Genomic DNA, 57,671 nt, shown 5'->3' with positions numbered 1-57,671 from the left:
AATTGTTCATATCCCAATAAAGATTTCATCTCTTTGTTTTCTAAAGTAAAAACCTCATTGAGTTCTTCTGCTATCTGCTGTTTATCTTTATGTGAGACACAGTTTAGTATTTGTCGCTTAATGTAAGCTACACAAAACTGATGAGATGCCTGGGGGAAAGCTGCACAAACAGCAATCTCTATTCCTTGAAGTGCATCAGATACTACTAAGTCTATTTGAGTAACTCCTCGTTCTTTCAACGCTTCAAGCTCTTCCTTCCAGCATATAGCTCCCTCACTGGGATGATTGACTACACTTAACACCTCTCGGCTTCCATCGTCCAATACTCCTAAAATAGTATAATAAGCCTCTTAGGAAACTTGTTTATCCCTGCGAGTGGCAATGAAAGTTGCATCGATATAAACTGCCAAATAATGAGAAGAAAGCCAGCGGTTAAGCCATTGATCAACGTCTTTACGACAACTGTTACTTAAATAAGAAACCTGCTGTTTATTATATGTGCGTCCATAAATGGTTTCAGATGTTTTACCTATCTGTTCTGTAGTAAGAACTTTGGTGTAAAGAAGATAGAACAACTTTGCACATTCTTCGTCTACTGCGGATTAAGCCTAAAAGAATAGGATAGAAATTACCACTGCGACTGCGTGGAATACGAAGAAAAAACTCAAAACCATGACTATTCTAACCACTAGAACGAATGCCATTACATAGTTCATGTTTATTCTTATTGTTGGAATAACAAGCCTACCAATTATCCGGTCTATATGGTTAATATTTTCTATATTTTGTTGCTTTGTTTCTTATCAAGAATGATAGAATTCTTTTAATATTTTCGGGGAACTAAAACTGCTTGATTTCATTATCTACAAATGCTCATTATTTGACATTGCGGATTGCTTTTATGAGTAAAAACCACTTTTTCAAATATTTAAATTTTGATATTAATATTGTGGATTCATAACTTATACAGGATATCCACATAATTTCAGCTTATGGATATTTGTTTGACAAATTATCTTCTATTGCTCATTGCGCCTTAATCAACAAATCTGACGAGATTGAAAAGAAATATTATGATGTTTGATAACCCTTTCGTATCGTTTTAATCAATCTCTGCTCTAGATAGTAAATCGTATATGATAGAATCATTCTCGCAAGCTTTCTTAAAATTTATGACAAATCTTTTCAGTGCTTCTGGGTTGTCAGAATAAGCGCAATACATACCAGCTTCGGGGTCGTGATTAATATAGTTTTTGAGTTGCGGTTCATACTCTTTCAAGAACACATATGCTAAAGAACACCAATCATAACCATTTCCTTCAAAGCCATCTTCTTCTCTTTTTGCGAAAATTTCTTGTTTGTAATCACCCGCATTAAGGCATACTGAAAAATTATTGTTATGTTCTATCCAGAAGAAAGGAGCAATGAGCTTATTAAATTCTTTAGTGTCCATATTGTTCCAATTCTTTAAAGAGTTCTTGGCTGTTAGTCTTTATACCTTCTCTAAATTTTGTAGGTATTTTATGTCCACAACGATCAAACCATTCATTAAAAACTTTTTTCCAGTCTTGTACTTTATCTTTCTTAATTAAAAGATTTGCATTTACGGTAAACCTACGTGCAAGCCATACAAGAATATCAATGTGAGTTAGAACCGCCTGTATAGGTTTATCCGTTGTTTTTAGCCATTCTATGTTTTGGTCAATTTGTTTTATGGCTAAGTTAATGTACCGTGCATTCTCTAATTCAGCCATTTCGTTACCTTCTGGTGCAGTACTAAATATTTTCATTTTATTCCTTTTTAATGATAAGTGTTTTTATACATTAGTAATTAAATCAGGAAACGTTTATGTACTCCTCATTCTTACTTTTGCAAAGATATATCTTTCTCTCTTACTTTTCTATCTTTTTCTCATTTTTCTTTCTATACTCAAAATTACAGGTAGAGAGTAGAGAGCAGAGTGATGACCAATAGTTATAGATTTTGAAATGTAAAAGAAGTAAAAAACACTCCAATAAATTTATAATGAGATGTTTAGATTGATTCTTGTAAATTGTATGGAACGAGGTAAATATTTATTTGTATATTATTATTGCAAAAAAGATGATATTTTTTGCTGAAATATTTGGAGGATTAAAAAAAACATCGTACTTTTGCACACGCTAAAAAGAAATAGCAACACTGCTTCAGTAGCTCAGTTGGTTAGAGCACCTGACTGTTAATCAGGGGGTCGTTGGTTCAAGCCCATCCTGGAGCGCAAAGAAATAGAGGATAGTCTAATGATTATCCTCTCTTTTTGTTTATATTCATTTTTCAAGTAATATTTAGTTTGCTTTGTATATCCTCAAATCGTTGACTTTCTTTTCCTTGCTTAACTTTCTTGTTAATATTATATCTGTTTTTGTATAAATATTTGGTTAAAAAGTGATAACTATACTTTAGTAAGAGAATAGCGCAAGTTTTAAGTTGCAGAGTAGCTGTGATTTCTGCGTAATTTATGTACTCCATACCTGCGTAATAGATGAATCTATAATTTATTGATATCAAAATGTTTAAGTACTTCTTCTTTTAGGGAAGAATAATTACATTTACACCCTAATTATTTTGTTTATTAAGTGCGTGTTTTTACTCAATTTTCATTCTTTTATAGTGTCTTTTTGCAACATCTAATTGTTAATTGCTATAATAACTTATTGTTTTTTATTTTTTTTCTTGCATAGTAATATATTTTGCTTTATCTTTGCCTGCTGTAAACGAAGAATAATAAATTCTTTGTCGTCTAACAACAAGCAATTTAAAATTATGAAAAAAACAGTTTTAACTCTTTTAGTACTACTTACTTGTGCTTTCAGTACAGTTAGTGCACAATTACCTTCAGTAACACTTAAGGACATCACCGGCAAGGCTGTTCGTACAGATACTTTGTCAAATAATGGTAAGCCATTTATCATTGACTTTTTTGCAACTTGGTGTAAGCCTTGTAATCGTGAGTTGAAGGCAATTAGCGAAGTTTACAATGATTGGCGCGAAGAAACTGGTGTAAAACTTATTGCTGTTTCTATCGACCAAGCTCAGAATGTAAATAAAGTGAAGCCATTGGTAGATGAGAATGGTTGGGAATACGAAGTTTTGCTCGACCCTAATGGCGAATTTAAACGTGCTTTAGGTATTCAGATGATTCCTTATGTGCTTATTTGTGATGGCAAGGGCAACATTGTGTATAAGCATAATGGTTATACTGAAGGAGCCGAGAATGAATTGATTGAGAAAGTTCGTGAACTTATAAAATAGTAAGTATTATGAAAAACAGTATCTGGTTGTTATGCCTGCTTGCATTTGGAGCAGTGAATGCTAATGCGCAAGAGGAAGATAATACCAACGATAATAAAGTTTCTGTAACTGGAAGTATACAGAGCGACGTTCTTGTTCCACAAGAAGACTTAAAGATTGGGTCGCCAAAATATAAAGAGAAGGTGTTAACAAACACTTTCCTCGATCTTAATCTCATTAGTAAAAATGTAGATGCAGGTGCACGTTTTGAGTTTTTAAGATTCCCACTTCCAGGCTTTGAACAAGACTATAGAGGCTATGGTGTTCCTTATTTCTACTTAAAAGGAAAGTTTGAGAAACTTGAAGTAACATTAGGAACCTATTATGAGCAGTTCGGTTCAGGTTTTATTCTGAGAACCTACGAAGAGCGTAGTTTAGGAATAGATAACTCTTTGTTGGGAGCACGAGTTGTTTACAAGCCTTATAAAGGTATTGTAATGAAAGGTATAACCGGCGAACAGCGCAGATACTGGGCACATAACAACTCTTGGATAAATGGAGTTGACCTCGAATTAAATCTTGGTGAATGGTTTAATGGCCTACAGAAGCGCGATACACGCATTATGTTAGGAGGTTCTTTCGTAAACAAATACGAAAATAACAAAGAAGACAAAATAATGGTAGACCGTACACATATGTTGAATCTACCACAAAATGTAAATGCTTGGGATGCTCGTATCCAATTGCAAAAAGGCGGATTTAATGTTCTTGCAGAGTATGCAGAAAAGACACAAGATCCATCTTTTACGAATGGTTACATCTATCGTAAGGGTAATGTAGCAATGCTTTCTGCTTCATATTCACAGCGTGGAATGAGCGTTCTTTTGCAAGCAAAACGTTCTAACGATATGGCTTTCAAGAGCGACAGAAATAGCATTGGAGTCTCTTCTTACATTAACCATTTACCAGCATTTACACAAGACCAAACTTATGCCCTTGCTGCATTCTATCCTTATGCAACTCGTCCTGATGGTGAATGGGCATATCAAGCACAATTGGGTTATAAGTTTAAACGTAAAACATTCCTTGGTGGTCCTTATGGCATGAATGTTAAGGTGAATTTCTCACACGTTCACGCAATCGATAAAACTCCAAATTTAACAGGTTCTATCGATAATATCAATATCAAGGGCACAAAAGGTTATGGTTCTGCTTTCTTTAAGTGGGGCGACCAAACCTATTATCAAGATTTGAATGTACAAATAGAGCGTAAAATTTCTAAGTCATTCAAGCTAAACTTAATGTACATGAACCAGTTCTATAATAAGACTGTTGTTGAAGGCGAAGGCGGAATGATACACTCTGATATCTTTGTAGTAGATGGTAAGTACACTTTCTCTCCAAAAGTAAACCTTCGTGGAGAAGTGCAATACCTTTCTACAAAAGAAGACCAAGGTAATTGGTGGTTTGGACTACTTGAATTAGCAATTGTTCCTCATTGGATGTTTACAATAAGCGATATGTATAATGCAGGTGAAAGCAAATTGCATTACTATCAAGGATTCATAACTTTCAATGCTGGTGCTCACAGATTACAGGTTGGTTACGGACGTACACGTGCAGGCTTTAATTGTTCTGGAGGTGTTTGCCGTTATATTCCTGCAAGTAGAGGAGCTACAATTTCGTACAATTATAATTTCTAAACAAGACATAAAATGAAAAAAATAATTCCATTACTATTAGCGTATGTAGCAATATTTTTCACTTCATGTGCAAATGTAGATGAAAATGAAAGATTTGTTACAGTAGAATCTTCTGACGCTAAGCGTGCCGTACTTGTTGAAGAGTTTACAGGACAAAAATGTATCAACTGTCCTGAAGCACACGAGGAGTTGGCCAAAATACAGAAAGAATATGGAGAGAATAATGTAATCACTGTATGTATACATGCTTCTGCTTTGGCAGCATCTCCTTTGAAAACAACTGTCGGTGAAGAATATTATAAGCACTGGAAGGGATCAAATGGTCTTCCATGTGCTGTTATAAATCGTAATACTGGTTTGCTTGGCGTTTCAGTATGGGCAGGTGTTATTAATAACGAACTTCAGAAGACTACACCTATTACACTTTCAATGACCAATAGCTTTAATGCTGCAAATCGTCAATTGACCATTGATGTAAATACAATGAGTCAAGTAGCATTTAATGGTAAATTGCAAGTTTGGATTGTAGAAGATGGCATTGTAGCTAAGCAACTTCTTAAAGATAATCGTGTTGATGCAAACTATGTTCACAACCACGTATTCCGTGCAGCTGTAAATGGAACATGGGGAACAGATATTGCTTTACAAGAGAATGTTGAAACAAAGAGTAATTTCTCTATCCAATTAGATGAGAAGTGGAACGAAAAGAATGTTTCTATCGTAACCTTTGTTTACAACGATTCTGGCGTTCAACAGGTTATTAAGCAACATGTAAATGGTTAATAATAAAGTTTTATAATATTAAGAAAAGAACAATGAGACGAATTTTATTTATGGCAGCTGTATTGCTCTCAATGGGTATGGGAGCAATGGCTCAAAATGCAAAAAAATCACTCCAGTTTGTAGATGGTCAAGGTAAAGTAATTCCTAATGGTTCAGTTATCGAACTTACTAAAGTAACAGTTGATGAAGACTTTGGTGAAACATATATGAAACCAGACCTATTTGTAAAGAATGTATCTAACAGTAATCAAGTTGTAGGCTTGAAGTTTGATTTAACATCTATGCCTTGTGGACGCTTACAAAGCTGTCCAAGTAGCTGTTCTTCATTTGCAAATCCAGGAATAGAATATTCAAGTTCAGTAGAAGTGAAGTCAGGTGCATCTCAGGACATCGCAACAGAATGGTTCCCACCAGAGGAAGGTACTACTGCAAAAACTTGGACAGTTACAATAACAGCAGGCTTATGCAAGAAAGGTGCAGCTGCATACGAATATGCTGAAGATGGTCCTTCAGTAAAAGTTAAGTTTATTTATGACCCAACAGGTATTGAAACAGTAAATAGTGGAAATGTAACTGAAGTTGTACGTTACAATGCACAGGGTCAGAAAATTTCAAAGCCTTGTAAGGGTATTAACATCATTAAGCTTTCTAATGGTAAGACCGTTAAGAAAATGGAGCTTTAATCTACAATGAGATGGCAGGATAAACCTGTCAGTATAAAATCGACTTTTTTGTATTTACAATGTGTTTGTAAATACGGAATCATATAAGAAGCCATATCTTTCCCTATTTAAGGGCTACGATATGGCTTTTTTAATTTAATTCCTTTTATTAGTGTCTGATTATTTACTAATTCTCCTATTGTATCTTGATATAGTCTTACATAGGGGGGCTAACATTGTTTTAATAAGCTATATCCTATACGCTCAGTACGGCATGAACTATCTATTTTGACTGCCTCCATTTTTTATATTGTCAGAAATGATATATTGATGTTTCAGGCAGAGAAACTAATAGTTATTTTTAGTTGTGATGATGAGTCGAGAATTTATAATAACAAAATAAAATTTTGTTATTATAAATTCTCTATTTTTTTATTATAAATTTTTATTTTATAATTAAAGTTTTCTCATCAATCATTATAGTCCTTTACAACCACTATTCTCTCATTGTTCAGAAAGTACAAAGTTCGGAAGATTTCCTTGTACAATTTATACCAGTATTATTATCTCCCAACTATATTATAATTACTTTTAGGTCGGATTTGTATGTAAAAAATATTCATGCTTTTAAATTCTTTTTTTTGTCATAAAATGTATTGTTTACATAGTGTCTTTACTATATGGAAGATATTGCTAAAAGGTATTGATATGCAGTGTTGATTATCTTCAATTAGTTATATAAAGAACACTTCGTAATACTTAAAGTCGTACAACTTAGTATAAGTATGTTTTTAAAATTAATTTATATTCGCTTGATGGCCATAGCTTTATGGGCTTAATATCTTGGAATCTTAGCAAATAAAAATTTAATTGTACTTTTTTTTATATTTTCTTGCATAATATTTTTATTTGCTATATCTTTGCTGCCGAAAGAAGAAAACTAACTACAAACATTTAATAGTAAACAATTTAATAATTAACATTTTTAAGTATGAAAGAATTTTTACGTTTAAGAGTTTTAGCAGTAGTACTTTTTGCTGCTTTTGGTGTGTCTAATAGTTTTGCTCAAGGCGACCTTGACGAACAACTCGTTTTCCTTGGTATTACAATGACTAAAGAGAATGGAAACAATCTTGATGCAGAACGCAAATGGGTAAAATCAGGAACTGTAAAATATGATGCCGATACTCGTACTATTACATTAGAGAATGCTCAGATTGTAGTAACTGCAGAAAATTGTCCACAATACCAATCTGAAAGTGGAACTTGGTATCCTGTTATTGGTACATTCCGTTTTTATTGTCCAACCGATAATATTACAGTAAAGTTAATCGGTAAGAACTCTATAACCACAACACAGACAGGTTTTGTTATGCTTACATACCAAGAAGCAGAGAATGTGAATATTGATATGATAGGTGGCGGTAGCCTTTCAATTAACGCAGGTTTAAATGGTATTGACGACAGACATAATGGTACCTTTACCATAAAAGACGTTGATTTGGATATTAAAGCAAAAAGATGTGGTATTTGTGGCGGGTATACAAGTCGTTTAGTTGTTGATAACTCAAATGTATCTTCTGAAGCTCAATATGGTGCAATTTGCTCTTTCAAGAAGTTTAGCATGAAAGGCGTAAAATGTGTTTCTCCAGTTGCTGATCCAAATGCAACAGCAGAAGATGCAGAAGACCCAAATAGCACAAAAACAGTATCATTTGAAAAAGGTGGTGTAACAAATGCGTATGGTACACCATGGGATATCGCTATTTTGCAGCGTGAATCAACTGGCATTGAGTCTAAAACAATCGTAAAAGACAATGCTCAGGTAGTTGCTGTTTATGATGTTTCTGGTCGCTTGCTTAAAGATTTGCAGAAGGGTATCAATATCGTTCGCTACAACGATGGTACAGTAAAGAAAATCGTTAAGTAATGCTGAAACCTATATTTGCATCGAAAAAATATCTTGCTTAGATGTTTTCGTCGGATGTAAAATTTATTTGAAATACTTTAGGAAACTCATACCTTATAAAAGGAATGAGTTTCCTTTGAAGATTTTAGCAAACCTTTTTATTTGTAAACTATAGACCTCGAAAAGTTTTGTCAGGGTTATAGTATAGAATTACTCAGAGCTAAACATATATCTTATGAAGAAATTATTGCTTTTACTTGTACTCCTTTCAGTGGGCAGTATAGCACAAGGCAATCCTGTAAGTTTGGAGAAAGCACGTCAGATAGCATTAAATTATATCAAAGGGAATAGTGCAAAATCTCCTCGTATGCAGGCAAAAGTTGCCGATGTTATTAAAAGTGCGCAATTATCCACCGATGCTTATTTTGTTTTCAATGTAGGCAAAAATAATGGATTTGTCATTGTTGCTGCCGATGATAAGGCTCCAATTGTTCTTGGACATTCTCAACAAGGAACATTCGATGAGAAAAATCTTCCTGATGGAATGAAATGGTGGTTAGAATGTTGCCAACGTTATGTAAAGTATGTTGCTGGCAATGAAAGACCAAGAACGCTTACAAAGCTTGAAGATTTGCCAGGCTTAGTTAAAACAAAATGGAATCAAACAAGCCCTTATAACCTTAGGTGTCCTAAATTTGATGAAGGATTTGCTGCGACGGGTTGTGTTGCAACAGCAGCAGCGCAAATTATAAAGTATCATGAATGGCCACAAAATGCAACATCTCTGATTCCAGGTTACGAATCAAAAATGCAGAATTACGAACAAACTCTTCAAGACCTTCAACCAAAGAAATTTAATTGGGGAGCTATGAAAGATAGTTATACTCCTCAAGAAAATGCCGACGAGGTTGCTTGGCTTATGCGTTATGTTGGGCAAGCTGTAAAGATGAATTATTCACCGAAAGAATCTGGTGCTAATGCTTTGGTAGCAGGGTTCAAGGATTATTTTGATTATGCTAATACAGCGCAAGAATTAGAACGCTCGTTGTATACGGAAGCTGAATGGCAACAAAGAATTTATGATGAAATAAAAGCGAAACGTCCAGTGCTGTATACTGGTGGTAAGTTCGATGTTAATTCTGGAATTATTGGTTATCATGCTTTTGTCTGCCATGGTTATAAAGATGGTAAGTTTCTTATAAATTGGGGATGGGGTGGTTTGTCAGATGGCGAATACGATTTATCAGTACTTAATCCATCTATGCAAGGAACTGGTTCTTTCTCTGGTACTAGCGGTTATACCATAAAACAAGCTGTAATTGTTGGTTTGAAACCAAATAAAACAAGTGAGCAGGCTGAAACTCATAGTATCTTTGTGAAAGATATAAAAGATGTACAAGACAAGTATCAGCGTACAAATAATTCTGCTAACTTTGTTATTGATAGAATTGCTTTGAAAGTTTTAGCAAATAATTATACAAAGCAGAAAATAACATTTGGTTGGCAACTCAGAAATGCTCAGAATAAACCAGTAGAAGGAACAGCAATTCTGGGTAAAGTAGATATACTCGATATGCTACCGAATAATCACTTATTCGAATGTGTAAGCAATTCATTGACATTTGGTAAAGACTTGCCTGCTGGAACTTATTATCTTGTCCCAATGTACACAACAGATTCTGATAGTGGAAATGCTTGGACTCCTTGTGTTAATTCAAGTATGTATATTAAACTTGAGGTTGCAGACCAAGAAATGCTTACAACAACTTTCAGCAATAGAAGTGATATTGAATGTAAAGCATTGACACATGATGGACAGGCAGAGGAAAATATCGAAACAAAGCTAACTGCAAAGCTTCTTAATAACGGTATATCAAATACTATAATAGTATATCTTTACGACGCAACAACAGGAAAGAATGCAAATGCTGTTGGTTTGATGATTGATGCTAAGAAAGAACAAGAAGTAACGCTTCCTTATACACCTAAAACACCAGGCAAACATCTTGTAGAGCTCTATGCGGATAATCAAAGAAAAATAAAGATAGGTGCTATAGAAATCAATGTCAAGGAAGGTGTAGAAGCAGAATTAACACAAAGTGGCTTAAAGGTTAAGAACGCCAAAGATAATACTGTCATGGATAAATTCGAATGTGAAGTTACAGTAGAAAATTGGGGCAATAAGACCTATAAGAATAAAATTATAGCTATTCTTACTGACCGTAGTTCTGCTAATATCGAAACACTTGCTCAAGATGTAGAAATAGAAGAAGACGGAAGACAGAAACTAACATTCGCCTTTAGCAAAATGCAAGATGGAGGCGAGTATTGTGTGAAGGTTTATTATATGAATAAAAACCTTCAAACAAGATTGTCTTTAGAATCTCCTATATATTATACTTTCCGTTTGAGCAATGGTATTGAGAATATAGAGAGCGATAATGCTGAAAGCAGAATTGTAACTATCTATCGCATTGATGGTAGCGTTGCGACACGTGTAGAGAAAGATATTTTGAATCAGATATTGAAAGAAATGCCAAATGGTATTTATATCGTGAATGGAAAAAAGTATTTAAACAATTAATCATATAGGAATGTCTAATTTTTAAGAACATACACTATAACATAATTGAAAGCAGTATAGGCTTTTGAGAATAATCTTAAGAGCCCATGACTGCCCAAAATCTAAAAACGAACTATAAACAATGAAACATTTATTTATATCATTACTTGTTGCTTCTGTTTCTATTTCGGCAGTGGCACAAGATATACAATTTACGAAAGCACCTGTTCCTTCAGGAACAGTGGTAAAGGTGAGTCCACAGATAGAAGCTAATCAACGTATTATAAGCGACTTTTATGAAGCTGCAGGAAATGGAGCAGCACCATTTAATAATGGAGAAACCATGATAGGCTCGTATTATCCTCAAGAAATGTTGAAGCCTTTCATAGGTTGTAATATTAAATCTATCAGAGTTCTTGCCAAAGATGTAAGTAGTATTAAAAATGTCTTTATAAAAGAAGGGAGTACTATTGCTGAAGCAACAAAAATTAAAGCAGAAGAACCACTGGGATCATCAATTGGCGATAATTGGTACGAAATTAAGCTGAAAAAAGCGATTGAAATAACAGCAGACACCAAAGGATTTGTCGTTGGATATAATCTGGAAGCTGGTAATCAAGGTAAAATATCTATAGGACGGAATGGTGTAAACTCTTTTATAGGCAATATTTACACATATTTTAGTGCAACAAATGAATGGGTAAATCGTTCTACAAGCCAACCTTTAACATTACCATTGCAATTAGTAGTTGAACCTGCTACAGGGATAACTATGAGTGAAATAGTAGTCAGTCATATAGAATTGCCTCAATATACCGAAGTAGGAAAAGCTATAAAAGTCGATTATTGGTTGAGTAATGCAAGTTCTACACCAGTAAATAACTTTGAGCTTGATATATTGGTAGATAATAAGCTTATTAAAACTATATCAGTAGACGAAGGTGTTGCAGTTGGTGAAACAAATAAAAAATTCACCATTGCTGAACTACAACCAAATATAACTGAGGCAGGAAAACATAATCTTGTCTTAAAGTTCAAAAAAATAAATGGAAACGAACTGAATAATGTAAAAGGCATTGAGAATAATCACAAAGTGCTTTACTATAAAGATGTAGTTGCAAGGCAAAAAACACTCGTTGAAGAATTTACTTCTGAACGTTGCATAAATTGTTATCGAGGCATTCAGAATATAAAAGAGCTCAAGAAACGTCAGTCAGATATGGTAACGGTGGCAGTACATCTCAATGAAAAGGCATTTAGAGATGATGTGGCAGCACCCGAAAGTCAGTTTATTAAGCGAATGGCAAATGTCAGTGGAATTCCTTCTTTTGCTTGTAATAGAATAGCCTTTATTTATAATAAACAAGAAACTATAGCAAACCCAAATATTGCTCAGATATCTGAAGAAGCAACACAGGCGATTGATAATTTCTACGATTTTTCAAAGAAAAATACTTGTGTGTTCTCTACTCTTGGTATTGTGAATAAGTACGATAAGGACAGCAAGAAAATAAAAATTACTGTAACAGGAACTGGTGTAGAAAAGGCAAATGAATTGCTCGAAGATTATGCACTCTATGTTCTTGTTAAAGAAAATAATGTCAATGGCCGTCAAGGAAATGAAAATGGAATGCTCGATGACGTAAAACATCAAGATGTTCTTCGTGGATATGTTTCAGATGTAAAGGGAGATAATGATCTTGTATGGAATGGTGATAATTTTACTAAGACTTACGACTTTGCAATACAGAACAATTGGAAACCTGTTGACTTGGAAGTTGTAGCATTTATTGCTCCTAAAGTCAAGGAAATCGGTTTTAATCTTGAGAATTTAGCCGTACAAAATTGTGTAAGCGAACCTCTTGCTAATGATGCTAACGCAATAGATAATATAGCAACAGATTCAAACGCAAAAGAAATAGGACGATATAATGTAAAAGGTCAGCGTATATCAGCACCTCAGAAGGGAATCAATATCGTTAAGTTCTCTAATGGTAAGGTGTTAAAAGAAATTGTTAAGTAACAAATAAAACGCATATAGGCATGCTTTCTCAGAAATGTGAAACATGCCTATATATGACTTTATGGAACGTATGTATGTGTTAATGAAACACCCTGTTTATATAAATGAAAACTGAAATAAAAAGCCATATCTCTATCCTTAAACAGGAATAAGATATGGCTTTTTCTATTTTAACAACCTATGTGCGATTACTTATATTTTTGAAGAAAGGTAGAAAGTGCATGACGAATAGAACGTAAACCAAATTCTTCGGTATGCACTTCTTCAAGGTTGAGCCATAAAGCTTCCTCAGCATCATCGTTGGCATGCAATTCTGTTTCGTTATTTACCTTGCAGATAAAGAACGAATCAAGTGTGGGGACTACAAAACCACTATATTCGTATCGGTTGGGAAGAGTAGTAAAAAACTCAAACTCCGTAACATTCAATGCTGTTTCTTCTTTTACTTCGCGAAATAACGCCTCATTTATCGTTTCACCAATATCGACAAATCCTCCTGGTAAATCAAGCGTTCCCCTTGCAGGAGCTTTTTTACGCCGTAGTGTCAGCAATTGTCCTTTGCTGTTTAGGATAAAAGCAGCAACAGCAGCACTTGGGTTGAGATAGTATTCAAAGCCACAGCGTTTACAATGTTTGCTTTTATCGTCTTGTTCTTCAAAGTTATTACTTCCGCAAATAGGGCAGTATTTGAACTTTTCTAATACGTGCATTGTTTTTTACTCTATTAGGTTAGTTGTTAATATAAAGACTATATTCTTAAAAATAGTTTAATGGCAGAATGAATTGTCTGCTACGCTTGCAAATATACTAAAAACTCTAAACATTGAGAATTATTTCACTCTTTTTTATTACTTTTGCGTATAATACTTGATTTATGCCCTGTTCTCAGATGATGGGCAGATAATTTTCAGAAATAAGAATAATGAGATTAAGAAAACTTTTTTTGGTAGTAGGATTAGTTGCTACCGCGATGTTTGCAACTGCGCAAAGTAGATTTGATGTAAAGCTTTATAATAGTCGTCCTCCTTATAGCAATGGCGACAATATGGATACAGCGAAAGTGCGTGTATATTTACCAGCAGAGCGAGAAGCTACAGGTAGAGCAGTTATTATTTGTCCTGGTGGTGGTTATAGTTCTTTATCTATGGATACCGAAGGCTACGATTGGGCAGAGTTTTTCCAAAATCAAGGTATTGCAGCTATTGTTTTGAAATATCGCTTGCCAAATGGTAAACCTGAAGTTCCTATTGCCGATGCAGAACAAGCAATGAAGTTAACACGTATGAATGCTTCTTCATGGAAAATAAATCGTGATAATGTCGGTATTATGGGTTTCTCTGCTGGAGGACATTTAGCAGCTATTGTAGCAACAATGTCTAAGGGAGATGCAAAGCCAAATTTCCAAATTTTATTCTATCCAGTTATTTCTATGATGGAAGGTTATGGCCACGAAGGTAGTTTTCACAGCTTATTAGGCAAACACCCTGGTAAGAGCGACCAAAAAAAGTATAGTGCCGATATGAATGTTAATAGAATGACTCCTCGCGCTTTTATTGCACTTAGCGACGATGACGATACAGTGCCGCCAGCAAATGGAGTAAACTATTATACTGAACTTTATAGAAACGATATCCGTGCGTCACTCCATGTATATCCTGGTGGTGGTCATGGTTGGGGAAGCAAGATAGGTTTCCGTTATCATGAAGAAATGATGATGGACTTGAAGGCATGGTTGAGAAGTTTTTAATTAAAAAATTTCTGATTAGGTACAAGTGTAAAAAAAAGCAAATATTTTTATTTAAAGTTTAAAATAAAAGTAGTACATTTGCACCCATCAAGAAATTATAAATTAAAATAACTATTTAAGCAATGAAAAAGAAAACCATTTTGTTAGCACTTTTATTATTAAGTGTGCTTACTGCAAATGCGCAAGAAGAAAGAGTGCGCGACAAAAGTGTATATCTCGAATTTTTCGGTCCTTCACTTGGTGTGGGCGTAAGTTATGATGCACGTTTCAGCAAAACTTCTAAATGGGGGTACCGTGCAGGTTTTGGATTTGCTTATTCTCATGAATCAAGTCCATTCGGAAATTCTTCTTCACGTGTTTATTCCATACCATTAGGTGTAACTCATCTTTTCGGAAATCAAAAGCATAACTTAGAACTTGGTGCAGGTGTGAGTGTTGGAATCAATAATGACACACATAGAGTGGGAGAAGATGTAATAGTCGAACCTTACAATCCTCAGTCTCAATATACGAGAACTAAGTTAGTAGAGGAAAATAAATTTTTAATGTTCACTTATTCAAGCGTTGGTTATCGCTTTACGTCAAAGAAAGGTTTTCAACTTCGTTTAGGAATTACTCCTACAATACCATTAGTTAATCGTGATTTCTTTGATGCTAAGGTAGCATTTATGCCATACATAAGTTTTGGTAAAGCCTTTTAGTATTTTTGTACTCTACAAATATCAATTTTACATACTAACAGGGCCTGTTTTGTGTAGCAAAACAGGCCCTGTTAGTATGTAGTAGAAGGAAGATAATTATTGAGGAGAAAAAATATAATAATAAACAACAAAAACTTTCATTATAATTTTTAATTTTATAATTATAATTTTTAATTTTATAATGATAACTTTTCAAGCCGCTTTCTAACATCGGATCATGTCAAATATAATCTATAATACAGAACATTTTTCGTTTACAATATAAAATATCTTTATGAAAAAGTTTTTTTTAAAGCAGTCTGGGTTTGCACGATTTAATGTAATAGGAAGGTTTGTATTAGCTCCTATAATTTATTTTTCGTATGTATTCATTTTCAATCGTGGCAATTCTAATGGATTGAAGTATGTGGACGAATACATCAATAACTCTGTTCTGATAGAAGTAGTTGTTCCTAAAATTCCATTATATAATGAAAAGACGTATGGATTTTATCATAAACTGGACTCGTATCGAGATGAGTTTAATGGCCTGAAATATGTTAATAGAAACACAGCTTATTCCGAAAGATATAAGAAATATGTTACCGTTATTATGTTTGAGGGCTACGAATACTATTATGCGGGGGATTCCAAATATGATATGGCTGGTAAAAGATGCGCAAGTTTTTTCTATTTCGGCAACCGTATGCTCGTAAGAGCAAACAAGGTTCAATTGCAGGATTCCCACTATGGTAGTCTGCAAAATCCCGTACCAGTATTCTTTTACTGTTTTGTATCAGGAAAAAGACGTTTCAAAGGACCAGACTCTGATTATGACCCAAAGAATCCACTCCACGTAGCTTTGGATTCTGTTAATACGGACTTCAACAGATTATATGTTGAGAAATATCTTACAAGAATTATTGATGTAGATGAATTAACAAGGTTGTATGGCAAGCGATGACCATTACCCAAAATATTGGGAAAAGTATTAGTATGAATGTTGCTCAACTAACTGATAATTTTTAACTTGCAAAAAAATCCCTCCCATCTATGTTTTCATCAACATAAGATGGGAGGGTTAATAGTCATTATTTCCTGTTAGTGTAAGAATTTAAATGTCTTTATTGAGCCATTTTTGTAGTAGACTTGTAATAAGAGTGTGCCTTTTGGCATTGTTGATAAGTCTACAAAATTATTTTGAGTAATAGTAAGAAGTTTTCCTTGCAAATTATAGATGCGAATTTCTTGTGCGTGTTTAAGCATTAATTGTCCATCTATAACAGCAGGTGTTTCGTTTTCGGTGATAGACTGAATACCTGTAATATTGAAAATACGTGTTGGCAAGAAGATATAACCTTCGCCAGACCGACTGAGGAATCCTTCAACATTTCCTTTACCACCAGCAGTAGGTTGTTCGTTTGCATTATTTGGTACAAATATAGTAAGTTCCTTACCAGCATCGCTTATCAACATCTTGCCTGCATTACCTTGTTTAAATGAAATTCCTTCCAAGCTAATGAGTCTTGCTTCGAGAGTTTCAGTATTTTCCAAGAGAGTTTTAAGGTCTGATGGCTTGGCTGAAACAGGATTATTAGAAGAAAGAATAGAAAGGTAAGTAGGTTTAAAATGTAATAAGCCATTTGCTTCCTCAACAAGTTTTCCTTTTAATTTGCCAATCTTATCGCCAACTTTCATACCATAACCAGCAAGTTCTCTTGAATCCACTGCGATACCACTTTTATCGTCTTCAAAGAAAGTATAGTTTGGATTAGCGTCAACCTGTCCAGTAACTAATACTTCGCCAGAAAGCGTGTAAATATAATCAGCATTTGCCTTTGCTTTGCGCAAAGCTGTTACATCGGCAATAAAAGTCTTGTTTTTATATCTAATTTTGAATGATTCAGATATACTCGCCTCTTTCTCGTTATATATAGGTACAACCTGGAAAGTATAAACACCATTAGGGAGAGATAGAGCCGACCAACAGCAAGTATCTGTAATTGCTGTCTCAATACCATTTATTAAGACCTTATAACCAGTTAAATCCTTCATGCGGTCTGGTGCTTTCCAACGCAAAGAGTCCTTTGTAAGTGTAAGCGTTTTTGCCATGTGCGTGAAATGATACTCTTTAGATGCAACGAAATCTTCTGTAGAACCCGTTTTCCAGTTATTGTTTTGGAAAGAAGAATGAATAATGCGAGTCAGAAGTTCAGTTTCAGCAGCGTATTCATATTGTGTTCGCTGCTGAGGAATAAGCTTTTCGTTCTCTTGTTTTGTTTCTACCGATGATTTAATCTTACCCTTATCGTCGAATACCTTTTCTATAGATGCTATTGGCGGGTTCTTAGTATCAAACGATGAGTAAATTGTGTCTAACTGGTGAATAAGATATTTTCCCGCAAACTCCAACGCGCTATTTGTAAAAGAGGTAAGAACAGAATCTCCTTGTTCATTAAATTTATAAGCAACAGTTTGTGTTGGGTGTTGGTAAGAAATATTTGTATCAAAGAAGTAATATTCGGCTTTGTCTATTACAAAAAGCTGTTTATCTCTATTGAATACAAACATTTGCTTTCCAGATAAAGCGCCTGCAGAATTGTAAATATATATTGTTTTTTGGTTCTTTTCCCAATTCTTCTTCGATGGGTCGTAGTGGTCAATTTCTTCCGATTCAATCTTAGAAGAATACTTACGCATAGTTATCGTTGAACGTTCTTTTGGTTGTCCAAAAGCATCATATCCAACGCTGAATGCAAGAGTTTCGCCCATCGAATCACTGGTATAATAGAATTTATTGGTTTGCTTAATATTATCGGCCTCATCTTTAAGTGTTGAGTATTGATTTTTCCAATGTTCTGTAACTTGGTCAGCAACATCAGTTAAATCAATTTCAAACGTTAGAGGGTCAGAATCGCCTTCTTCGTAAACAGCATAAAGCTCTACTTTTACTTTTTCTTTGTCGTAATAATTGAAAGTGCCAAAGTTTTGACTAGGCGAATCAGTTTTACCAGTTACTTGATGTCCGTTATTAGATACAACCCATCTATAACCTTTCAGTGTAAGCCCTTGATATTGTGGTGCAGAGAACTTAAATTTTACATTCCATTTAGTATAGTATTCCTTATAAGCTAATTCAGGATTTGTAGGAGCTGGCAAATTCATCTTGATAGTATGAGTGAGCAATTCGCTGCAATTACCCATCATATCTTGCTCGTAGATAGGAACGATTCGATAGAAGTGTACACCGCGCGATTGATTATGCAACGTGAAATGCATATCGGTAAATAACTCATCTTGTAAAGTGTAATCTACAAGAACTTTATAGCCTTTCAAGCCAGTATTATCTGTTGGAGGAGTTACTTGAATTTCTATATCTCCAAGTGTACCAGCTTTAGCTGTTATACTTGCTTGTGGCGTTTTGTCTTGATTATAAAGATGGTTCAAATAAGCAAACTTGTAAGTTTGCAGAAATTGCTGTGAGGTTGTATTAAATTTGTATTCTTCTACTTCATAAGGAATTGTGTCAGAAGCTGTATAAGCATAATTGCGTTTTTGATATAAACGGAAAGCTGAAGAACCACTTGGTTCTGTTATCTTCTTATAAATGGTATCACACAAAAGACGTTTTTGGTCATCGTAAGCAAAAACCTTCCGTTCTTGTACATCTTCGCTTGTCGCAGTAAATCTAATAATCTTTGTTTCGCTTAACAGATTATCTTCATTATAACTGAAAATTGTTTGACGTTGTTTTTTAGCCGTACTTCCTCCATTGCTATACGATAAGTAAGTAATAGTTGCTGGTCTGCCTTTTTCATCATAAGTATGTTGTTCTTCAGTATTTTTCTCACCTTTATTTGTATAGTGTGTAATGATAGACAACCTATTTTGTTGGTCATACTCACAAGCAATGGAGTCAATACGACGGGCAATATTGGTTTTATAATTATATTGGGTTGAATATTTTAATAGTCCACCATCATTGTAATAGTAGCAAGATTTAACTCTATCAGTACTATCGGAAAGTAAACGTGATTGTGTATCGTAGGTATAGACAGCATTTACAGGAGTTTGTAATTTCCCATCTCGTGTAAAATTATATTTGCTACTTTGTATTAACCTACCTTTTTTGTCGTAAAAATATCGGTCCAGATTCTTTTTCTCCTCTGTTTTTGCTAACGTACCATCAGGAGCTTGTTGGAACTTTATGCGATATGTTTCCATATTTTCTTTCTTCAGAGTTGGCTCTATTTGTGCCGTCGTCAGAAGTGTAGAGAAGGAAAAGAGTATTAAAAATAACTTTCTCATAGTTGGTATGTTATTTAAATTCCACTTTTCTTATATACTTTGGCTTTAACATTTTGTCCACCAATTTGTGCAACTACAATGTAAATACCTTTAGAAAGATTACTTACGTTATAGCTTTCTTGCTTTGAGGTAGATTCAAACACTTTTTCTCCTGCTAAGTCGTAAATGCTAATCTTTTCTGCTTTTTGAGAAACAGTAAGCATATTGTCTTTGAAATATATAGATGCAGAAGAAGGCGTGTTGAGTGTTTCAATGATGTTATTGACTATAGGAGATTTAATACAGATAACTTCTTTCTTATCTAAATCGCCATTATCGAGTACAGAACGATAAGAAGCGACAATCAAACTAAGGTCTGAACCTATTGTCTGACAATTCAAATATTTCGTATTTGAAGGCAATTGCTTATAAAGATTAAAGCCGTATTTTTTTTGGAACCAATCAGAAAGTTCTATCTTTTCATTGTTTTCGTGGAGTAAAAGCTCTATCTTTTCTCCATCAGACGATAACAAATCACCATAGTTAGAAACTGCAACAGGAACAAAATCAGGTACAGACTTAATAATTTCTGCCTCTTTCGTTTCAGTATTATAACGACAAGGATAAACCAATTGTCCAACACGTTCTAAACTCGTAGCCCCCTCAGTATATGAATATTGATTTATTACAACAGTTGGAGCAAGGAATTTTCCGTTTTCACTCATGATAACAGGAACAGAAGTAAATTCAGGACCTTTCTTCCAAGCTTTGAAAAATTCATATTGCCACTTAGCAAATGCTCTTTGATAAGCTTTAACTTGTTCGACATAATCGCTTTCTCCAGGACGAGCAGTAATATAATCCTTCGTTTGTGGTTCTTTGTTCATCCAAGTTTTATAGACGTCCATGTTATAAGATAAGGCAACAAAAGGAGTTTCATATTCCCATTCACCATTATCCTTCTTATGGTATATGATGACTTGAGAATAAGAACCACGTTGTTCCATCATAACACCAATAATAGTTTTTCCATCAGGAGAGATTGCTCGAGGAGAAATAAACTGTGTTTTGCCACCTAAAAAATCAGTTTCAGGATTAGGCAAACCTATATATTTATAGTTGTCGTCTTCTTGTTTTTCCCATAATGCTGGAATAGTTTTATAAGGGCTGCTTGCATTTCCTTTACCAATGATGTAACCTGTAATATATTTACCATCGCCTGTACATTGTGCACAACAACCATCTTGCCATTCGCCTTCGGGATAAGGAAGTGGTTCCCAACCAATTTCACTATCACGATAGATTGCAGCTTGTTTCTTATCGTTTTTGCCAACTAAAGTTCCGTCGTCTGTTACATCTAAAGCTGCCATATCCGAATAAGAATCAGCAGCAGGTATCGTGATAAGCGCTTTCTCTTCTAAATCGAATCGATAAGCTTCTTCATACATGCGTGCTCCGCAAATATATCTGCCATTGTTGGAAATACCCTTTACGTTTACAGAAGTACCTGTAAAAATTACTTGAGGATTACTTCCAGTTTGAGATTGTGCAGATACTTGAACAGCAAATGCTGCACTTATTAGCGAAATGTAAAAATAATGTTTCATAAATATTATACTGTTTGAGGTAGTTATTAAAATTAGGTTATTGTTCACAAAGTTAGCGGTTATTGCTGAGAAGAAGGACTTTTTAAGGTTTTTGCTTGTTTGAATTCTTGAATTCAGACAAAATCTGAATGTTTTTCTTTAATCTTAGCGTCGATGTTTCTTTGAAAGTCGAAAGGAGTTAAACCTGTTACTTGCTTAAATGCAGCTATGAATGATGAGCGGGATTTAAAGCCTACGCTGTTTCCAATAGCTTCCAAAGTAAAACCACTATACTGTTCCTTATCTTCTATGCGTTTACACGCTTCTTTAATTCTATATTTGTTAAGAAGGTTAGAGAAACTGCATTGCATTCTTTCGTTAATAACTTGAGAAATATATTTGTAGTTTACTCCAACTTTAGCAGCTAACTGGTTTGCAGAGAAATCGCAAAGGAAAATACTCTCATCATTATCCATCAATGTGAGAATTTTCTGAAGCAATTCTTCTTTGCGTTGGTCGCTAAGATTGCTTGACTTATATTTTCTTTCCTGTTTATCTTCAGCAAACTGTTCCTCTAAAGCTTGTCGGCGCAGGCGTTCTTTTTCTTCGGATTGAAAGAGTTCGATATTTTTTTGAAACAGAGCTTGGTTAGATTGTTTAAGTTTTTTATTCTTGGAAGCTACTAAGAATAAAAAAATTGCAATGATAAAACCAATTATCAAAAATAGGAAAATAACAATTCTCTGAATTTCCTTTTGATGCTCTAATTGTTTAAGATGCAATTCCACATCCTTCATCTTATTCTCAAATTCCATTTCGTTGATACCTGCAATAAGACGATAATTGAGCAGAGAATCTTTTAGCAAGACGTATTTGCTCTGATATTCTGCCGCTTTCTGCGTATTTCCTATCCTGCTATAGGTTTCATGCAAGAGTTTGTAAGCCTCCAGTTTCGTATCCTTTGTTTCAAAATCCGCACTGATATTTTCCCCTGTTTTTAATTCTTGCAATGCTTCCTTATATTTTCCTTGTAGACAATAACTTTTAGCTAAGTTGATGTGTGCTAAATAGATATAACGGGAATATTCGAGAGAAGGCTCTTTAAACAATTGCAATTGTGCTTTGAAATAAGTCAAAGCCAATTCTGTGTTTTTCTTTTCTAAGGCTAAAGTGCCTAAATAGAGTAAAGAGTCGTATTCGTATTCCAAGACACAAAAGCTCTTAGGAATTTGCTTAAAGACAGCAACTTCAGAATGTATAGAATTTAATTCCTGCATTTCGGATACTACCATGATAATGTTGCCGAAAGCATTGAGCATTACTCTCCAATCGTTATATTTTCGCGCTTCATAAAAGGCCGACTTGTAATGCCTAAGTGCTTTGCGATACAAATTCTTTTCCATACTTTGTTCGGCAATCATCTGATACATAAAACCAAAATTGAGGTAGACCCATGCAGAATTTAGTTTTCTTTCCTTGCAAACATTAAGACTCTCTTTTAAAATCTCGTTCGATTTGATATAGTCATAGTAGTGAAAAAAGTAGATATACCACAACCCTCCGAGCGTCTTTGTAAGCATCGAGTCGTTGATAACTCCTTTGTTTTCTGCATATCTCTTATAGATAATGCTGTAACACATCAGTGCACTATCCAAAATGTTTTTTTGGTCCATATACACAGATGCTTCTCTAAGCAGAACTTCGTTAGAATATGTTTTGAAATCTGTTAACTGATTTTCTGAATTATAGTTTGGTTCGTTTGTATTAGTATGGTATTCTGTATTACGCTTTCCACTCAAATTTGTTTTCTTCTTGTTAATACTTGATGAAGAATTCTGAGCATACGCAATTATTGCAATCAATAGGCAGGTTATTGTTAGTATTCTTCTTATCATGTATTAACTTTATTTTGATTTAGATTTTCTTATTCTACTGCAATATTATAAATAATTTTTATAATTAGCAAGCTTTTTAAACTCTAATACCTTATAAACGCATGTACACTAAGATATTATGGATATAAAAAACATAATTATAAAAACAAAAACGTAATTACGAAATAAAAATTTGTAATTACGTTTTTTCTATTTCGTAATTAGTCGTTCCTTAAAAATATATTTCAGGAACGACTAAATAATTTACAGGATAATGTACTATGAATCAGAGGAATATTAGGTTTATAAGGGAGGACTATTTACACGTTTCATAGGTGCATTGCGTTTTAATAAATTAAGGGATTATAAATACATCTTTTACAATGCAATGCCATATCCTATTGTTAAGACCCAATTGCGGTTGCAGATATTTGCATCTATGTAGTTATAGACTTTCGTTAGTCCGATATTGTATCTAAGGTCTAACGAGAACTTGTTATATTCGTAGGAAAAGCCAATAGGTATAGAGAGGTTGGTACGTTTGTAGACCTCTGTGGTGGTGCCACTTGATTTCCTAGAGCCTTCGTTATCTGGCACCCAAGTGTTTCCATTCTTATTATAAACTTCTGTTGTATTTTTATTTTTTCCTTTTAATAAATATCCTATTTGAATACCGAAATCAAAGGAAATAGAAGCGTTTTGCCATTTCATTATATCAATCGTTGCCATAATTGGTAACTGTAAGTAATGAAGTTGAGAAGAAAAATCTTTTATATCCCACTTTTTTGCTTCGCTCTCAATTGTATAGTCAGCGAGTTTGCTGCCCTCTGTGGAATATAGAAGTCCAATGCTTGCTCCTGTCTTTTCGGTAATTTGCTTGTGCAATTCAGCCCCAATCGTATATCCAGACTTAAATTTACTTTTTGTCAGTTTCGATGGTTCATATTCTAGTTGAACTGGTATTTGCTTACTATATTTGCTGATATTATAACCTAAGCGTGGATACAGTGTTATATCTCCCTTACTGCGTTGAGCAGTTATGGTAATACAGGAAATGCTAAAAAGCAACAATAATGTCCATTTTCTCATAGAATGTTTATTTTAAGAATTAATTCTCTTTTCTTATTAAAACGTTCTTTTCTCGTTGTTATTATTTCTATCAATACATATTCTTAGTTTTTCTTCTTGGAAGTAAACCATCTGAACACTTCGCCAAGCAGCAGAACTCCCGATGAGGCTACGATGATGATTTCCCAATCGTTAAGGCTTAATGGCGTTACGCTAAACATCTGGCCACCTAATTCTACAATCAGAATTTGACCAACGAGTATCATTAGGGCAATAAACCCAAAGCCGCGACACTCTTTAAAATGAAATGCGCTTTGGTTGGTTGCAAAAGCACGGGCATTAAACATGTTCCAAAATTGTAGCATTACGAACATTGTAAAGAACAGGCTTAATTCGTAAGGAGTAAGTTCTTTATGATTGCTGAAATTAAAATGCAATAAGTCGGTCATTTGTGTAATATCCGAATATTCTAAAATATATAAGAAAGCTAAGAGTGAAAAGAAGAAAATTCCGCCCAAGCCAGTGATGCGAATCCACATATTACGTGTTATAATAAATGCGTTACGGTTGCGTGGTCGGTCGTTCATAACTTTTTGTGATGGTGGTAAAGAAGCCAGTGCCATTGCTGCAAAAGTATCCATTATGAGATTTACCCACAACATTTGAGTAACAGTAAGCGGACTATGTGTACCCATAAATGCGCCAGCCAAAACAATGAGGCACGCCACAACATTTACAGTAAGTTGGAAAAGAATAAAACGCTGAATGTTTTGATATAAACTGCGTCCCCACATTACGGCACGACCAATAGAAAGAAAAGAATTGTCGACAATTGTAATATCAGAAGCTTCCTTGGCAACACTTGTTCCATCACCCATAGATAATCCTACATGAGCAGCTTTTAATGCAGGAGCATCATTTGTTCCGTCTCCAGTAACTGCGACTACCTGATTGAGCGATTGCAATGTTTCTACCAAACGTTTTTTATCCATTGGTTTTGCACGTGCTATAATTTTTAAATCCAGCACACGTTGTTTCAATTCTTCATCTGTAAGTGCAGCAAATTCAGGACCAGTGATAATATTATGGTCGTTATCTTCTTCTGTCCATAATCCCACCTGTCTTCCTATTTCTTTTGCAGTTCCAGGAGTATCGCCAGTTACAATCTTTACGCTGATTCCAGCATCAATACATTCTTGAACTGCAGCAGGAACTTCCTTGCGTACAGGGTCGGCAATAGCAACAATACCTAAGAAACAGAAGTTAGGAGTAATATTGGTTTCGCCGTTCATAATTTTAGCGATAATACCTGCTTTTAAATCCGTTATCATTGTTTCAGGTAATTCAAAATAAGCAAAGCCTAAAGTGCGCATTGCTTTATTTTGCCACGACAATAATTGTTTAAATATAGATTCCCACGATGTACTATTATCTGCTAAAGATGTACAATATTGCTGTATAATATCGGTTGCTCCCTTTATATAAAGTATAGTTTTGCCAGGCAATGAAGCAGAACGAACCAATGTAGCCATATATTTTCGCTCAGTAGAGAATGGAAGCTCGTCTATGATTTCAACATCCTCACGCATTAGCTGATAATCATTTCCTTGGTCGCGAAGCCACAAAAGTAAAGCTCCTTCGGTAGGATTACCCAAAGCAACAGGTTTTTCTGGGTCAGAAAGGTCGAGCGAAGCTGTAGAATTAACGGCAATACCTTCTTTTAATAAAGTATCAAGCGTAGCATCTTCTCTATTGGCTTGCATAGCATAAACGCGCATTTGGTTTTGCGTAAGCGTTCCTGTTTTGTCGGTACAAATTACAGTTGTTGCACCCATCGTTTCGCAAGCGTGCATCTTTCTAACGAGGTTGCTGGTTTGAAGCATTCTACGCATAGAATAAGCCAAACTTAATGTAACTGCCATTGGAAGTCCTTCGGGAACAGCAACAACAATAAGGGTAACGCAAATCATAATACTATCTAATAAGTATTGAATGAAATGTACCCAGTCGAAAGTAAATTCGTTGAAGAACATTAATAAGCGTCCCGTTAATATTAAAGTTCCCAAACCATAACTTGCCCACGTGATAAGTTTGCCAAGTTTGTTAAGTTGTTCTGTGAGTGGAGTTTTTACGCTGTTATCTATTTGTGCTGCCGTGAAAACTTTTCCGTTCTCGGTAGCATCACCAACACGAGTAACACGAAATAAACCATGTCCTTCCATTACTTTTGTACCACGTAGAACATGATTAGTAGGAAAAGTTGCGTCGTGGTCGAACTCTTCTGGTTTTATGCTCTTCTTACAAATAGGTTCACCTGTAAGTGTAGATTCATCTATACTTAACGAAACTGCTTTGAGAAGTTCGCCATCGGCAGGAATATTTGAACCAGTATTAAGTAAAACAATATCTCCAACAACAATTTCGCGTTTAGGAACATTTGTCGTATTTCCGTTTCTAATTACTTCTACAAGTTCGTCATCGTCTACTTGATTAAGTATGGAGAAAGCTTTGTTGGCTTTTTCTTCAAAAAAGAATGCCAATCCCGTTGCAAGCAAAATAGCTATGAAGATGCCAACGGGTTCAAAAAAAACCTGCGTTCCTTCGTTAAGGCCAAAATATTCGTAACATGATATGCCAATAGAGAAAATGCCTGCTATAAGAAGAATAACAATGAGAGGATCGTTAAACTTTGCAATAAATCTTTTCCAAAGTGGGGTTTGCGCAGGAGGAGTGAGAATGTTTTCACCGAATTTCAATCTATTTTCTTTGACTTCCAGATCGTTAAGTCCTACATAATGTTGTTTGTGTTCCATAAAAACAATGAATATAGTGCAAAGATAATCAAACTATTAGAAATAATGGACGAATTTATGCAGGAATGCTCCTTCTAATAAAGAAAAACTATAAAACATTTGGATAACTGCAAATTTATTGCTAACTTTGCATCGTTCAGTGGAATGAGGAGCTTTTACAAGTTCCTCATTTTTCATATTTTTTATGTGGGAAAATAAAGGTTTTAAGTTAAAATCATCCTCACGAAAAGTAGTAAAAGTTCGGTGGTAATAATCAGAAACCACCTAAAACAGTATATGATAGATAAAAACGTTGTTAAAAAGCTTGTTGATGAATGGCTGGAAGGTAAAGAATACTTTCTTGTTGATATTCAAATAAGCCCCGATGCCAAAATTGTAGTTGAAATAGACCATATCGATGGAGTATGGATTGAAGACTGCGTAGAGTTAAGTAAGTTTATTGAAGAACATCTTTCTCGCGACGAAGAAGATTACGAACTTGAAGTTGGGTCGGCTGGTTTAGGACAGCCATTCAAAGTTCCACAACAATACATCAATTTCATTGGAAAGGAAGTTGAAGTGTTAGACCAAGACAGACGCAAGGTAAGAGGATTTCTTAAAAGTGTTGAAGGTGAAAACTTTGTGGTTTCGGTCAATGAAAAGGTACAAGTGGAAGGAAAGAAACGTCCTGTAAAGATGGATGTAGACCATGAGTACAATATGAATGAAGTAAAATACACAAAATATATAATTAGTTTCAAGTAAAACTATGGCAGCAAGAAAAGAAGAAGAACGTCCGAATATGGTCGAGACCTTTAAAGAGTTTAAAGACACAAAGAGTATCGATCGCACAACATTGGTGAGCGTTTTGGAAGAGAGCTTTCGCAACGTTATTGCCAAAAAATATGGTTCGGACGAAAACTTTGATGTTATTGTAAACCCAGATAAGGGAGACTTTGAGATATACCGTAACCGTGTTGTTGTTGCAGATGGTGAGGTACAAGACGAAAATAAAGAAATCAGCTTGACTGATGCACAAAAAATAGAACCTGACTATGAAGTGGGAGAAGATGTTTCGGAACCTGTAGACTTTGCTAAGTTTGGTCGTCGTGCTATTCTTAATCTTCGTCAAACATTGGCTTCAAAAGTTTTGGAGTTGGAACACGACTCATTATATAACAAGTATAAAGATCGTGTTGGACAGATTATCTCTGGAGAAGTTTACCAAGTTTGGAAGCGCGAGGTGTTGCTCGTAGATGAAGATAACAACGAACTTATTCTTCCTAAAGGTGAACAAATTCCACGCGACCAGTATCGTAAAGGTGAAACTGTACGTGCCGTGATATTGCGTGTAGACAATGAAAACAATAATCCAAAGATTATTCTCTCACGTACTGCACCAACATTCTTGGAACGCTTACTTGAAGCTGAGGTTCCTGAAATTGAAGACGGACTTATCAGTATTAAGGGCATTGCTCGTATGCCTGGTGAACGTGCAAAGATTGCTGTAGAAAGTTACGACGATCGTATTGATCCTGTAGGCGCTTGTGTCGGAGTACGTGGTAGTCGCGTACATGGTATTGTACGTGAACTTTGCAACGAAAATATTGACGTTATTAACTGGACTGCAAATATTAAACTTTTTATACAACGTGCTTTGTCGCCAGCTAAGGTGAGCAGTCTTACTATTGATGAAGAAAATAAAAAGGCGGAAGTTTTCTTGCAACCAGAAGAAGTTAGCTTGGCAATTGGTCGAAGCGGTATGAATATCAAGTTGGCAAGTATGCTGACAGGCTATACTATAGATGTATTCCGTGAACTTGACGAACAGGCTGCTGAAGAAGATATTTACTTGGATGAATTCTCTGACGAAATAGATAAATGGGTTATTGACGCAATTAAGTCTATTGGCCTTGATACTGCTCGTCAGGTTTTGAACGCTCCTCGTGAAATGCTAATTGAAAAGGCAGACCTTGAAGAAGAAACCGTTGATAACGTGTTGAATATATTAAGAGCAGAATTTGAAAGTTAGGTGTTAGAAGATAGATGCTTCGCTATATAGAAGCAATATCAAAGAAAGTGTAGCATCTATCTGAAAAGTTCGAGAACAATAACATAACACCACATTCAAAAAGAAAGAAAATATTAATGAGCATCAGATTAAACAAAGCAATTCGAGAACTGAATATAGGACTTCAAACGGCAGTGGAGTTCTTAGAGAAACGACAGGAACTGGGCGAAGTAAAGGGAGACCCTAACTTCAAACTCAGCGATGAACAATTTAAGGCACTTGAGAAGGAATTTAAAACCGATCAGGCAGTAAAGAATGATGCTGCCAAAATCTTCCAAAAGAAGCAAAAAGATAAAGTGCGCGTTAAAAAGACTGCCGATACAAAGGCAGATCCAATTATTAAGCAAGAGCTTCCAAAGTTCAAACCTGTCGGGAAAATAGATCTCGATCAGCTGAATAAGCCTGCAGCTAAAGTGTCTGCTGCTCCTGAAGAGAAAAAAGGAAATACTGAAACGGGTGCTGCCGACCCTAAGAAAAACGTACAGGTGGAAACTGATCCAAAAAAAGTAGAGAAACCAGTGGAAGCAAAACCTGTAAAGGAAGAAAAGCATAAGGAAAATCCAGCTACAACAGATATAAAGAATAGTCAGAAGCGAACAGAGGAAGTACAAAAAACAGAAACACCTAAGGCTGAAACCTCAAAGACTGACTTGGTAGCTGAGAAAAAACATGAAGAAGTAAAGAATAGCGATAAAGAAATGGAAGCTAACGACAATGGCATTTTCCAGACTAAACATGAGGTGGAAATGCTAAACCAACCGAAGGTGAATATCTTAGGTAAAATAGACCTTAGTAGTATAAACCAAAGTACGCGCCCAAAGAAAAAGACAAAAGAAGAGCGCAGAAAAGAACGTGAAGACAAGTCTGCGCAAAATGCGCAAGGTAAGAAAAAACGTGTTCGTATAAATAAGGAACGCGTTGATATAAATGCTGCTGCAAACCAACAACAAGGTGGTAAGCGTAGCGGAAAGAAGAATAACAATAACAACGAAAATAATGGTAAGAATGCTGCTGGCGGAAAGAAAAACCGTAATCGTAATCAAAAACCTTTAGAGGTTGATGACGAAGCAGTAGCACGCCAGGTAAAAGAAACGCTTGCTCGCCTTACAAGCAAGAGTCAAAATAAAAAAGGTGCGAAGTATCGTAAGGAAAAACGTGAAGCGGTTCAAGAACGTTTGAATGCTGAGGCTAAGGCAGAACGTAAAGATAGTAAGACACTGAAACTGACAGAATTTGTTACTGTTTCTGAATTGGCAACAATGATGAATTTACCAGTAACACAGGTTATCTCTACTTTGATGTCTGTCGGTATTATGGTGTCAATTAACCAGCGTCTTGATGCTGAAACGATCAACTTGGTGGCTGACGAATTCGGATTTAAGACAGAATACGTAAGTGCAGAAGTTCAAGAGGCTATCAGTGAAGAAGTAGACGAAGAAACCGATCTTGTAAGTCGTGCACCTATTGTAACTGTAATGGGACACGTAGATCATGGTAAAACTTCGTTGCTCGACCACATACGTAATACAAATGTTATTGCTGGTGAAGCAGGTGGTATTACCCAACATATTGGTGCTTATAGCGTAACTTTGAAGAGCGGACGTAGAGTAACATTCCTTGATACTCCTGGACACGAAGCATTTACTGCTATGCGTGCTCGTGGTACACAAGTAACTGATATTGCAATTATCATAATTTCTGCTGATGACTCTGTCATGCCTACAACGAAGGAGGCTATTGCACACGCTCAAGCTGCAGGCGTTCCGATGGTTTTTGCCATTAACAAAATTGATAAACCTGGAGCTAATCCTGATAAAATACGCGAAGACTTGTCGCAAATGAACTTACTTGTAGAAGAGTGGGGTGGTAAGTATCAGTGTCAGGAAATTAGTGCAAAGAAAGGTTTGGGTGTTGCCGACTTGCTTGATAAAGTTTTGCTCGAAGCTGATATGCTTGACTTGAAGGCAAATCCAAATCGCAATGCAACAGGTACAGTAATAGAATCTTCATTAGATAAAGGGCGTGGTTATGTAAGTACGGTGCTTGTTTCTAATGGTACATTAAAGATTGGCGATAACATTATTGCAGGAACTTCGTGGGGACGTATCAAGGCAATGTTCAACGAACGTAATCAACGTGTTGAAAAGGCTGGTCCTTCTGAACCTGTTATTATTCTTGGTTTGAATGGTGCACCAACAGCTGGAGATACATTCCATGTAATGGAAACCGAACAAGAAGCACGTGATATTGCCAATAAGCGTGAACAATTACAGCGTGAACAAGGTTTGCGTACTCAGACACGTTTGACATTGTCGGATATTTCTCATCGAATTGCCCGTGGCGAGTTCCATGAAATGAACATTATTGTAAAGGGAGACACCGATGGTTCAATCGAAGCACTTTCTGATTCATTCATCAAACTTTCTACCGAAAAGGTGAATGTAAATGTAATCAGCAAGGCTGTAGGACAGATTTCTGAAAATGATGTGATGCTTGCTGCGGCTTCTGATGCAATAATTGTAGGTTTCCAAGTACGTCCATCAGCAGATGCTCGTAAGTTAGCAGACCGTGATGGCGTAGAAATCAATACTTATTCAGTTATTTATGATGCAATTGACGATGTAACATCGACAATGGTTGGTATGCTTGATAAGGTGAAGAAAGAAATAGTAACAGGTCAAGTAGAAGTGCAACAAGTATTCAAGATTTCAAAGGTTGGAACTGTTGCGGGTTGTATTGTTACTGAAGGAAAAGTACACAGCAAAGACAAAGGACGTGTTATTCGCGATGGCATCGTAATTCATACGGCAGCAATCAGTGCACTGAAACGTTATAAGGACGATGTGAAGGAAGTTGTTACAGGGTTGGAATGTGGTATTTCGCTTGTTAATTACAACGACCTGCAAACGGGTGATATGATTGAGACATTCACCGAAATAGAGGTAGAACAAAAACTCTAAGATATGTGTCAAACCGCCTCTCATTTCCATAGGAAAAGCGAGGCGGTTTACTTTTTGGTAACAAATGTTACGGAAAAAATATCGGCACAATCTTTGTCCACATATAATATATTATAAAGTGGCGCTCGAAGAATGAAAAGTAAATCATGAAAGTAACTTCTCGTTGCTTCAACCGCTTCATAAAAAGGTAAAAAGTACATGTCAGAAAATAATAATAATGAGTATGTAAAGAAGGTGGCCGAACAAAAATATGAGTTTGGTTTCACTACCGATGTACATACAGATATTATCCCGAAAGGCTTAAACGAAGATGTCGTTAGGCTTATTTCGGCGAAGAAAGGGGAACCTGAATGGCTCCTCGATTTTCGTTTAAAGGCGTTTCGTCATTGGCAAACGATGGAAATGCCAAAGTGGCCGCATTTGAATTTACCTGAAATAGACTATCAGGCAATTTCCTACTATGCTGACCCATTGGCGAAGAAACCTAAGAACAAGGAAATAGACCCAGAGTTGGAAAAGACTTTCGACAAACTGGGTATTCCGCTTGAAGAACGTTTGGCGTTAAGTGGTGTTGCAGTAGATGCAATTATGGATTCTGTTTCGGTGAAAACTACATTCAAGAAGCAGTTAGCCGAAAAAGGAATTATCTTTTGTTCGATTGGTGAAGCTGTAAAGGAACATCCCGAATTAGTCCGCCAATATTTAGGATCCGTTGTTCCTTATAAAGATAATTTTACTGCAGCACTCAACTCGGCAGTATTTAGTGATGGTTCGTTCGTGTATATTCCGAAAGGCGTTCGTTGTCCGATGGAGTTAAGTTCATATTTCCGTATCAATGCAATGAATACAGGACAGTTTGAACGTACATTGATTATTGCAGACGATGATTCGTATGTAAGTTATCTTGAAGGTTGTACTGCTCCGATGCGTGATGAAAATCAGCTTCATGCTGCCATTGTTGAAATTGTTGTCTTGGCAAATGCGGAAGTGAAATATTCAACAGTTCAAAACTGGTATCCAGGCGATGAAAACGGCAAAGGTGGAGTGTTGAACCTTGTAACCAAACGTGGTGATTTAAGAGGCAAGAATTCTAAACTATCTTGGACACAGGTAGAAACAGGCTCAGCTATTACTTGGAAATATCCATCTTGTATTTTGCGTGGCGATAATTCGCAGGCAGAGTTCTATTCGGTAGCTGTTACCAACAATTATCAAGAAGCCGATACTGGAACGAAAATGATACATTTGGGCAAGAATACAAAGAGTACCATTATTTCAAAAGGTATTTCGGCAGGCAAGAGTCAGAATTCTTATCGCGGGTTGGTACGTGTAGCACCTAATGCTGACAATGCTCGAAATTATAGTTCTTGCGACTCTTTGCTTTTGGGGTCAACCTGTGGCGCGCATACTTTCCCTTATATGGACGTGCATAACGATTCGGCAATTGTAGAACACGAAGCTACAACATCGAAAATCAGTGAAGACCAGTTATTTTATTGCAATCAACGAGGCATTCCTATGGAAGATGCTATTGGCTTGATTGTTAATGGTTATGCAAAAGATGTATTGAACAAACTTCCGATGGAATTTGCTGTTGAGGCTCAAAAACTTCTCTCCGTTACATTAGAAGGTACAGTGGGATAAAACGAAAGATACCGAGCAAACTCCGAAAAGATACCGAGTAATTTTAAAAAGATTATAGAGTAGCTCTTACAAGGTGACAGTGGTTCATACGAAATATATAAAAATCTACTTAAAAGGAACAAGTATATGAAAAGAACAATGCTGGCGATAGGACTGTTTTTTGCCGTTTCTCTTTTGCACGCTCAAGATTGGGAACCGAAATTGTGGCAGAAATACATTATAGAACAGAAAGTCAAAAACGATACGCTCTGCAATTCAGGCTCAATTCTTATACGTGAAAGAATGGTAGAACCTAAAATAAATTCACGAGCTTTCTATTGTGGTCAGTTTTATGTTCCCGACCCTCCAAGTCTGTTCGCAGAGCAGGAAAAAGCTCTTGAAAGAGCACGTTGGGAAGACAGAGATTATACTTTCGGACAAGCAATGGGAGATCTCTTTTTAGACTTTGTAGGAGATATCTTTGCTGGAGCATTAGATAATTTATTATTCAAGAAACGATAATACAAAAACAACATGTTAGAAGTAAGAAATCTGCACGCTACTATTGCAGATAAAGAAATATTGAAAGGTATAGACCTTACTGTTAAAGATGGCGAAATACATGCCATCATGGGACCAAATGGTTCAGGAAAATCAACTCTTAGTGCAGTACTTACAGGAAATCCACTGTACACAGTAACCGATGGTTCGGCAATTTTCAATGGTAAAGACCTTTTGGAGTTAGGCGCTGACGAACGTGCTAACGAAGGAATTTTCCTTTCGTTCCAATATCCAGTTGAAATTCCAGGTGTAAGTATGACCAACTTTATGAAAGCTGCTGTAAATGCAAAACGCAAATATCAAGGTTTAGAACCTTTGAAAGCTGCTGATTTTATGAAGTTGATGCGTGAAAAGCGTGACCTCGTAGGGTTAGATTCAAAACTTTCGCATCGTTCCGTAAACGAAGGTTTTTCAGGTGGTGAAAAGAAGCGCAATGAAATCTTCCAAATGGCAATGTTACAACCAAAGCTCAGTATATTAGACGAAACCGATTCTGGACTTGATGTTGATGCTATGCGCATCGTTGCTGAAGGTGTTAATAAGATGCACACTTCAGAAACTTCAACTATCGTTATCACTCACTACGACCGACTTTTGGATATGATTAAACCAAGCGTAGTGCACATTCTATATAATGGACGCATTGTAAAGACAGGCGGTCCTGAACTTGCACGTGAAATAGAAAAGCGTGGCTACGACTGGATAAAAGCGGAAGTAGATAAATAGAAAGGCCAAACATGCAAAGCGAAAAACAATATATAGACTTATATAACGAGACGCAAGGAATGATAAAGCAACACTCCTGCGACGTCTTGAATAGGGTGCGCGATAAAGCTTTCGAGGATTTCAAAACACAAGGCTTTCCTACGAAAAAGGTGGAACGCTACAAATATACCGATATCCCAAAGCTATTTGCACCCGACTATGGATTGAATTTGCAGCGATTGAAAATGCCTATCAATCCTTATGCTGAGTTTAAGTGCGACGTTCCAAACCTTAGCACTTCTCTCTATTTCGTTGTAAACGACCAGTTTTACACCGACCAGTTGCCAAAAACGCAACTCAACGATGGCATCGTTGTTGATAGTTTCTCAAACGCAATCAAGACGCATAGCGAAATCATAACCAAACATTATGCTAAACTTGCCGATACAGCGAAAGATGCGCTTACAGCTTTCAATACAATGTTGGCACAAGACGGCTTGTTTGTTTATGTTCCGAAAGGCGTAAAAGCTGACCGAACAATACAAGTTATCAATATTCTTCGTTCCGATGTAGACCTTATGCTGAATCGTCGCATACTCATCGTACTCGAAGAAGGTGCTGAAATGTCAATGTTATTTTGCGACGATTCTGCTGACGACCGTAATTTCTTGTCTACGCAAGTAATCGAAGCATACGTTGGCAATAATGCAAAGTTAGAATTGAATTGTTTGGAAGAAACCCATCTTAAGAATGTTCGCATTTCAAATGTTTATATCGACCAGCAAAGCAATAGTAGCGTGTCGCACAATATTATAACCCTTCATAATGGAGTAACACGCAACAAACTCGATTTGACTTTCAGTGGAGAAGGTAGTGAATGTTTCCTAAATGGTTGTGTTATTGCCGACAAACATCAGCACGTTGATAATAATACGGTCATCAATCATGCAGTGGGCAATTGTACAAGTAATCAACTTTACAAGTATGTTCTCGACGACCATGCTGTGGGTGCTTTTGCAGGTCTTATTTATGTTGCAAAAGATGCCCAGAAGACACTTTCGCATGAAGTGAATCAAAATCTTTGTGCTGCTTCTACTGCTCACATGTATACACAGCCTATGCTCGAAATTTATGCAGATGATGTACAGTGTAATCATGGATCAACAGTTGGTCAGCTAAACGATGCGGCACTCTTCTATATGCAGCAACGTGGCATCGATAAACGTGAGGCAAAACTACTGCTTGAATTTGCTTTTGCAAATGAAGTCATCGATAAAATGGAACTTATTCCACTTCGCGACCGACTTCATCATTTGGTAGAAAAACGCTTCCGTGGCGAACTTGATAAGTGTGGTGGCTGTAAATTGTGCCAATAAAAAAGTAAAGATTATGTACGATATATCTAAGGTGCGCACCGATTTTCCAATCCTTTCACGCACAGTTTACGGAAAACCATTAGTTTATCTCGATAATGCAGCAACAACGCAGAAGCCCCTATGCGTATTAGACGCTATGCGCGACGAATATCTTAACGTAAATGCTAATGTGCATCGTGGAATTCATTGGCTTTCTCAACAAGCTACCGACTTACACGAAGCTGCACGAGAAACGGTAAGAAAATTTATCAACGCACGTTCTACTGCCGAAATAGTTTTTACACGTGGTACAACTGAGAGTCTAAATCTCGTGGCTTCATCTTTCTGCGAAGGTTTTATGCAGGAAGGCGACGAAGTGATAGTGTCCAATGTAGAACATCATTCAAACATTGTACCTTGGCAAATACTTGCTCAACGTCGTGGCATCGTTCTAAAAGTAATTCCTATCAACGATGAAGGTCAGTTTGATATGGATGCTTTCCAACAACTCATTACAGAGAAAACTAAACTTGTTAGTGTAGCCCACGTCAGCAATGTAATGGGAACCATAAATCCTGTTCGTGAAATCATTCGCATTGCCCATGTTCACGATATTCCTGTAATGCTCGATGGCGCACAAAGTGTTCCTCATTTTCCTGTAGATGTACAAGAATTAGATTGCGAGTTCTTAGCTTTTAGTGGACATAAGGTTTATGGTCCTACAGGTATAGGTGTACTTTATGGAAAGGAAGAATGGTTAGACAAACTTCCGCCTTATCAAGGTGGTGGCGAAATGATAGAACGTGTCAGTTTTAATGGCACAACTTTCGAACGTCCTCCTTTAAAATTCGAAGCGGGTACGCCAGATTATGTAGCGACTCATGGATTGGCAACAGCTCTTAATTATGTTACGGAACTTGGAATGGAGAATATTCGTCAGCATGAACAAATGCTAACGGATTATGCAGTAGAACAGATGCGAAGTATTCCTGATATTCGTTTTTTCGGTGTACCTAATGATTCTGCTGCTATAGTTCCTAATCACGATGCTGCTATAAGTTTTCTTGTTGGCGATATACATCCAATGGATTTGGGAACATTACTCGACCAACTTGGAATAGCTGTTCGTACAGGCCATCATTGTGCACAGCCACTTATGGAACGATTCAATATTGTAGGAACTGTTCGTGCTTCTTTTGCACTTTATAATACAAAAGAAGAAATAGACACACTTGTTGAAGGTATAAAACGAGTAGTCAAGATGTTTTAGTCTTTGATGAATGAAATTTGTTGAAACCGCATTTATTTCGTAAACAACAATTTCATGAAAATCATACCCACACTTTGACATTTAAAGTGTATGTATCACAATATAAAAGAGCCGCTTTTACTGAGGTAAAAGCGGCTCTTTTGCAATACGATAAGTTGATTTTAAAATATGTTGATAGTAAAGTGGTCAAGTCAAAAAGTATTTATGGGAACGCTATCACTTATTTTTTAATCTTTGTCTGTGTAAAGATGTGAGTTATTCCCTATTTTTTTAAGCTAAAAAGCTGTCTTTTACGATAGCAATAATAGCTACGAAAAAAGCAGTAATTACAAGCCTCAAAAATTATAATAATAAATTTTTATTTTATAATTATAATTTCAAAATTTATAATTAAATTTTTCGTGTTTTATAATAATAAAATTTTCGAACTACTTTTTAGTAAGAAACTCACGTTATATAAAAGGCGTAATAGATAATTACGCTAACTTCTTTAGTCGCCATACACAAACCAATAGCCATGCCACAAATCCTGCTTTTAATAGAAAACTTTCGGTTGTGGTGAATACTGATAAAAACAAAGCCAATTGTGTTTGTGTCATCAACGATGCTTTATGGCTGCTAACTTCTTCTTCTAACATTTCACTATAATATAAACGCAACCATTCTGCAGGGGCTTTAACCCATGATTTAATATTACGAACCAATTCAAAAGCTTCGATGTTATTGGTGGCAGTAGCCAAATTTATTTCCCTTTTCATAATTATTTCTTATTGATTTTTCTTTTTATGTTGGCAAAATTATACTACCTTTGTGCAGAAGATGTTCAATATGCTAAAAAGTTTAGTTATATAAAGTTAATATGCTAAAGAATTCTTTTTATATAAATAAGGTAGAAGCTGGCTGCGACGAGGCTGGTCGTGGCTGTTTAGCAGGTAGTGTTTATGCTGCTGCTGTTATTCTTCCGCCCGATTATAAAAACGAGTTGCTGAACGATTCGAAACAACTATCCGAGAAAAAACGTTATTTACTGCGTTCTATGATAGAAAAAGATGCGCTTGCTTGGGCGGTTGGTGTGGTTACAGCTGAAGAGATAGATAAAATAAATATTCTCAATGCCAGCATTCTTGCCATGCACCGAGCATTAGATGCGTTAAAGGTCCGACCAGAAGCCATTATTATAGATGGCAATCGTTTTAAACCCTATCAAGACGTACCTTATACAACCATTGTAAAAGGAGATGGTAAATATCTTTCAATTGCTGCAGCCTCTATTCTGGCAAAAACTTATCGAGATGATTACATGCAGTCGATAGCCGAAGAATTTCCGCAATACGATTGGAAATCAAACAAAGGGTATCCAACAAAAAAACATCGTGCTGCCATTAAAGAATTTGGCATTTCGCCTTATCATCGCAAATCTTTTACTTTGCTTCCTCCAGAAGAATTAAGTATTGACTTCAAAGATTAAAGAATTAGTCCATCTGTAGCGTTATGCGTTTTTCCAAACTTCAAAACGAACTTCAACTAATTACTCTTTTAGCGGATTCCGTTGGTTATACTGCCGTTGAATTGAGTAAAAAAATGAATATTTCTCGTAGACAAATCTACTATTTACTCGAATTTATAAAATCGGCAGGATTTGTTCTTTTCAAGCAAGGAGATAAGTATCATATCGACCGCCGTTCTCCTTTCTTCACTCAGCTTTCGCAAACACTTCAGTTTACCGATGCCGAAGTTCGCACTATTTATAATGTATTACTCATGTCAGGTAATAGCAGTGACATGGTAAATCAACTCCGCGCGAAACTCGACCGTGCCTATAATTTTTCGCATAGCATAAGTACAGCTAAGCAGCAAGCACTTATTAATAATGTGAAAATCGTTACACATGCCATTGAAAATAGAAAGATGCTTCGTTTTGTTAGTTATTCCAGTCCCCATAGTCAATCTGTTTCCGATCGTATTGTTGAACCATTCTTTCTGATGAATAACAATCAAGATGTGCGTTGCTATGAAATTAAGTCGAAAATGAATAAAACGTTTCGTCTCAATCGTATGCAAAGCATCGAAGAAATAGATACGCCATGGATATACGAACATTGCCATCGGCAAATCTTTACCGATATTTTTATGTTTAGTAGCGAAGAACACCATAATGTAAAACTTAATCTTGGTCAGCTTGCATACAATATATTTTTAGAAGAATATCCACATGGGGCAAAGTACCTTTCTGCTATTGACGATAAACATTGGATGCTGAATATTGAAGTCTGCGACTTCCGTGGACTTGGACGATTTGTCCTTGGTTTGTATTCTGATATTGAAATTATCGAGAGCAATGAGTTTAAAGAATACATAGAGCACATGCTTTCTTCCTATTTGACAAAAAAATAATTTAACAATTCAAATTACACCTTATTATATATAAGGGCATGGTATGGCCTGTCTTTTTCAGTTTCCTTATTTATGACAAATATTCCCTTAACACCTTGTAATATAGCATTTCAAGGCAGTTGTAACCGCCTTGAAAGGAGGGTTTAATTTGTTTCAAGTTAATAAAAGTGAAAAAAGTAAGCGTTTCATTAAATTTATTTGTCGTATTAAATTCGAAATACTATCTTTGCAATTACGTTAAAAGATGAAAACACTTTCGGTTTTAACTAAGCTATGAGAAGATGGGACGAGCTCCCAAACAAAAAATGAAACAATAACTGTTAATAATTAAATTTTTAAAGTGAGAGATTTTATGAAAAAAAGACTAACAATGTTTCTCGCCTGCATGTTCCTAAGTTTAGGAATGGCCATGGCACAGACACATGTTACGGGTATTGTTATCTCTTCGGAGGACAATGAACCTGTAATTGGAGCTTTTGTTAAGGTACTCGGTACTACAGACGGTACTCAAACTGACGTTGATGGTAAGTTCGAGTTGAATGTACCTGCTGGTGCAATGCTTGAGTTCTCATACGTTGGTATGACTCCTAAAAAGGTAAAGGCTGCTCCTGAAATGCGTGTAGTCCTCGAATCAGCAAACAAGACACTGGAAGGAGTAGTTGTCGTTGGTTATGGTTCTGCAAAGAAGATCGGTTCTATTACTGGTAGTATTACAACCGTAAATGCTGACAAGTTGAAGAATGCTCCTTCTTCTTCTGCATTGGACGCTTTGCAAGGCCAGGTTGCAGGTTTGAACGTGCTTTCTTCATCTGGTGAAGCTGGTGATAACGCTGTTTCTATGAGTATCCATGGTAAAGGTTCTCTTGGTGCAAGTTCAGCTCCATTATACGTTATTGATGGTATTCCATCTTCTTCACGTGCTATTATGGCGATGAACCCTAACGATATTAAGAATATCTCTGTATTGAAAGATGCTTCTGCTACATCTATTTATGGTTCACGCGCTGCTAATGGTGTAATCTACGTTACTACAAAGAATGGTTCTTACAGCTCAAAGGCTCGTATTACTTTCCGCTCACAGTATGGTATTTCTACTCAAGCAGATATGAGACTCTATAACAATATGATGAGCTCTTCAGAATTGAGATCTTTCTGGAATAGTGTTGGTGTTGACAATGCGACCATTGATAAGCGTTATACTTATAAAGATGAAGATGGTAATAGTCAAATTTATAACAGCAATACACGTTGGTGGGATTACACAATGCAATTTAACAACCCACAAACTCAGAACGACCTGACTATTGAAGGTGGTAGCGAACGTGTTTCTTATATGGTTGGTGCTGGTCAGTTCCACCAAAGAGGTGCTTCTATTGGTAACACCTTTGATCGTTATACTTTCCGTTCTAATATTTCAGCACGTCCAAAAGATTGGATGCGTATGGGTATGAATGTTAATTTGTCTTACGATACAACACAACGTAATGGAAACTTCGGTAACTCTTCTGGTACCTCTACTCGCTTAGCTGGAGGTCTATCTTTCCTTCTTAATCCATTGTATCCTGCAATTGACCCTAAAACTGGAAAGGAATATGACAAGAGATATCCAGGTTCGAATTTAACGAATCAACATTATGATAGAGCAAATCGCCCTGGAATTACTGATCGCTATGGAGTTCTTGGTAATGCTTTCGTTGAGCTTGAACCAATTAAGAACTTGAAGATTAGAACACGTGTAGGTACTGATATGGTTTTTGGACGTTATAATGCACTAGTAAAACCTTCTTATGAATTTGTTACTCAAGGTGCAAGATTAAAGTCATTTACATATGGTTTTACTAATACTATGACCAATACCATAGAGTATTCTTTCAACATCAACGATGACCATAATTTTACAATTTTGGGAGGCCATGAAGGAATGAAGTCAAACAGCGATTATTTCGAAGCATCATCTAGTGGTCAAATTGACGATCACTTGTTACAGCTTCAAAATGGTAAGAAAGAATCTTTTACTATGGAAGAATCTGTTGTAGATACACGCTCTTTGTCTTTCTTCGGTCGTATCGACTATGATTTTAAAAATCGTTATTTCTTCGATTTCTCACTACGTAACGATGCTAGTTCTCGTTTTGGAAAAGATAACAGAAATGCAATGTTCTGGGCTGCAGGTTTCCTTTGGAAGGTTAAGAACGAAGCTTTCATGAACGATTACCAATGGATTGATGATTTGAACTTCAAGATTTCTTATGGTACACAGGGTAACTCTGCTATTGGTGACTACGCTGCTCTTGGTTTGATTGGAGCTACAACAAACTATGATACTAATGCTGCTTGGGCTTACGGACATCCATCTAACCCTAACTTGACATGGGAAAAGCAAAGTATGTTCTCTTTAACATTAGATGGTAAATTGTTCCATAAGTTAGACTTCGAGTTGATGTACTATATCCGTAAGACTTCAGATATGTTGATGGGTGTACCTTACCCATATACTTCTGGATATCCACAAAATGTTCGTAATGTCGGTGGTTTGCAAAACACAGGTATTGACGTTAAGTTGGGTTATGATATTCTTCGTGGTCGCGATTATTATGTTCGTGCAGGTATCAACTTCAACTACAACAACGAAAAGGTTACAGAGCTCTTCCAAGGACGTCAACGTTGGGAAATTGCAAATACTATGACAGCTTATGTTGTAGGCAAACCAGTAATGTTCTATTTGCCACTTTGGGCAGGTGTAAACCCTGCTAATGGTGAGCCATTGTGGTACCTCCCAGGAACAAATGTTGATGAAACTACAATGGATCCAAGCAGAGTTACTAATCAATTCGATGAAACAACTCTGACTCAAAACTCAGGTTATCGTGTAAATGCTCCATTTAATGGTGGTTTCAACATCAGTGCAGGCTGGAAGGGTCTTACATTTGCTGCTGACTTTGCTGTAGTCCTTGGAAAGTACATGGTTAATAATGATATGTACTTCTATGCAAACTATGGTTTTGCAGGCCTTACTTATAACCAACATAAGATGGTGAATGACTTCTGGAGAGCAGACAATAAAAATGCTAAGTTCCCAGATTGGAGCAAGAACTATACAATGCAGTTCGACTCACACTTGTTGGAAAATGCTTCTTTCATGCGTTTGAAGAGCTTACAGATTGGTTACCAATTGCCAAAGTCGATGTTAACATGGCAGAATGTAATAGAAGATGTTAAGTTTACTTTGACAGGTCGTAACTTGTTTACAGTTACTAAGTACACAGGTATTGACCCTGAAGTTGCTGGAAATCTTACAGTAGGTAGGCTTGGTAACAGCAAACAAGTGCTCTTCGGTGTTGAAGTTGCATTCTAATTTATAGTTCAATAATGAATTAAATAAGAGAAATGAATATGAAAAAATATAATAAATTTTTGCTTATTGCTGGTATTGGCGCGTTGTCGCTGACATCATGTAATATGGACCTTGAACCATATGATGCAATCTCAGGTGAACCAACTGATAATCTTATTACAAAAAAGTCTATTGATTATTATTTGAATGGTATCAATAGTTCTTATCGTACCTCATTTTACGGAGATTTTACTTATTCTTCTGAGTTAATGTGTGATGGCTTCAATGCTACTACTATTTATGGTAACAATTATGGTGCCGTCCATCGTCTGGACGATTCTTTTACTGCATCTGACCAGAATACAGTAAATGTTTGGTCGAATCTTTATATCACTATCTCTAGATATAATCTCTTCATAAGTCAGATTGCTAAGTTCCAAGAACAGTATAGTGCTGATGCAAATGCAATGGCGAAAGCTAAGCTTTATAATGGTTATGCACACTTTTATCGTGCAAATGCATATCTTCAGTTAATTCGTCACTATGCAAAGGCTTATAATGCTGCTACTGCTTCTACTGATGCGGGTGTACCATTGGTGTTAGAATATAATTTGGAAGAAAAGCCTGCTCGTGCTACAGTACAAGCTGTCTATAACCAGATTAAAACTGACCTTGATATTGCTGCAGATGGTATTGCAACAAAGCAAGTTAATCCTCTGTTAGGTGTTACTAATGCAAATTACAAGATGACTCCTACTATGGATGGTGTAAATGCACTTTATGCTCGATACTATCTTGATATCCAAGATTACACTAATGCTGCAACTTATTCTAAGAAAGTGATTGATAATCCTGAATTCCAATTAGCAAGTACTCAAGATGCTTTTGTAGCTGAGTACACTTATGACAAAGGTACAGAAGCGATTATGCAATTGGCTGGTAATATTCAAGAAAACGGTGCAAATACAAATAATCTCTTTGTCCAGCTTAATATTCATTCAGCATTTGTTAGCATGTTTAATCCAAAGGGATACTATTACACACCATTATATATACCTTCACAAAAGCTATTGTCTCTTTATACAGTAGGGGATTTGCGCTTTAAGAATTGGTACGATAAAAGTGTGACAATGTATTTTGGTGATGTTACATCTGGTAAGATATACCTCTTCAAACGTTATATAGGTAATCCAAATCTTACTACTTCTGATCCAAATGGCCGACACTTGGTTAAGCCATTCCTCTTGCCAGAAATGTATTTGATTAATGCTGAAGCTAATGCGAAAGCTGGTCATACAGCTGATGCTGTTGCTATCCTTAACCAACTTCAAACTGCGCGTGGTGCTCAAACAACAGGTGCAAGCATTGATGAAATCGGTCAAGAATGGTTCCGCGAAATGGTTGGTGAAGGTCAACGTTTCTTCTTCTTGAAGCGTAATCACTTAGGATATAGCGGTCGTGATAATCAACCTGCTGCAGAAAACTTTGTTGAAAAAGGATCTGAATTTACTGGTAAGGTTCTTCAAGCTGACTCTAAGTATTTTGCATGGCCAATCCCTGCAATTGAAATGAAGGTCAATCCAAATCTTACACAGAACGAAGGTTACTAATTCACATTTGAATAAATAAATAAAAAGACTCGTAAGCGAAAGTTTGCGAGTCTTTTTTTATGCTTTCTATATACATTATATATGGTGCTGTTTCAAAGAATTGTACGAAATAGAACTTTTTATTTGTTTTATTTCTAAAATGTGTCTAACTTTGCAAAATTATATTCGGAATTTATATATTAATTAATTTTTATCATTATGACGCAATTTAAGACTATCGCACGGAGAGCCGTGTGGATTTGGTTGTTGGTTGCATTGTTTGGTGTAGCTAATAATATTCATGCACAAGTGCAAGAACTTGACTTTAGCAAATTAGACGATACACAACCGCAACAATCTTTATCGCAAACTGAGAATTATAAAGAAGCCATTGGACATACTTGGTTCAGTATAACTAATGTAAAGACTGGTGTTTATTGGAATGCATCTTATTCTAATCAAGAATTTAGCTTTAATGTATTGTATGCACAAGTAAAAAAGTTGAATGAAAACTTCAAATCTTTTTTAGTTTCTCCTGCATTGAACTTGTCTGATATAGCTGGCAAGCAGTTGAATGTTGATTGGAAAACAGGAACTGTAAAAGGTGATGTTAAACTTTCTGTTCTTATAATAGATAAGAATGGTGTGTTAATCTCTAAAGTAGGAGATGTAGTTCCTACGACATCGAATGCTTCGGATGATGAAACTTATTCAGTAGTTATCCCAAAATCTGTAAAAGATAAGGGTGTGGGTTTTGTTGCTTTCTATGAAGAAGGTAATAAAGATAACTATGCAATATTTAAGCTTAAGAATATTAAGACTGGAGAACAGCAAACAGCTGTTAGTATAACTATTGAACCTACAGAACTTGATTTTGGTTCAATCGTTCTAAATCAAATGTCAGAAGAGAAGACTGCGACAATTACAGTTGCAAACTTTAATGGCGAAAAGGTTCTTTCTGTTTTAGATGGAGATAATAAAGAAGAATTTGTTGTAAGAACTGAGAATGGAGAAGAACTATCTGCAGCAGGTGGTAAGTTGCTCGTGAAGTTCCAGCCTAAAACAGCTGGCGATAAAACTGCAACGATTACAATTACAGCTGGTAGTAAGGTTGAAACCATCGTATTGAAAGGAAAAGGTACAGAAGCAACACAGCAAGACAAACCTGAAAAAGAACTATTGGAAAATCAGTTCTTCTGGGACTTCGATTCGAACAATTTGCCAAAGAATTGGGAAGTTAAAGGCGAAAAAATATTTAAACGTGAAAAGCGCGATAGCTATCACTCAGACACTGGTTTTGGTGTCGGCATTAAGACAGGAAACAATAAAGGTTTCTTGAAACAAGTGATTGACTTAAAGAAGAACGATGTAACACTTGGCGACGAAATAGAGTGTCAGATTCATTACACAACTATTTCAAGTGCAAATAAAGATGGTGCTTTGCGCCTTGCACTTCGTTGGCTTGACGATAATGGCAATGCAGTTCAAAGTAACGAAGATGCCTTTATCAATAATCCTAAAGTTGTATTTGGTAAATTGAAGTCGTGGGGAACATTGACTTTCCGCACGATCTGTCCAGAAAATGCAACAAAGTTAGAGTTTGCCGTTGAAGTACAAGAGAATAGCGAAGTAAGTTTAGACGACTTCAGTGCTAATCGTATGAAAGCTTCAGAGGCAAAAGCTAAACCGCTTGTTGCAATTCTTCCACAGGTACACACTATTTATGGTGAAGTAGGAGAGACTAAAACATACGACATTGCTATCCAAACAATGCATTTAAGTGAGGCACAAAAGCCAAACTTTAGCGGTGGCGACAGATACACTAAGGCGAGCGATATGATGAAACTTGATATCGAAGAAATAGGTAAGAGCCAATCTGTTGGAGCAAAACTTATTGTAACTCCAACAAAAAAAGGCGCTTTTAAAGATGCTGATTCGTTTAGGTTGAGTTTCTCTGGTGCAGAGGAAACGCGAAATGGCGATATGTTGTTGATTGCTTATTTCATGGAGCAAGGCAAGAAACCTTCTGTTAAGTTGTCGGCAAATACACCTATCACCGAGATGAAAGCAGAGCCAGGCAAGACTGTTACACAAAACTTAGAATTTGATGTAAATGACATTATTACTGATGTAAAGATTGCCATCGAACATTCTTCTGAAGTGAATTGCTTTAAGAGTAATACAAATATCTTCATGTATAACAAGAGCAAAGGAACTATTTATGGTGAACCAAAGCTCCGTATTGATTTCCGTCCGCTTGCTGTAGGAACATATGACGCAACACTTGTTGTGTCAACTATTTTAGGCGATACAGTTCGTTACAATCTAAAAGGTGTATGCGAAGAACCTACAACTGGAGCAAAGGTGGAGAAGTTTACAGCTAACACTATTGAAGAACGTTATGCAAACGAAACAGAATGGAAGAACTTCGGAAAGTACGACCTTGGATATTGGAAGATAGAAGGTAAATGGAACAGTGCAAGTAATATAACACTGAATAAGGGCGGTATGCTCTATTACGATGATATTTTGGTAAATGGTTTGAATAAAGTGAAGCTAACTCCTGCTACTGCAGTAAATTCTTTCCGTGCAGAATATTCTATTGATGGTGGTGGCCACTGGTTGCCTTTGAACAATGATGGAAAAGCAAATGCTGCTGGTGAGTTTACTCTCGATAATCATCGTCCAACACTTGTGCGCTTTGTGAATATTGCCGAAGCTGATGTTAATGTGAATACTGTTCTGCTTTATGAGAACGAAAGTGCACAGCGCGAAATATTTGCTGATATTACTAAGGCTATGATGGCAAATGCTGATGCAAGTCCATTGTCTTTGATTAATGAACGATTCAGCGATATGCGTCACAGGCAAATTCTTAGCATAGATGGCTGGCAGAATTTGATTATACGTGGCGATCGTCCATTCTGGACATGGAAGTTAAGAGAAAACAACCTTGTTGATGGAAAAGTTGAACATGAAGGTGCTTATATTACATTCTGGAAAACTGGTGTTGTTGACCACAATTCATATGAATCGTGGCTTGTTTCTCCAACACTTTCTTACCAGCAGGCTGCAAGCAAAATCCTTACTTTCAGTCTCCGCTTCAATGGATTAAGTACAGATGAACAGCGCGAAGAGCTTTTCCAAGCATACATCATTACCGAAAAAGATGGTGTTGTGAAAGAACAAGTGCTCGATATTGAAAAGTACAAACCTGCAGGTGTTGAAATCGATAATGGTACGTGGTTGAACTATCGCATAGATCTTTCAAAGCATCCAGAATTAAATATCAACGACAATTTCCACCTTGCATTCTCTTTCTATAGCAAGGAAGGCGGCAATTATTCTGGTTTGAACTGGATGATTGACAATGTTTCGTTTGGTCGAACTGATTTACCAGAAATAACAGTCGATAAGAAAATCCTCTATGTTCCTTACAAGACGAAGCAGAAGACTGCACCTGTAGTGTTCAAGGTAACAACCAAGAACAACCCAACAGATAAGGTAAGCATTGCTTTATCGCCTTCAAAGATGAAGAAGAACTTCCAGTTACTTACTCCAGAGTTGAATCCAGAAGGTGGAGAAGCATCATTCATCTTCTACAGCGAAGATAGTAAGAAACATGCTGCTGCCTTTATTGTTCAGGTTCCTGGTGCCGAACCTGCAATTGTTAAAGTACTTGCCGACATCAATACTGGTATCGAAAATGTAGAAAATGGCAATGGTGCAACACCAATTGTAGTAGACGGAAACATAAAGATGGGCGGAACTTACAAGAACTACCACATCTATTCAACAGCAGGTCAGTTGTTGAAACAAGGCGGTTACGAACCAAATATTAACATTTCCGAATTACAACAAGGTATAATCATCTTGAAGGTTGCTACCGACAACGATGTAAAAACCTACAAGTTGCGCAACAAATAATGAATATTTTCTCCTAATAGATTAGGAAAAAATAAACCTCAAAAAGCGTGTTTACCAAATGAGTAAACACGCTTTTTTCGTGTCTTTGTAAGTTGCTTGTTATAAGGTATTAATCAAACTGATTAAAGGCTCTAAAAAATATGACGTCATATTTTCTGGAATGAGCAATCATATTATTGTAGCTGCGGTTTCATCGTTGCTTAGAATAGATTTTCTTAAGCGTTTCAACGAGTCGATAAAATTATTTTTTCTTCACTTAACAAACCCACTTATCAGTCAGATGCCAATTTTGTTCGTTACACCTATTAAGATAGTACGAGTAGATAAGCATTAACAAATAATATGTGTAAGAAGAAAGATACATATAAGCTATTATTTTGTGTCTAAAGTTTGCTTCATGCTGTTTTGTCGCTAACAGTTTGCAAATATTGCCAGTTGTTTCGTTGCAAAATTAAAAATAGGGGGGTAAATATTATAATGTGATGTGTTTTTAAAAAAAAGGAAATAATTGAAATAAATAACAAAAAAACCGAAATAAAGTTTTGTTTATTATATTTTATGTCTATCTTTGTAAGCGAACATTAAAAGAGACTTAGCGAAGTTCTCTCATGTAAGGTAGCCTTATCATACGAATTAAATCAGATAAGTACATCCAAAGCAAAATCATTCTGAAGAAAATTTTAAACTAGATAATAACAATAACAACAATCTTAAAAGCGTATGAAGAAAATCTACTATGCCTTTGTCTTAGTGCTAATGGCACTAACGTCAATGAATGCTATGGCAGATACGTCAATTAAGTTAGATGTAGACGATGCCAGTAGAGTGACGGTAAAGGTTAATTACGCACCAGTAGCGAATATCGTTAATGGTGTAAACGAATTAATGGTCCCAAAGTATGGCTCTGTTCAGATAGAAGCCAAGGAAGGTTTTTATTTAAAGAGAGTTTATAAACCAAACAAAGACGGCGAGGTTGTAGAACAAACAATTTCAAGTCTTACTTCTTGCAACATTTATTTATCAGATGCCGATGCCAACCTTACTTTTACAGTAAAGTCGGGCGTACTTGCTGATGCACGTACTTCATCTTGCATAGTTAAAGTTGATAATGCCGCAAAAGTAAAGATAGAACGCTATGAGTCGCACACACCAGTAAGTTTACAAAACGGCGATAATACAGTGAAATGGATTCCAAATGTAGAGAAAACTTTAATCGTTAGTAATGCTAATTATGGCGATGTGCCACTTTATAAAGTTACACTCGACGGAGTAGAAGTAAATGGTTCAGGCAATCAGTTCTTTGTAACACCTAAAGAAGGAAGCGTAGTAGTTATTACAGCCAATTATCCAGATGTAGACTGTCCGGTTAAATTCAATTTCTCAAGCGAAGACGTTAAAGCTATTATCAGTAAGGTTACAGCCGATGGTAAAGAAGTAACCAACTTTACCGATGCCAACTTTACATTGAAGGCAGGAACAAAGCTCGCACTTACCTTCGACAAAACAAACTATTCATTAGACGTTTTCAAAGTTAATGACGTAGTTACAAGCGTTTACGGAACCTTTGAATATCTTGTGAAAGCTGAAACTACTTTCGATATTACAGCGCACAAATATGCAACCATTAAAGCAATATTGAACGTAGATAAAGCCCAAAATATAACTGTTTACCAAGGCAGTAGCTACAATAACAAAGTCATAACTATTAAAGACGGCGAAAACACGATCGAATTGAACGAAGTAAGTAGCATGATTCAGATAAAGCCAAATAGTGGCTGCAAGATAGAAACCCTTAAAGTAAATGGCACAGCAATGACAGCTGGTGGCGATGGTTCTTACGAGATAAAACTCACTGAGGGAATGAAGATAGATATAACAACTTCAGCAATCGTTCGCGACCAGAAAGCAATTGTTTATATTGACGATATAAGTCTTGCCAATTACGGTTTCAATTTTTATCGTTCAGATCGTTCAATAGTTCCAATGCAAAGCGGAGAAAACACACTGATGTTCTCTGCCGATGATAATACATTTATGTTTGGTGCTTATGGTAACGACCTCAGCAAGATGATTGTAAATCTGAATGGAGAGAAAGTAAAACCTGCTTATGAAGGCGGAACTAGCTTCGAAGTAACATTGAAGAATGGCGATCGTTTGGAGATTTTGCTCAGTGGTCCAACCGGAATTGGTGGCATTCAAGAACAGTCGGCAAACAAAAAAGCAACTATCTATCGTCTTGATGGAACCCGTGTACAAGGCGACAACTTGCCTTCAGGTTTGTATATAATAAATGGTAAGAAAATCTTAATTAAAAAATAATGAGAAAATTTGCGTTTACTATTTTGAGCTTAGCCATGGCTACTTCAGTCTTTGGCCAATCAAAGCTCGACTTACAAAGTCAAATGATGCTATTGCAGTTGCGGAATACATCAATTCCGACATACAATAGTCGTTTGCGCACCTTTGAACGTGCGAAAGAAGTTCAGCAAAATGTTATGGCAATGATTGAATTCAACGGCCAAAATGCGCTTGCTGAACTTGAAAAGCAAGGAGTAAAAGTACTAAGAGTTCGTGGTAATATTGCTATCGTTACGCTTCCAACAGCTGACGTAGAACGTATTTCAGACTTGAAATGCGTCCGTCGCATGGAATTGTCGCGTCCTGTTTATCAGAAGATGGACATTGTTCGCAGTGTAACAGGTATCGATAAAATTCATCAAGGTATTAATCTTCCACAGGCTTACACCGGTAAAGGAGTTGTAACAGGTATTGTTGATGGAGGTATCGACCCTAACCATATCAACTTTTTAAAGCCTGATGGTACAACACGTTTTGGGTATCTTAGTAAGATAACAGCCACCACCACAACAAAGCAAGGCTATCTTTATCAGAACTATTATCCTCGTGCGGTACTAGACACAATGCAACAACGCGACGATACATACCCTATTGAAGAGTTTGCAACCGATAGTTATACAAACTTCCACGGCACCCACACATTGGGTATTATGGCAGGTGGATACAAAGGAAATATCGTTGCTGCAAAGAGTGACAACCAAGATGTATCTTATAACGTAACTGTGCCAAACCTTTATTATGGAGGTGCTACTGAATCAGAAATTATTGCTTCATGTGGTGATTTACGCGACCAATTTATTGCATTTGGTGTTGATGACATTATCAATTACTCAAAGTTGTCTGGCCCAAAGCGTAAACCATGTGTTATAAACCTTTCTTTAGGTAGTAACGTTGGTGCACACGATTCAACAAGTGTAATGAATAGATTCCTTGCATTATGTGGTAAAGAAGCAATCATTTGTGTAGCTGCTGGTAACGAAGCAGACCAACCAATTGCTTTGACAGCAAAATTTGATAAAGCTGATTCTACAGTTCAGACCTTTATCCGCCCAATGATGGAAGGTGAATACAAAACACCAAGCAAGACTTATTATAATCTTCGTAATGGTCAAATTTGTGCTTATAGCAATAACGCAGACGAATTTGAATTGCAGATTGTAGTAACAAATGCTGCACGCGACAATAAAGTTGCAGTACGTATTCCTGTAGCAACAAATACAAATGGACAGCCAGTTACCTATTCTTCTGGTGGCGAATATGCAATCACAGGAGCTGTTGTAAATTCTACTTTTGCAAAAGCATTTAATGGTTATATCAGTGCAGCGTCTATCAAAGACCAAGAAACTGGCCGTTATTATGTACTTGCACAGTTCTTGACAAGCGATAATCAAACAACTAATAAAGATGGTAATTATAAGTTAGGCTTGATTATCAAGAGCAAGAAAGCAGGACAACGAGTAGATGTATATGGCGATGCTCAGTTTGTTTATTTTGACGATTATAATCAGAAAGACTGGGTAAAAGGTTCTCGCAATGGATCTATCAGCGATATGGCATGTGCAGCCAACGTAATAAGTGTTGGAAGTTACAACGTTCGTAACCATTGGCCTTCGTTAGATGGTTATGTTTACGGTTATAACAAAAAGGGACAGAACGATGATTTCCCTGCAGGCGAAGTATCTCGTTTCTCTTCATATGGAACATTAGCTGATGGTAGAAACTTGCCAGATATCTGTGCTCCTGGAGCGTCTGTTGTATCTTCAGTTAATACATATTGTGTAACTAACCCTTCAATGGGTTATACTCCTGCTGCATTGCAAGCTAAGTTTGATCAAGGTGGAAAGACATATTTCTGGCATCAATCGCTTGGAACTTCAATGGCAACTCCAGTTGTAGCTGGTGCTATTGCACTTTGGTTGGAAGCTAACCCTAACTTAACTTATAAAGATGTAGTTCGTATTATTAAGGAAACTGCAGTAAAAGATAATTATGTAACAAGCACAGGCGACCCTGTACAATGGGGTGCTGGTAAGTTTGATGCTTATGCTGGTTTAAAGCAAGTATTACTTGAGAAGAATACAAGTGGTATTCAAGGTGTGAAAACAGAACAAAAAGAATTGCCAATTCTCAACATGACAGGTAGCCGTTCTTTCACAGTTTTCCTTGCAAACGCTAAGCAATTAAATGTACGTGCTTATAATCTCTCTGGCCAGTTGGTACAGTCGCATGTAGCCAAAGGTAATGAAACTAACATTGATGCTTCTTCATGGGAGAAAGGAGTTTACCTTATTCAAGTGAACGGAAGCCCAGCACAACGAATTATTATTTATTAAAATATGAAGAAAAAATTAAGTTTCTTAGCATCAGTTCTTTTGGTTCTGATGGCGATGATTGTAACTCCGCTCAAAGCACATGCGCAAAGCGAGGAACCAATCATAAGTTTTCATACAAATATTTATGAAAAGGCGCAAAGTTCTGGCATTACGCCAAGTGTTTCATTTGTTCTTGGTTCATCAGATGGCAAGCAGATAGTAAATATCGACTGCGGTGCTGGTGAAGAAGAATTCGAAGTAGATGAAGCTCAATTAAAGGAAGATCAATCTATTAAGGGTTCACTTTATACAGGACAAGTTTCAAAAGAAGGTTGGGTAAAAATTTATGGCGACCCCAATAAGATTTACTATTTCAATGCTTCTGGAAACGAAATTGATGAGATTAAGTTCAGCAGTAAGTTGAAACTTCGAATTCTTAATTTGGAGCACAACGTATTGAACGCTCTCAACATAGATGCTTTAAAGACTCTAAGTATTATCTATTTGCAGGATAACCCATTCACAAAGGCAACTCCTTTGATGATTGGTTCTATGCCAAACTTATTGGTATTAGAAATTGCACAGATTGGTCATATCTCATCTAACTTCTCACTCCGCAATTTCCCTGCAATTCGTTCATTCGACGCTTATCACACTTTAGGCTTGACTTCTGTAGACCCAACTGGTTGCCCTAATTTGCAACGTTTGAGTCTTGATATGACTAATGTATCTTCTGTAGATCTTACTAAGAACCCTGAATTGCAGGTTTTGAATGTCAGCGATTCACGTATTAAATCACTTGATCTAAGTAAGAACCCAAAGATAAGAGAACTTTATATTTCTCATTCTTCTGGTACTGTAAATACTGACATTAAGTTTGAACAAATAGACATTTCACATTGTCCTGAACTCTATTATTTCTTCTGTAGTGGTAACAGATTCAAGACACTTGATATTAGTAAGAATCCAAAACTCTTTACTTTCGCTTGCGACGATAACCTCTTGCGTTCTCTTGATGTAAGTAAGAACCCAGACCTTTACAGTGTAAACGTTCGTAATAATTATATGGACTTTGCAACATTGCCTTGGCCTGGAAACTGGTTCGAATATTATCATGCACAGCATGAAATGGAATTGAACGATACTTATAAAGTTGGCGATGTTATCGACCTTAGCCATCGTGTATTGCGTCAAGGTACAACAACCAATGGTATTCTTTTCAGAGTTCCAAAGGAAGATCCAACAAAGCCTGTTGAGTTAGACAATACATATTATAAGTATGAAAACGGAAAGGTAACTTTGTTGAAAGCACTTTCAGACCAAGTGTTCCTTCAGTTTACTAATACTGTATTAAAAGATTATCCAATCCGCACCGAGAATTTCAACATTAGAACTGCCGAAAACTTTGGTAAGGATATTAAGGCTGTTGAATTAACAAGTCTTGGTTCAGCTGGTGCTCCTATTAAGATGTCAATAGGTGTTATTGGTGCTACTGAAGCTTCTCCTGTTACTATTAAGGTTGATTTGGGAGATGGTAATCTTACTCCAATAGCAATTAAGTCAGAACGTCCTACAGTTGCAAACATTGATACACAGCGTAAAGGTTCTGGAAACATAATTGTTTACGTACCACAAGACCGTTATGTATCGTCTTTAGAAACTGATAATTTGCCTATTGATAATATCGATCTTACTGGATTAAATCAATTGCGTGTACTCTCTTTGAAGAATGCTGGTTTAAGAAATATTGACCTCAGCTACAACAATAAACTTGAAAAGCTTGACCTTTCAGGTAACATGCTTACACGCCTCACATTGAAAGGCCCATCATCTTATTTCTATAAGAGCTTGTTGACAGACATCAACTTAAGCAACAACCAATTGGAAAGCTATGAATTTGATGATTTCTATGCTGTTCGTAAGTTTGATATAAGCAATAATAAGATGGTTAATTTAGATGTATCTGATGCAGACAACCTTCGTTCGCTCAATATATCTAATAATGCTTTCAAGCGCTTGTTGCTTAATCATAGTGAACTCTTAGAGCGCTTAGATGCTTCTAACAACCAATTGACTGAAATTAAGATTCCGCCAGTTGCTCCTATGGCTTATTTAAATGTAAGCGGCAATAAGTTTACATTGGCTAATATGCCTGCAGATTTCGGATTAGAAGGTGCAAACTTTATCTATGCTCCACAGCAAGTTCTCGAAATCTCAGAATCTTCTCCAGGTATCGACCTTTCTGAGCAATTCATTACAAAGAAGGGTGCAACAACACAATATGTATGGAAGAAAGCAAATGGCGACAGATTACAGGAAGGCACAGATTATACTATAAATAATGGTGCTGCTAAATTCCTAAATTTAAGTGTTGGTAAGATTTATTGTGAGATGACACATGCTGCTTATCCTGCATTTACAGGTGCAAATGTGTTTAAAACAACGCTTGTGCAACCTATTGCTATGCCTCAATACGAATTGGCATCTTTCACAACTGTAAATGCAGTAGATAGCGTTGAACTTTCTATGGCAAGTCCAGTTAAGGGTACATCTGTTTATTTCGAATGGAATGCTGATGGTAATGTTACTCAGTATACATTGGATACTTCTTACAAAATCTTTAGAGCTAAATCGAAAGCAAATACCAAGGTACGTGTTCTTGTTGCTAACGAACAAGATAAACTCTCAGTATTTAGTATTTCACACGCTAAGATTGGCGAAACTGACTTCACTGGTTTGAAAGATGCTCGCACCATTACAATTGATGATGCTGGATTGAAATCGGTTAATCTCCCTGCTTCTTCTGCTCTAACACAGTTGAATCTCAGTGGAAACGAATTAACAGAACTTGATTTATCGAAGTTCCCGAACCTCTACTTCCTCTCTTTGAATGAAAATAAGCTGAAGACTTTCGATTTGTCGAAGGCTAAGAAGCTCGGTCTTGCACTTCTTTCTGGCAACAATATGAAAGAAATTAAGATAGATAATCCAAATCTTTGGAATCTCGACTTGAGCAAAAATGCATTTGAAAGTGTTTCTCTCGACAATGCTCCTGCTTTGGAACAACTTTGGTTGAACGATAATAAACTTACAAAGGTTGATATTTCTAAGAATACAAAACTCACCGTATTGAATCTTGTTAAGAACAAATTAAGATTCTCTACAATGCCAATAGCAGTAGATAGCGATGGTAAGAGCAAGTTCTTTAAGTATTCTTACAACCTACAAGAACCTCTCGATGTGAAGAGCGTTAATGGTAAGGTAGACTTAAGTTCTGAAGCTATAGTTGATGGTGAACCTACAACATTCCGTTGGTTTGTTGACCGTATCAATGTTATTGATGGTGAACCACAAGGTGAAGAGTTAGAAGCTGACGAGTTCTCTATCGTAAATGGTGTTACTACGCTAAAATTAACAAAGGCTGCTAACAACCTTGTTTGTTTGATGCGTAATACTCGTTTGCCTAATCTCTACCAAATAACCAACTATATTACCTTCGATCCAAATCCAGCTGGTATTGATGGCGTTAATGCTGACGATGTAACAATACAGCTTGTAAATGGTGGAATTACAGTTCTTGGTGCAAAGAATAGCATCCTCGCTGTTTATACTATCGATGGTAAGTTAGCTTATCAAAACAAATTGGCTGATAACGAAACACATGTTTCTCTATCTGCTGGTACTTATGTTGTACGTGTTGGTAATAAGGTAACAAAGGTGAATGTTAGATAAAAGAGATTTTATAATTCTCAGATAAAGAAAGAGTACTTATCCTACAGGGTAAGTACTCTTTTTCTTTTTGCGAGGTTTCAATTTATTAAATGTTTAGAACAAAGTAAATAGAACTCAAAATATTTTAAGCACAACTTACTTTAAACTTTATATAAGAAAGGTACTTTCTTTTAAAAAATGGGTAAGTCTATATTTCTCTTATCTTTGGAAATTTAGACTTACTTTTTACCCATTTATTTGTTGCCATATTTTTTTAATTATAAAATAAAAATTTATAATAATAATTTGTTGATTTTATAATTATAATTTTTTATTTTGTAATTATAAATTTTCAGCCCCCTATATTAACTGATAATGCAAAGATAATTTTTTATATTAAAACAGCGTGTTTGCAGAAATAAATAAAATTAGCTACTATTGATTGTATAATGATAAAAAAGAAGTGTTTTTTGCAAAAAAATACTTCAAAAATTTTGGTTAATTAGGGTAATTCAGTTAATTCCCTCTTAAGAATCTCTGGAGACTGTCAAAT

General features: G+C 36.2%; 35 protein-coding genes, 1 tRNA gene and 1 pseudogene (1 of these 37 running past the window's edge). 27 read left to right on the top strand and 10 right to left on the bottom strand.

What is annotated here, in order from left to right:
* The 3 genes and pseudogenes from HXN26_RS10890 to HXN26_RS02900 all read right to left on the bottom strand — a co-directional run.
* Positions 1 to 723: pseudogene (locus HXN26_RS10890) on the bottom strand (IS256 family transposase); its annotated part reaches 261 nt to the left of the window's first position; the annotation flags it as partial.
* A 379-nt stretch (positions 724 to 1,102) separates the two neighbouring features.
* A complete protein-coding gene (locus HXN26_RS02905; RefSeq protein WP_273158547.1) occupies positions 1,103 to 1,453 on the bottom strand; it encodes an immunity 51 family protein in 351 nt (116 codons plus the stop codon).
* On the bottom strand, positions 1,443 to 1,790 hold the full coding sequence (locus tag HXN26_RS02900) for a hypothetical protein (RefSeq protein ID WP_025001667.1): 348 nt from the start codon (positions 1,788 to 1,790) through the stop codon (positions 1,443 to 1,445). Before HXN26_RS02900 ends, HXN26_RS02905 begins: the two co-directional genes overlap by 11 nt.
* Positions 1,791 to 2,184: 394 nt before the next feature.
* Here HXN26_RS02900 and HXN26_RS02895 point away from each other — a divergent pair.
* The 8 genes from HXN26_RS02895 (at position 2,185) to HXN26_RS02860 (ending at position 12,914) form a co-directional block, all read left to right on the top strand.
* Positions 2,185 to 2,258, top strand: a tRNA-Asn gene (locus HXN26_RS02895).
* A 545-nt stretch (positions 2,259 to 2,803) separates the two neighbouring features.
* Positions 2,804 to 3,292, top strand: coding sequence for a TlpA family protein disulfide reductase (locus HXN26_RS02890; RefSeq protein WP_273158544.1), 489 nt, complete (start codon positions 2,804 to 2,806; stop codon positions 3,290 to 3,292).
* An 8-nt stretch (positions 3,293 to 3,300) separates the two neighbouring features.
* A complete protein-coding gene (locus HXN26_RS02885; protein ID WP_025001664.1) occupies positions 3,301 to 4,974 on the top strand; it encodes a DUF6029 family protein in 1,674 nt (557 codons plus the stop codon).
* A 12-nt stretch (positions 4,975 to 4,986) separates the two neighbouring features.
* Complete coding sequence (locus HXN26_RS02880; protein WP_273158541.1) at positions 4,987 to 5,757, top strand: Omp28 family outer membrane lipoprotein; 771 nt, start codon at positions 4,987 to 4,989, stop codon at positions 5,755 to 5,757.
* Between the two features lie 32 nt (positions 5,758 to 5,789).
* Positions 5,790 to 6,440: a hypothetical protein gene (locus HXN26_RS02875; protein WP_273158539.1), complete on the top strand. Its 651-nt coding sequence runs from the start codon at positions 5,790 to 5,792 to the stop codon at positions 6,438 to 6,440.
* Positions 6,441 to 7,410: 970 nt separating this feature from the next.
* Entirely contained in the window at positions 7,411 to 8,349 is a 939-nt protein-coding gene (locus HXN26_RS02870; protein WP_025001623.1) for a hypothetical protein, read from the top strand.
* Positions 8,350 to 8,563: 214 nt separating this feature from the next.
* Complete coding sequence (locus tag HXN26_RS02865) at positions 8,564 to 10,912, top strand: C10 family peptidase (RefSeq protein WP_273158536.1); 2,349 nt, start codon at positions 8,564 to 8,566, stop codon at positions 10,910 to 10,912.
* Between the two features lie 121 nt (positions 10,913 to 11,033).
* Positions 11,034 to 12,914 carry an Omp28-related outer membrane protein gene (locus HXN26_RS02860; RefSeq protein WP_273158535.1) on the top strand — a complete coding sequence of 627 codons (1,881 nt, stop codon included), beginning with the start codon at positions 11,034 to 11,036 and terminating at the stop codon, positions 12,912 to 12,914.
* A 188-nt stretch (positions 12,915 to 13,102) separates the two neighbouring features.
* On the opposite strand, the gene HXN26_RS02855 is transcribed toward HXN26_RS02860, so the two are convergent.
* Positions 13,103 to 13,624, bottom strand: a complete 522-nt coding sequence (locus HXN26_RS02855) for an NUDIX hydrolase (RefSeq protein WP_025001621.1) — start codon at positions 13,622 to 13,624, stop codon at positions 13,103 to 13,105.
* Positions 13,625 to 13,836: 212 nt separating this feature from the next.
* Between HXN26_RS02855 and HXN26_RS02850 the strand changes: the two genes are divergently transcribed.
* From HXN26_RS02850 to HXN26_RS02840, 3 genes are all read left to right on the top strand, one after another.
* Positions 13,837 to 14,661 (top strand): alpha/beta hydrolase, encoded by an 825-nt coding sequence (locus HXN26_RS02850; RefSeq protein ID WP_273158532.1) that lies wholly within the window; start codon positions 13,837 to 13,839, stop codon positions 14,659 to 14,661.
* A 122-nt stretch (positions 14,662 to 14,783) separates the two neighbouring features.
* A complete protein-coding gene (locus HXN26_RS02845; protein ID WP_273158530.1) occupies positions 14,784 to 15,362 on the top strand; it encodes a hypothetical protein in 579 nt (192 codons plus the stop codon).
* A 274-nt stretch (positions 15,363 to 15,636) separates the two neighbouring features.
* Entirely contained in the window at positions 15,637 to 16,305 is a 669-nt protein-coding gene (locus HXN26_RS02840) for a DUF8188 family protein (protein ID WP_025001172.1), read from the top strand.
* A gap of 137 nt (positions 16,306 to 16,442) precedes the next feature.
* Here HXN26_RS02840 and HXN26_RS02835 read toward each other — a convergent pair whose 3' ends face one another.
* From HXN26_RS02835 to HXN26_RS02815, 5 genes are all read right to left on the bottom strand, one after another.
* Positions 16,443 to 19,649, bottom strand: a complete 3,207-nt coding sequence (locus HXN26_RS02835) for a T9SS type A sorting domain-containing protein (protein ID WP_273158527.1) — start codon at positions 19,647 to 19,649, stop codon at positions 16,443 to 16,445.
* A gap of 14 nt (positions 19,650 to 19,663) precedes the next feature.
* Positions 19,664 to 21,235: a T9SS type A sorting domain-containing protein gene (locus HXN26_RS02830; protein WP_273158526.1), complete on the bottom strand. Its 1,572-nt coding sequence runs from the start codon at positions 21,233 to 21,235 to the stop codon at positions 19,664 to 19,666.
* 113 nt (positions 21,236 to 21,348) lie between these two features.
* Complete coding sequence (locus HXN26_RS02825; protein ID WP_273158525.1) at positions 21,349 to 23,109, bottom strand: helix-turn-helix domain-containing protein; 1,761 nt, start codon at positions 23,107 to 23,109, stop codon at positions 21,349 to 21,351.
* Between the two features lie 357 nt (positions 23,110 to 23,466).
* Positions 23,467 to 24,177, bottom strand: coding sequence for a porin family protein (locus HXN26_RS02820; protein ID WP_273158523.1), 711 nt, complete (start codon positions 24,175 to 24,177; stop codon positions 23,467 to 23,469).
* Positions 24,178 to 24,260: 83 nt separating this feature from the next.
* Positions 24,261 to 26,969 (bottom strand): calcium-translocating P-type ATPase, PMCA-type, encoded by a 2,709-nt coding sequence (locus HXN26_RS02815; RefSeq protein ID WP_273158521.1) that lies wholly within the window; start codon positions 26,967 to 26,969, stop codon positions 24,261 to 24,263.
* 276 nt (positions 26,970 to 27,245) lie between these two features.
* Between HXN26_RS02815 and rimP the strand changes: the two genes are divergently transcribed.
* From rimP to HXN26_RS02775, 8 genes are all read left to right on the top strand, one after another.
* Positions 27,246 to 27,713: a ribosome assembly cofactor RimP gene (rimP, locus tag HXN26_RS02810; protein ID WP_025001177.1), complete on the top strand. Its 468-nt coding sequence runs from the start codon at positions 27,246 to 27,248 to the stop codon at positions 27,711 to 27,713.
* Positions 27,714 to 27,717: 4 nt separating this feature from the next.
* The gene (gene nusA, locus HXN26_RS02805) at positions 27,718 to 28,980 is read left to right on the top strand and encodes a transcription termination factor NusA (protein WP_025001178.1); all 1,263 of its coding nucleotides are present in this window, start codon (positions 27,718 to 27,720) and stop codon (positions 28,978 to 28,980) included.
* 116 nt (positions 28,981 to 29,096) lie between these two features.
* The gene (infB, locus tag HXN26_RS02800) at positions 29,097 to 31,979 is read left to right on the top strand and encodes a translation initiation factor IF-2 (RefSeq protein ID WP_273158517.1); all 2,883 of its coding nucleotides are present in this window, start codon (positions 29,097 to 29,099) and stop codon (positions 31,977 to 31,979) included.
* 198 nt (positions 31,980 to 32,177) lie between these two features.
* On the top strand, positions 32,178 to 33,623 hold the full coding sequence (sufB, locus tag HXN26_RS02795) for a Fe-S cluster assembly protein SufB (RefSeq protein ID WP_025001180.1): 1,446 nt from the start codon (positions 32,178 to 32,180) through the stop codon (positions 33,621 to 33,623).
* A 126-nt stretch (positions 33,624 to 33,749) separates the two neighbouring features.
* The gene (locus HXN26_RS02790; protein ID WP_273158514.1) at positions 33,750 to 34,124 is read left to right on the top strand and encodes a hypothetical protein; all 375 of its coding nucleotides are present in this window, start codon (positions 33,750 to 33,752) and stop codon (positions 34,122 to 34,124) included.
* A gap of 12 nt (positions 34,125 to 34,136) precedes the next feature.
* Positions 34,137 to 34,889 (top strand): Fe-S cluster assembly ATPase SufC, encoded by a 753-nt coding sequence (gene sufC, locus HXN26_RS02785; protein WP_273158512.1) that lies wholly within the window; start codon positions 34,137 to 34,139, stop codon positions 34,887 to 34,889.
* An 11-nt stretch (positions 34,890 to 34,900) separates the two neighbouring features.
* Positions 34,901 to 36,244, top strand: coding sequence for a Fe-S cluster assembly protein SufD (gene sufD / locus HXN26_RS02780; RefSeq protein WP_273158510.1), 1,344 nt, complete (start codon positions 34,901 to 34,903; stop codon positions 36,242 to 36,244).
* A gap of 13 nt (positions 36,245 to 36,257) precedes the next feature.
* Positions 36,258 to 37,493, top strand: coding sequence for an aminotransferase class V-fold PLP-dependent enzyme (locus HXN26_RS02775; protein WP_273158508.1), 1,236 nt, complete (start codon positions 36,258 to 36,260; stop codon positions 37,491 to 37,493).
* Positions 37,494 to 37,969: 476 nt separating this feature from the next.
* On the opposite strand, the gene HXN26_RS02770 is transcribed toward HXN26_RS02775, so the two are convergent.
* Positions 37,970 to 38,251: a hypothetical protein gene (locus HXN26_RS02770; RefSeq protein ID WP_025001183.1), complete on the bottom strand. Its 282-nt coding sequence runs from the start codon at positions 38,249 to 38,251 to the stop codon at positions 37,970 to 37,972.
* Positions 38,252 to 38,352: 101 nt separating this feature from the next.
* On the opposite strand from HXN26_RS02770, the gene HXN26_RS02765 reads away from it, so the two are divergent.
* The 8 genes from HXN26_RS02765 (at position 38,353) to HXN26_RS02730 (ending at position 57,139) form a co-directional block, all read left to right on the top strand.
* Positions 38,353 to 38,961 (top strand): ribonuclease HII, encoded by a 609-nt coding sequence (locus HXN26_RS02765; RefSeq protein WP_273158505.1) that lies wholly within the window; start codon positions 38,353 to 38,355, stop codon positions 38,959 to 38,961.
* Between the two features lie 23 nt (positions 38,962 to 38,984).
* Positions 38,985 to 39,887, top strand: coding sequence for a helix-turn-helix transcriptional regulator (locus HXN26_RS02760; protein ID WP_273158503.1), 903 nt, complete (start codon positions 38,985 to 38,987; stop codon positions 39,885 to 39,887).
* A 352-nt stretch (positions 39,888 to 40,239) separates the two neighbouring features.
* Positions 40,240 to 43,242 (top strand): SusC/RagA family TonB-linked outer membrane protein, encoded by a 3,003-nt coding sequence (locus HXN26_RS02755; protein ID WP_273158502.1) that lies wholly within the window; start codon positions 40,240 to 40,242, stop codon positions 43,240 to 43,242.
* 38 nt (positions 43,243 to 43,280) lie between these two features.
* Positions 43,281 to 44,831, top strand: coding sequence for a RagB/SusD family nutrient uptake outer membrane protein (locus HXN26_RS02750; RefSeq protein ID WP_273158500.1), 1,551 nt, complete (start codon positions 43,281 to 43,283; stop codon positions 44,829 to 44,831).
* A 198-nt stretch (positions 44,832 to 45,029) separates the two neighbouring features.
* Positions 45,030 to 48,737 (top strand): choice-of-anchor J domain-containing protein, encoded by a 3,708-nt coding sequence (locus HXN26_RS02745; RefSeq protein ID WP_273158499.1) that lies wholly within the window; start codon positions 45,030 to 45,032, stop codon positions 48,735 to 48,737.
* A 720-nt stretch (positions 48,738 to 49,457) separates the two neighbouring features.
* Positions 49,458 to 51,056 carry a hypothetical protein gene (locus HXN26_RS02740; RefSeq protein ID WP_273158498.1) on the top strand — a complete coding sequence of 533 codons (1,599 nt, stop codon included), beginning with the start codon at positions 49,458 to 49,460 and terminating at the stop codon, positions 51,054 to 51,056.
* Positions 51,056 to 53,428 (top strand): S8 family serine peptidase, encoded by a 2,373-nt coding sequence (locus tag HXN26_RS02735; protein ID WP_273158497.1) that lies wholly within the window; start codon positions 51,056 to 51,058, stop codon positions 53,426 to 53,428. Before HXN26_RS02740 ends, HXN26_RS02735 begins: the two co-directional genes overlap by 1 nt.
* Before the next feature lie 3 nt (positions 53,429 to 53,431).
* Positions 53,432 to 57,139 (top strand): leucine-rich repeat domain-containing protein, encoded by a 3,708-nt coding sequence (locus tag HXN26_RS02730; protein ID WP_273158496.1) that lies wholly within the window; start codon positions 53,432 to 53,434, stop codon positions 57,137 to 57,139.
* The last annotated feature ends 532 nt before the right edge of the window (positions 57,140 to 57,671 follow it).

The organism is Prevotella aurantiaca (assembly GCF_015262605.1).
GTDB classification, from domain to species: Bacteria; Bacteroidota; Bacteroidia; order Bacteroidales; family Bacteroidaceae; genus Prevotella; species Prevotella aurantiaca.
The sequence above is the reverse complement of the archived record's forward strand: the minus strand, read 5'-3'. Positions and strand labels throughout refer to the sequence as shown.

Coding starts and splice junctions, on each gene's coding strand:
- HXN26_RS02905 (WP_273158547.1), bottom strand. CDS start 1,453: ATGGACACTAAAGAATTTAATAAGCTCATTGCTCCTTTCTTCTGGATA.
- HXN26_RS02900 (WP_025001667.1), bottom strand. CDS start 1,790: ATGAAAATATTTAGTACTGCACCAGAAGGTAACGAAATGGCTGAATTA.
- HXN26_RS02890 (WP_273158544.1), top strand. CDS start 2,804: ATGAAAAAAACAGTTTTAACTCTTTTAGTACTACTTACTTGTGCTTTC.
- HXN26_RS02885 (WP_025001664.1), top strand. CDS start 3,301: ATGAAAAACAGTATCTGGTTGTTATGCCTGCTTGCATTTGGAGCAGTG.
- HXN26_RS02880 (WP_273158541.1), top strand. CDS start 4,987: ATGAAAAAAATAATTCCATTACTATTAGCGTATGTAGCAATATTTTTC.
- HXN26_RS02875 (WP_273158539.1), top strand. CDS start 5,790: ATGAGACGAATTTTATTTATGGCAGCTGTATTGCTCTCAATGGGTATG.
- HXN26_RS02870 (WP_025001623.1), top strand. CDS start 7,411: ATGAAAGAATTTTTACGTTTAAGAGTTTTAGCAGTAGTACTTTTTGCT.
- HXN26_RS02865 (WP_273158536.1), top strand. CDS start 8,564: ATGAAGAAATTATTGCTTTTACTTGTACTCCTTTCAGTGGGCAGTATA.
- HXN26_RS02860 (WP_273158535.1), top strand. CDS start 11,034: ATGAAACATTTATTTATATCATTACTTGTTGCTTCTGTTTCTATTTCG.
- HXN26_RS02855 (WP_025001621.1), bottom strand. CDS start 13,624: ATGCACGTATTAGAAAAGTTCAAATACTGCCCTATTTGCGGAAGTAAT.
- HXN26_RS02850 (WP_273158532.1), top strand. CDS start 13,837: ATGAGATTAAGAAAACTTTTTTTGGTAGTAGGATTAGTTGCTACCGCG.
- HXN26_RS02845 (WP_273158530.1), top strand. CDS start 14,784: ATGAAAAAGAAAACCATTTTGTTAGCACTTTTATTATTAAGTGTGCTT.
- HXN26_RS02840 (WP_025001172.1), top strand. CDS start 15,637: ATGAAAAAGTTTTTTTTAAAGCAGTCTGGGTTTGCACGATTTAATGTA.
- HXN26_RS02835 (WP_273158527.1), bottom strand. CDS start 19,649: ATGAGAAAGTTATTTTTAATACTCTTTTCCTTCTCTACACTTCTGACG.
- HXN26_RS02830 (WP_273158526.1), bottom strand. CDS start 21,235: ATGAAACATTATTTTTACATTTCGCTAATAAGTGCAGCATTTGCTGTT.
- HXN26_RS02825 (WP_273158525.1), bottom strand. CDS start 23,109: ATGATAAGAAGAATACTAACAATAACCTGCCTATTGATTGCAATAATT.
- HXN26_RS02820 (WP_273158523.1), bottom strand. CDS start 24,177: ATGAGAAAATGGACATTATTGTTGCTTTTTAGCATTTCCTGTATTACC.
- HXN26_RS02815 (WP_273158521.1), bottom strand. CDS start 26,969: ATGGAACACAAACAACATTATGTAGGACTTAACGATCTGGAAGTCAAA.
- rimP (WP_025001177.1), top strand. CDS start 27,246: ATGATAGATAAAAACGTTGTTAAAAAGCTTGTTGATGAATGGCTGGAA.
- nusA (WP_025001178.1), top strand. CDS start 27,718: ATGGCAGCAAGAAAAGAAGAAGAACGTCCGAATATGGTCGAGACCTTT.
- infB (WP_273158517.1), top strand. CDS start 29,097: ATGAGCATCAGATTAAACAAAGCAATTCGAGAACTGAATATAGGACTT.
- sufB (WP_025001180.1), top strand. CDS start 32,178: ATGTCAGAAAATAATAATAATGAGTATGTAAAGAAGGTGGCCGAACAA.
- HXN26_RS02790 (WP_273158514.1), top strand. CDS start 33,750: ATGAAAAGAACAATGCTGGCGATAGGACTGTTTTTTGCCGTTTCTCTT.
- sufC (WP_273158512.1), top strand. CDS start 34,137: ATGTTAGAAGTAAGAAATCTGCACGCTACTATTGCAGATAAAGAAATA.
- sufD (WP_273158510.1), top strand. CDS start 34,901: ATGCAAAGCGAAAAACAATATATAGACTTATATAACGAGACGCAAGGA.
- HXN26_RS02775 (WP_273158508.1), top strand. CDS start 36,258: ATGTACGATATATCTAAGGTGCGCACCGATTTTCCAATCCTTTCACGC.
- HXN26_RS02770 (WP_025001183.1), bottom strand. CDS start 38,251: ATGAAAAGGGAAATAAATTTGGCTACTGCCACCAATAACATCGAAGCT.
- HXN26_RS02765 (WP_273158505.1), top strand. CDS start 38,353: ATGCTAAAGAATTCTTTTTATATAAATAAGGTAGAAGCTGGCTGCGAC.
- HXN26_RS02760 (WP_273158503.1), top strand. CDS start 38,985: ATGCGTTTTTCCAAACTTCAAAACGAACTTCAACTAATTACTCTTTTA.
- HXN26_RS02755 (WP_273158502.1), top strand. CDS start 40,240: ATGAAAAAAAGACTAACAATGTTTCTCGCCTGCATGTTCCTAAGTTTA.
- HXN26_RS02750 (WP_273158500.1), top strand. CDS start 43,281: ATGAAAAAATATAATAAATTTTTGCTTATTGCTGGTATTGGCGCGTTG.
- HXN26_RS02745 (WP_273158499.1), top strand. CDS start 45,030: ATGACGCAATTTAAGACTATCGCACGGAGAGCCGTGTGGATTTGGTTG.
- HXN26_RS02740 (WP_273158498.1), top strand. CDS start 49,458: ATGAAGAAAATCTACTATGCCTTTGTCTTAGTGCTAATGGCACTAACG.
- HXN26_RS02735 (WP_273158497.1), top strand. CDS start 51,056: ATGAGAAAATTTGCGTTTACTATTTTGAGCTTAGCCATGGCTACTTCA.
- HXN26_RS02730 (WP_273158496.1), top strand. CDS start 53,432: ATGAAGAAAAAATTAAGTTTCTTAGCATCAGTTCTTTTGGTTCTGATG.